Annotated in this window: 46 protein-coding genes (1 of these 46 only partly in view); 20 read left to right on the top strand and 26 right to left on the bottom strand. The window is 62.8% G+C overall.

Annotated elements, in window-relative coordinates; genetic code table 11:
- Positions 1-149: 149 nt before the first annotated feature.
- The gene (gene urtA, locus AC0L2D_RS17600; RefSeq protein ID WP_013531849.1) at positions 150-1460 is read right to left on the bottom strand and encodes an urea ABC transporter substrate-binding protein; all 1311 of its coding nucleotides are present in this window, start codon (positions 1458-1460) and stop codon (positions 150-152) included.
- A gap of 312 nt (positions 1461-1772) precedes the next feature.
- Between urtA and AC0L2D_RS17595 the strand changes: the two genes are divergently transcribed.
- Positions 1773-2186: a hypothetical protein gene (locus AC0L2D_RS17595; protein ID WP_473541665.1), complete on the top strand. Its 414-nt coding sequence runs from the start codon at positions 1773-1775 to the stop codon at positions 2184-2186.
- A gap of 65 nt (positions 2187-2251) precedes the next feature.
- On the opposite strand, the gene AC0L2D_RS17590 is transcribed toward AC0L2D_RS17595, so the two are convergent.
- The 3 genes from AC0L2D_RS17590 to AC0L2D_RS17580 form a co-directional block, all read right to left on the bottom strand.
- Entirely contained in the window at positions 2252-3823 is a 1572-nt protein-coding gene (locus tag AC0L2D_RS17590; RefSeq protein ID WP_013531851.1) for a GMC family oxidoreductase, read from the bottom strand.
- A 45-nt stretch (positions 3824-3868) separates the two neighbouring features.
- Complete coding sequence (locus AC0L2D_RS17585; protein ID WP_027161508.1) at positions 3869-4399, bottom strand: hypothetical protein; 531 nt, start codon at positions 4397-4399, stop codon at positions 3869-3871.
- 81 nt (positions 4400-4480) lie between these two features.
- A complete protein-coding gene (locus tag AC0L2D_RS17580; RefSeq protein ID WP_027161507.1) occupies positions 4481-4876 on the bottom strand; it encodes a VOC family protein in 396 nt (131 codons plus the stop codon).
- 208 nt (positions 4877-5084) lie between these two features.
- Between AC0L2D_RS17580 and AC0L2D_RS17575 the strand changes: the two genes are divergently transcribed.
- On the top strand, positions 5085-5390 hold the full coding sequence (locus AC0L2D_RS17575) for a ribbon-helix-helix domain-containing protein (protein WP_063167926.1): 306 nt from the start codon (positions 5085-5087) through the stop codon (positions 5388-5390).
- Positions 5391-5400: 10 nt separating this feature from the next.
- Here the strand turns inward: AC0L2D_RS17575 and AC0L2D_RS17570 are convergent, their stop codons facing one another.
- Positions 5401-5838 carry a VOC family protein gene (locus AC0L2D_RS17570; protein ID WP_063167925.1) on the bottom strand — a complete coding sequence of 146 codons (438 nt, stop codon included), beginning with the start codon at positions 5836-5838 and terminating at the stop codon, positions 5401-5403.
- 588 nt (positions 5839-6426) lie between these two features.
- Between AC0L2D_RS17570 and AC0L2D_RS17565 the strand changes: the two genes are divergently transcribed.
- Genes AC0L2D_RS17565 through AC0L2D_RS17555 form a run of 3 tightly spaced genes read left to right on the top strand, consistent with a single transcriptional unit; the run spans position 6427 to position 10036 of the window.
- Positions 6427-7053 carry a gluconate 2-dehydrogenase subunit 3 family protein gene (locus AC0L2D_RS17565; protein WP_224619294.1) on the top strand — a complete coding sequence of 209 codons (627 nt, stop codon included), beginning with the start codon at positions 6427-6429 and terminating at the stop codon, positions 7051-7053.
- 2 nt (positions 7054-7055) lie between these two features.
- Positions 7056-8822 carry a GMC family oxidoreductase gene (locus AC0L2D_RS17560; RefSeq protein ID WP_473541664.1) on the top strand — a complete coding sequence of 589 codons (1767 nt, stop codon included), beginning with the start codon at positions 7056-7058 and terminating at the stop codon, positions 8820-8822.
- Positions 8819-10036, top strand: coding sequence for a c-type cytochrome (locus tag AC0L2D_RS17555; RefSeq protein WP_063167924.1), 1218 nt, complete (start codon positions 8819-8821; stop codon positions 10034-10036). The genes AC0L2D_RS17560 and AC0L2D_RS17555 overlap by 4 nt, the downstream gene beginning before the upstream one ends.
- 9 nt (positions 10037-10045) lie before the next feature.
- Here AC0L2D_RS17555 and AC0L2D_RS17550 read toward each other — a convergent pair whose 3' ends face one another.
- Both AC0L2D_RS17550 and cckA read right to left on the bottom strand, forming a co-directional pair.
- Positions 10046-10753 (bottom strand): purine-nucleoside phosphorylase, encoded by a 708-nt coding sequence (locus AC0L2D_RS17550; protein ID WP_473541663.1) that lies wholly within the window; start codon positions 10751-10753, stop codon positions 10046-10048.
- A gap of 86 nt (positions 10754-10839) precedes the next feature.
- Entirely contained in the window at positions 10840-13413 is a 2574-nt protein-coding gene (gene cckA, locus AC0L2D_RS17545; protein WP_024503530.1) for a cell cycle histidine kinase CckA, read from the bottom strand.
- 225 nt (positions 13414-13638) lie between these two features.
- On the opposite strand from cckA, the gene AC0L2D_RS17540 reads away from it, so the two are divergent.
- A complete protein-coding gene (locus AC0L2D_RS17540) occupies positions 13639-14376 on the top strand; it encodes a flagellar biosynthetic protein FliO (protein WP_024503531.1) in 738 nt (245 codons plus the stop codon).
- Between the two features lie 185 nt (positions 14377-14561).
- Here AC0L2D_RS17540 and dksA read toward each other — a convergent pair whose 3' ends face one another.
- Positions 14562-14978, bottom strand: a complete 417-nt coding sequence (dksA, locus tag AC0L2D_RS17535; RefSeq protein ID WP_013531862.1) for an RNA polymerase-binding protein DksA — start codon at positions 14976-14978, stop codon at positions 14562-14564.
- 332 nt (positions 14979-15310) lie between these two features.
- Between dksA and AC0L2D_RS17530 the strand changes: the two genes are divergently transcribed.
- The 4 genes from AC0L2D_RS17530 to AC0L2D_RS17515 all read left to right on the top strand — a co-directional run bounded on the left by AC0L2D_RS17530 (position 15311) and on the right by AC0L2D_RS17515 (position 19134).
- Positions 15311-15814, top strand: coding sequence for a SixA phosphatase family protein (locus tag AC0L2D_RS17530; RefSeq protein ID WP_024503532.1), 504 nt, complete (start codon positions 15311-15313; stop codon positions 15812-15814).
- Positions 15815-15877: 63 nt separating this feature from the next.
- Positions 15878-17356, top strand: a complete 1479-nt coding sequence (locus AC0L2D_RS17525) for a YcjX family GTP-binding protein (protein WP_063167922.1) — start codon at positions 15878-15880, stop codon at positions 17354-17356.
- Entirely contained in the window at positions 17353-18444 is a 1092-nt protein-coding gene (locus tag AC0L2D_RS17520; RefSeq protein WP_064995825.1) for a YcjF family protein, read from the top strand. The genes AC0L2D_RS17525 and AC0L2D_RS17520 overlap by 4 nt, the downstream gene beginning before the upstream one ends.
- Before the next feature lie 135 nt (positions 18445-18579).
- Positions 18580-19134, top strand: coding sequence for a hypothetical protein (locus tag AC0L2D_RS17515; RefSeq protein ID WP_024503535.1), 555 nt, complete (start codon positions 18580-18582; stop codon positions 19132-19134).
- Between the two features lie 143 nt (positions 19135-19277).
- Here the strand turns inward: AC0L2D_RS17515 and AC0L2D_RS17510 are convergent, their stop codons facing one another.
- From AC0L2D_RS17510 to AC0L2D_RS17500, 3 genes are all read right to left on the bottom strand, one after another.
- A complete protein-coding gene (locus AC0L2D_RS17510; RefSeq protein WP_024503536.1) occupies positions 19278-19544 on the bottom strand; it encodes a hypothetical protein in 267 nt (88 codons plus the stop codon).
- 182 nt (positions 19545-19726) lie between these two features.
- Positions 19727-20935: an MFS transporter gene (locus tag AC0L2D_RS17505; protein WP_063172065.1), complete on the bottom strand. Its 1209-nt coding sequence runs from the start codon at positions 20933-20935 to the stop codon at positions 19727-19729.
- A gap of 60 nt (positions 20936-20995) precedes the next feature.
- The gene (locus AC0L2D_RS17500) at positions 20996-21985 is read right to left on the bottom strand and encodes an AraC family transcriptional regulator (protein ID WP_063170228.1); all 990 of its coding nucleotides are present in this window, start codon (positions 21983-21985) and stop codon (positions 20996-20998) included.
- Between the two features lie 160 nt (positions 21986-22145).
- On the opposite strand from AC0L2D_RS17500, the gene AC0L2D_RS17495 reads away from it, so the two are divergent.
- Positions 22146-23993 carry a monovalent cation:proton antiporter-2 (CPA2) family protein gene (locus AC0L2D_RS17495; RefSeq protein ID WP_473541662.1) on the top strand — a complete coding sequence of 616 codons (1848 nt, stop codon included), beginning with the start codon at positions 22146-22148 and terminating at the stop codon, positions 23991-23993.
- 2 nt (positions 23994-23995) lie between these two features.
- A complete protein-coding gene (locus AC0L2D_RS17490) occupies positions 23996-24541 on the top strand; it encodes a DUF924 family protein (RefSeq protein ID WP_473541661.1) in 546 nt (181 codons plus the stop codon).
- Between the two features lie 26 nt (positions 24542-24567).
- Here AC0L2D_RS17490 and folK read toward each other — a convergent pair whose 3' ends face one another.
- From folK to folP, 3 genes are read right to left on the bottom strand one after another with little or no spacing between them, the layout of a single operon-like run.
- A complete protein-coding gene (gene folK / locus AC0L2D_RS17485; RefSeq protein WP_013531872.1) occupies positions 24568-25080 on the bottom strand; it encodes a 2-amino-4-hydroxy-6-hydroxymethyldihydropteridine diphosphokinase in 513 nt (170 codons plus the stop codon).
- Positions 25064-25423 (bottom strand): dihydroneopterin aldolase, encoded by a 360-nt coding sequence (gene folB / locus AC0L2D_RS17480; protein ID WP_013531873.1) that lies wholly within the window; start codon positions 25421-25423, stop codon positions 25064-25066. The genes folK and folB overlap by 17 nt, the downstream gene beginning before the upstream one ends.
- Before the next feature lie 3 nt (positions 25424-25426).
- Positions 25427-26278: a dihydropteroate synthase gene (gene folP, locus AC0L2D_RS17475; RefSeq protein WP_473541660.1), complete on the bottom strand. Its 852-nt coding sequence runs from the start codon at positions 26276-26278 to the stop codon at positions 25427-25429.
- Between the two features lie 103 nt (positions 26279-26381).
- Here folP and AC0L2D_RS17470 point away from each other — a divergent pair, with 103 nt between their 5' ends.
- Both AC0L2D_RS17470 and AC0L2D_RS17465 read left to right on the top strand, forming a co-directional pair.
- Positions 26382-27041 (top strand): DUF922 domain-containing Zn-dependent protease, encoded by a 660-nt coding sequence (locus AC0L2D_RS17470; RefSeq protein WP_013531875.1) that lies wholly within the window; start codon positions 26382-26384, stop codon positions 27039-27041.
- 201 nt (positions 27042-27242) lie between these two features.
- Positions 27243-28724 (top strand): MDR family MFS transporter, encoded by a 1482-nt coding sequence (locus AC0L2D_RS17465; RefSeq protein WP_013531876.1) that lies wholly within the window; start codon positions 27243-27245, stop codon positions 28722-28724.
- 3 nt (positions 28725-28727) lie between these two features.
- Here the strand turns inward: AC0L2D_RS17465 and AC0L2D_RS17460 are convergent, their stop codons facing one another.
- From AC0L2D_RS17460 to AC0L2D_RS17450, 3 genes are all read right to left on the bottom strand, one after another.
- Positions 28728-29756, bottom strand: coding sequence for an NAD(P)/FAD-dependent oxidoreductase (locus AC0L2D_RS17460; protein WP_013531877.1), 1029 nt, complete (start codon positions 29754-29756; stop codon positions 28728-28730).
- 194 nt (positions 29757-29950) lie between these two features.
- Positions 29951-30271 (bottom strand): 2Fe-2S iron-sulfur cluster-binding protein, encoded by a 321-nt coding sequence (locus tag AC0L2D_RS17455; RefSeq protein WP_013531878.1) that lies wholly within the window; start codon positions 30269-30271, stop codon positions 29951-29953.
- Positions 30272-30382: 111 nt separating this feature from the next.
- Positions 30383-30751: an Hpt domain-containing protein gene (locus tag AC0L2D_RS17450; RefSeq protein WP_023813039.1), complete on the bottom strand. Its 369-nt coding sequence runs from the start codon at positions 30749-30751 to the stop codon at positions 30383-30385.
- A 272-nt stretch (positions 30752-31023) separates the two neighbouring features.
- On the opposite strand from AC0L2D_RS17450, the gene AC0L2D_RS17445 reads away from it, so the two are divergent.
- Both AC0L2D_RS17445 and AC0L2D_RS17440 read left to right on the top strand, forming a co-directional pair.
- Positions 31024-37311 (top strand): coiled-coil domain-containing protein, encoded by a 6288-nt coding sequence (locus AC0L2D_RS17445; protein WP_473541659.1) that lies wholly within the window; start codon positions 31024-31026, stop codon positions 37309-37311.
- Between the two features lie 186 nt (positions 37312-37497).
- Positions 37498-38112 carry a 3'-5' exonuclease gene (locus AC0L2D_RS17440; RefSeq protein WP_473541658.1) on the top strand — a complete coding sequence of 205 codons (615 nt, stop codon included), beginning with the start codon at positions 37498-37500 and terminating at the stop codon, positions 38110-38112.
- A gap of 52 nt (positions 38113-38164) precedes the next feature.
- Here the strand turns inward: AC0L2D_RS17440 and AC0L2D_RS17435 are convergent, their stop codons facing one another.
- From AC0L2D_RS17435 to AC0L2D_RS17420, 4 genes are all read right to left on the bottom strand, one after another.
- The gene (locus tag AC0L2D_RS17435) at positions 38165-38773 is read right to left on the bottom strand and encodes an ABC-type transport auxiliary lipoprotein family protein (protein WP_407067818.1); all 609 of its coding nucleotides are present in this window, start codon (positions 38771-38773) and stop codon (positions 38165-38167) included.
- A gap of 79 nt (positions 38774-38852) precedes the next feature.
- The gene (locus tag AC0L2D_RS17430; RefSeq protein WP_473541657.1) at positions 38853-40226 is read right to left on the bottom strand and encodes an MlaD family protein; all 1374 of its coding nucleotides are present in this window, start codon (positions 40224-40226) and stop codon (positions 38853-38855) included.
- Between the two features lie 14 nt (positions 40227-40240).
- Positions 40241-41062 carry an ABC transporter ATP-binding protein gene (locus AC0L2D_RS17425; protein ID WP_024503546.1) on the bottom strand — a complete coding sequence of 274 codons (822 nt, stop codon included), beginning with the start codon at positions 41060-41062 and terminating at the stop codon, positions 40241-40243.
- 1 nt (position 41063) lies between these two features.
- Positions 41064-42251, bottom strand: coding sequence for an MlaE family ABC transporter permease (locus AC0L2D_RS17420; protein WP_013531885.1), 1188 nt, complete (start codon positions 42249-42251; stop codon positions 41064-41066).
- 76 nt (positions 42252-42327) lie between these two features.
- Between AC0L2D_RS17420 and dgcA the strand changes: the two genes are divergently transcribed.
- On the top strand, positions 42328-43311 hold the full coding sequence (gene dgcA, locus AC0L2D_RS17415; protein ID WP_473541656.1) for an N-acetyl-D-Glu racemase DgcA: 984 nt from the start codon (positions 42328-42330) through the stop codon (positions 43309-43311).
- On the opposite strand, the gene AC0L2D_RS17410 is transcribed toward dgcA, so the two are convergent.
- Entirely contained in the window at positions 43282-44496 is a 1215-nt protein-coding gene (locus tag AC0L2D_RS17410) for an MFS transporter (RefSeq protein ID WP_473541655.1), read from the bottom strand. The two genes, dgcA and AC0L2D_RS17410, sit on opposite strands and share 30 nt — an antisense overlap.
- A 123-nt stretch (positions 44497-44619) precedes the next feature.
- On the bottom strand, positions 44620-45435 hold the full coding sequence (locus tag AC0L2D_RS17405) for a UDP-2,3-diacylglucosamine diphosphatase (protein ID WP_013531888.1): 816 nt from the start codon (positions 45433-45435) through the stop codon (positions 44620-44622).
- Between the two features lie 119 nt (positions 45436-45554).
- Here AC0L2D_RS17405 and AC0L2D_RS17400 point away from each other — a divergent pair, with 119 nt between their 5' ends.
- The 3 genes from AC0L2D_RS17400 to AC0L2D_RS17390 all read left to right on the top strand — a co-directional run bounded on the left by AC0L2D_RS17400 (position 45555) and on the right by AC0L2D_RS17390 (position 50140).
- Positions 45555-46334 (top strand): SDR family oxidoreductase, encoded by a 780-nt coding sequence (locus AC0L2D_RS17400; protein ID WP_064995814.1) that lies wholly within the window; start codon positions 45555-45557, stop codon positions 46332-46334.
- A 177-nt stretch (positions 46335-46511) separates the two neighbouring features.
- Positions 46512-48836 (top strand): NADP-dependent malic enzyme, encoded by a 2325-nt coding sequence (locus tag AC0L2D_RS17395; protein WP_473541654.1) that lies wholly within the window; start codon positions 46512-46514, stop codon positions 48834-48836.
- 89 nt (positions 48837-48925) lie between these two features.
- Positions 48926-50140: a DUF2865 domain-containing protein gene (locus AC0L2D_RS17390; RefSeq protein WP_473541653.1), complete on the top strand. Its 1215-nt coding sequence runs from the start codon at positions 48926-48928 to the stop codon at positions 50138-50140.
- On the opposite strand, the gene gltX is transcribed toward AC0L2D_RS17390, so the two are convergent.
- From gltX to AC0L2D_RS17375, 3 genes are all read right to left on the bottom strand, one after another.
- The gene (gltX, locus tag AC0L2D_RS17385; RefSeq protein WP_063167908.1) at positions 50058-51431 is read right to left on the bottom strand and encodes a glutamate--tRNA ligase; all 1374 of its coding nucleotides are present in this window, start codon (positions 51429-51431) and stop codon (positions 50058-50060) included. The genes AC0L2D_RS17390 and gltX overlap by 83 nt on opposite strands.
- Before the next feature lie 185 nt (positions 51432-51616).
- On the bottom strand, positions 51617-52792 hold the full coding sequence (locus AC0L2D_RS17380; RefSeq protein ID WP_473541652.1) for a hypothetical protein: 1176 nt from the start codon (positions 52790-52792) through the stop codon (positions 51617-51619).
- 260 nt (positions 52793-53052) lie between these two features.
- Positions 53053-53978: the 3' portion of an ABC transporter ATP-binding protein gene (locus AC0L2D_RS17375; protein ID WP_473541651.1), read on the bottom strand. Its footprint extends 880 nt past the window's final position; only the last 926 of its 1806 coding nucleotides appear in the window; its start codon lies off the right edge, out of view — the gene reads right to left on this strand; the stop codon is at positions 53053-53055.

Below are 53978 nucleotides of genomic sequence, written 5' to 3'. Positions count from 1 at the left end.
ACTGGGGCCCCCCCAGAAACACCCCAACCACCCCGGGGGGTTTAACGGTCTGGGTTTTGTGCAACCCCTTTCGGGTTCTGGGGGGGGCCGGGCGGGGGGTGCACCCGGCCGGCACGCGCGCGGTCTGACTGGGTCAGCCCTGGGAGGGATCAGTTCGTGCCCTTGCCGCCGCACTTGCCGGTGGCAACATTAAAGTTGCCGCAGGACAGAGGCGCGCGCCAATCCGAGATCAGGTCCTTGGAATCAGGCAGATAGTCGGACCATTCGTCGCCCATCACCAGGCCCGGCGTGCGCGACACGGTCTCGAACTGGCCGTCGGCCTGGATTTCGCCGATCAGCACCGGCTTGGTGATGTGGTGGTTCGGCATCATCGTCGAATAGCCGCCGGTCAGGTTCGGCACCGACACGCCGATCATGGCGTCGATGACCTTGTCCGGATCGGTGGTGCCGGCCTTCTCGACCGCCTTCACCCACATGTTGAAGCCGATATAATGGGCCTCCATCGGGTCGTTGGTGGTGCGCTTGTCGTTCTTGATGAACTTGTGCCAGTCGGCGATGAACTTCTTGTTCTCGGGCGTATCGATGCTCTCGAAATAGTTCCAGGCGGCGAGATGGCCGACCAGCGGCGCGGTGTCGAGACCTGCAAGCTCTTCCTCGCCGACCGAGAAGGCCATGACCGGAATGTCCTCGGCCTTGATGCCCTGGTTGCCGAGTTCCTTGTAGAACGGCACGTTGGCGTCGCCGTTGACGGTCGAGACGACGGCGGTCTTCTTGCCGGCCGAACCGAACTTCTTGATCGCCGAAACCTCGGTCTGCCAGTCGGAGAAGCCGAACGGCGTGTAATTGACCATGATGTCTTCAGCCGCCACGCCCTTGGCCTTCAGATAGGCCTCGAGGATCTTGTTGGTGGTGCGCGGATAGACGTAGTCGGTGCCTTCCAGCACCCAGCGCTTAACCGAACCGCCGTCCTCGCTCATCAGATAGTCGACCGCCGGGATCGCCTGCTGGTTCGGCGCCGCACCCGTGTAGAACACGTTGCGCTCGCTCTCCTCGCCCTCATACTGGACCGGATAGAACAGGATGTTGTCGAGTTCGGAGAACACCGGCAGCACCGATTTGCGCGACACCGAGGTCCAGCAGCCGAACACCGCCGCAACCTTGTCCTTGGAGATCAGTTCGCGCGCCTTTTCGGCAAACAGCGGCCAGTTGGAAGCCGGATCGACGACCACCGCCTCGAGCTTCTTGCCGAGCAGGCCGCCCTTGGCGTTCTGCTCGTCGATGAGCATCAGCATGGCGTCCTTCAGTGTCGTCTCCGAAATCGCCATGGTCCCCGAGAGCGAATGGAGAATGCCGACCTTGATCGTGTCGTCGGCGGCCTTGGCCGGAGCCGACATCAACAGGCCGGCGGCGACCGCACCAGCCGAAAACATTTTTGTTATTGTCGAGAAATTACCCCTCATATTACGGACTCCCAAGCTAGTTGATTGCACCGCAACACTACAATGCAACCCCCATGCCAACCGCTCCAGAGATCCCGAAAGGGTACAAATAGTTCATAGATATCAGCGCCTTGGAACATAGGGCTTCCAAAACAAAGAGAGCCGGCCAGAAATCGATTGAGGGAAATTTGCGCAGCTTACACAGTTTTTGCCTAATTTTCGCTCATTCTCCCAGACTGCCTAGATTTTGATCTGAATAGCGGCGCATTGGGCGACCGATGTTGCGGCGCGGTGCAAAAATAGGGCAAGCTCGCTCTTCAAACGAGCGACGTCATGATTTCAGGGATTTCACGCTTTTTCATCGGCATACTGCTTCTGGCCGCAGCAACCGGAGCCGCGCGAGCCGATTTCAGCGATGGCAAGATGCCTGACGGCACCTATCATTGCGAAGTGTACCTGCTTGGCATGTTCCTCAGCCTCGGCGACATCACCATCAAGGGGAACGTCTACAGCGGCCCTGTCTACACCAGCCTCGGCGGCTTCGGCCCCGCTCAGCAAGGGTACAACTACCAAATGGATGCGAACCGCGTGATTTCCTGGCTGGGACCACTGGGCGGCTACACCGCCGGCGGCAACTCGCTGTCGCTGACCCAGGCGACGCTTGACGGCGAAACCGTGCCCTCCTTCGACATCATCATGAAGCAACCCGACGGCGCCTTCACCGCATCGACCTGCACCAAGCAATAAGGGCGGCAAGAAAAAGGCGCGGAACCTTGCGGGTTCCGCGCCAGCAGTCCGTCGGGAGGATGTGACTAGATCGTCTTTGCCGACATCTGCGCGGCGATGTAGTCGGCCTGGCGGATCGCCAGCGACACGATCGTCAGGGTCGGGTTTTCGGCGGCCCCGGTGGTGAACTGGCTGCCGTCCGACACGAACAGGTTCTTGATGTCGTGCGCCTGGCCGTGCTTGTTGACGACGCCGTCTTCCGCTTTCTCGCTCATCCGGTTGGTGCCGAGATTGTGGGTCGAGGGATAGGGCGGCGTCGGGAAGGTGCGGGTGGCGCCGACCGCATCGTAAAGTGCCGTAGCCTGTTTGTAGGCGTGGTTACGCATCGCCGTGTCGTTCGGATGGTCGTCGAAATGCACGTCGGCGATCGGCATGCCGTGTGCGTCCTTCTCGTCTGCATGCAGCGTGATGCGGTTCTCCGCGCGCGGCATGTCCTCACCGACGATCCACAGGCCGGCCATGTGGTCGTAGTGATCGAGTGCGGTGGTGAACGAGCGCCCCCAGGCGCCCGGATCGAGGAATGCGGCCATGAACGGCAGGCCGAGCGACAGCGTCTCGAACTCGTAGCCGCCCACGAACCCACGCGACGGATCATGCCGCGCCTCGTCGCGGATGATGCCGGCCATGGTGGTGCCGCGATACATATGCACCGGCCTGTCGAAGATGGCATAGACCGAGCCGGTGGTGTGGCGCATGTAGTTCTTGCCGACCTGGCCCGACGAGTTGGCAAGCCCATCGGGGAATTTTCCCGACGCCGAATTGAGCAGCAGCCTTGGGCTCTCGATCGAGTTGCCGGCAACCGCGACGATGCGCGCCTTCTGCTCCTGCAGCTTGCCGTCCTTGTCGGCGTAGACGACGCCGGTCACCTTTCCGCTGGCGTCGTGGTTGATCTTGATCGCCATGGCATTCGGCCTGACTTCGAGATGGCCTGTCGCCTCGCCCTTGGGGATCTCGGTGTAGAGCGTCGACCATTTGGCGCCCCATTTACAGCCCTGGAAGCAGAAGCCGGTTTGCTGGCAGGAATTACGATCGTCGCGATCGACCGAGTTGATGGCCATGTTGCCGGTGTGGCATTCCTTGTAGCCGAGCTTGTCGGCGCCGGCCTTCAACACCTTGAAATTGTTGTTGCCCGGCAGCCGCGGCCAGTCATTGGTGCCGGTGACGCCCATCTTGGCCTCGGCCTTGGCGTAGTAGGGCTCCATCTCGGCCAGCGTGATCGGCCAATCGAGCAGGTTGGCGCCTTCCAGTTTGCCATAGGTCGAGAGCGTCTTGAACTCGTGCTCCTGGAAGCGCAGCGAGGCTCCCGCCCAATGCGTGGTCGAACCGCCGACCGACTTGACGATCCAGGCCGGCAGGTTCGGAAAATCCTTTGCCACGCGCCAGTCGCCGGACGTGGTGCGCTTGTCGGTCCAGGCGAGCTGGGCGAACGAACCCCACTCGTCATTGACGAAATCCTCGTATTCGTGGCGCGCGCCGGCTTCCAGGATGACGACGTCGACACCCTTCTGGGCAAGTTCGTTGCCGAGTGTGCCGCCGCCGGCGCCCGAACCGATGATGACGACCACGCCGTCGTTGTTCAGATCAAATGAAGCTGCCATGGTTTCCTCCCATGATTTCTGTTTGCGGGTTCAGGAACGACGGGTTCAGAGCCACTCGATGTCGTCGAAACCGCGCGCGATGTAGCCGCCCTTGGAATAGGACTCGCCCTCGTAGCCGAAGATCGGCCACACCTCTTTCTGGTTGTAGAGGCCGACCACAAGGCCGCCTCTGATGGCCTGGAAAAACGGCGTCGCCTCGATCTGCTTCAGCACGCCGACGCGCTGGTCTTCCCAGCCGAGGCCGCGATAGCCGCCGTCACCGGATTTCTTGTCGAGGTCGGCGATGCCATCCTCGAGCATCGCCTTGTAGGCGGCGTCCTTGCCGGCCTGCTCGTCATGACCTTTCACGGCAATGGCGTAGTATTTGTCCGGCACCTGATCGTGCGGATAGATGTCACGCGCCATCTGGATCAGCGTCGCCATGGTTTCGGGCTTGAGTGCCGATGTCTCGAGCCCCCAGGCATGTTCAGGACTGATGACGGCGCTACCGGAGATGACGAGCAGCGCGCCGATGCCGCCGCGTTTGAGAAGCTCGCGACGGGAAAGCCCGGGCTTCGCGTCATAGATCGTGACCATTTTATTCCTCCCTGCTTGCTATGTGCACTGTTGAGAGTGCGTTTGCTGGCGCCGCACCTGCCGGCGCGACTGCTATGTCTCCTATTGGAAGCGACCTCCGCGCTGCAGAACCTCGATCTTGTAGCCATCGGGGTCCTCGATGAAGAAAAAGCGGGCGATCAGCGATCCGTCGCGGTTGAACTCGACGATCTTCTTCGGATTCAGGCCAAGCGCACCGAGACGGTCATGTTCGCTGTCGAGGTCGGCGACGGAGACAGCGAAGTGACCGTAGCCGTCGCCGAGCCCGTAAGCTTCCTGCCGATCCTTGTTCACGGTCAGTTCGAGCTCGAACCCTGCCTCGGCATTGCTGAGGTAAAGGAGCGTGAACGTCTCGAAATCCAGCCTGTCGGCGACATTGAGCCCGAAGGCGTTTCTGTAGAAATCGACCGATCGGGTCTCGTCGAGAACCCGGATCATACTGTGGATCGCCTTGGCCAAATCAGTCTCCGCGCTGGTGTGGAGGCGATTATGCGCGGCGCGGACAAAAGGTGGTGGCAGCCGGTTACCACGCCCGCAGCCGCGAACGGGACGAAAGTCCGATTGCCGGACCGGCAATTTTGCCCGAGAATACGTGTGGGGACAGGTCAAGCAGTATCAAACTGGACGCCCGTCCACCCAAGACCAACAATCATGGGAGGTTTGTCGGATGTGCAGGGTGTTTGCGGGCCAGGACCCCGAAGGCTATCGCCAGATCAACCGCTCGATTCGCATCGACGGTCACTCGACCAGCATCCAGCTCGAAGCGACGTTCTGGGCGTTGCTTGACGAGATCGCCGAAAACCAGAACCTGACGACGCCGAAATTCATCTCCAAGCTCTATGACGAAGCCATAGAGATCAACGGCGCCATCCCGAACTTTGCGTCGATGCTGCGCACCACCTGCGCGCTCTATCTGCGCGGCCATCGGCCGGGGATGGATGAGCAGATGGTGCCGAAGCGGCAGGCCGCTTAGCGCATTGCGCTCAGCTTAGTTCTTGCGCGAGCCCTATGAGAAGCCCTCCGGGCCCTCGAATGTAGCAGAGCCGATACACGTCTCTATACTGGACAACTTCGCCTTCGAGCCGCGCACCGCGATTGCGGAGCCTTTCAAGCGTCCCCTCAATGTCGTCCACGGCGAACATGACGCGGAGGTAGCCGAGGGCGTTAACCGGGGCGTTGCGGTGATCCGAGACGGCAGGCGGCGTGAGGAAGCGGGACAGTTCGAGCCGGCTGTGGCCGTCCGGCGTCCGCATCATGGCAATCTCGACGCGTTGATCGCCCAGTCCAGTGACACGTCCGGCCCATTCTCCTTCGATCGTGGCCCGCCCTTCGAGCTCAAGGCCGAGCTCGCCAAAGAAACCAATCGTCTCTTCGAGGTCATCGACGACGATTCCTATGTTGTCCATCCGTTTGAGCGCCATGTGTTCAGTCTACAAGGCGTCGTCCAGGTCGTAAACTCATTAGGCTGCTTGCCAGCTGAGCAGGTATGATCAAGGGGTCCGGAACGCCTCGTGATACGTCGCGGTGGCGCCCTGGTGTCGACCACTACCTCGAACGCCAGCCGGTGTGTGGCTGTCCCTGATTCATGCCTGATGGCACGATGCTGTTTCTATCGGTCCAGTATCCGGCCGCGTATGCCAGGACGCTCTGCAAGAGGCGATGCTGCAGCCCAAGTTCCGGGCGAAAACCGGCTTCCAACAGCACAAGCAGACCTGGTCGACAGTAGACCAAACCCTCGCTAACGATTTTGTGATGTGGTTGACGAGGTCATTTTCATCTCGCAGTCTATCGGCATTCGATCTGCGGCTTAACCTAACTATCGTTGTCATGAATACTTGGGCATCACTTCCCAAGCGCGCTCTCTTATTTTTGAGATTCCTAATATGAACCGTCGCAACCCTGTCCGAATGAATCGGCGTCTTTTCCTGTCCTCGGTCGCAATGTTTACGGCAACCGCGACATCGGCCGGTTTTGCGCGATCGTTCTCGGGCACTTTGCCCTGGACGCCAATGGCATCCGATCCACCGACGCAGGTCGTGGCAGGCGGCTGGCACTTTTTCTCGGCCCAGGAAGCAGCTCTAGTCGAGGCGATCGTCGACCGCATCATTCCGGCCGACGAACTCAGCATGGGCGGCAAGGAAGCCGGTTGCGCCGTCTATATCGACAGGCAGTTGATGGGGGCGTTCGGTGCGTCGAGCCGGCTTTACACGCAAGGCCCGTTTCTGCCTGGACTGCCCACCCAGGGCTATCAGGGCGAGGCCAATCCGGCGCAGCGTTACCGCACCGGGCTTGCCGCCATCGACGCTTTCCTGAAACAGCGGGACGGCAAGACATTCGTCGAGCTCGCACCGGCCGAACAGGATGCCTTCCTGACGGCTATGGAGGCCGGGAAGGTCGACCTGCCCAATGGCGTCAAGGGGCCGGGTTTCTTCGGGCTTCTGCTGCAGAACACCATGGAGGGGTTCTTTGCCGACCCCGTCTATGGCGGCAACAAGGACATGGTCTCGTGGCGCATGCTTGGTTTTCCAGGCGCCCGCTACGACTACCGCGACCATGTCAGCAAACACAATCAGCCATATCCGCAGCCGCCTGTCTCGATCATCGGGCGCCCCGAATGGCTCGGCAAAGGCGCCTGATCATGACCAACATACTGCCTCGCAAAGACGTCGTGATCGTCGGCCTCGGCTGGACGGGATCCATTCTGGCCCACGAATTGACCGATCAGGGCCTGGACGTGGTGGCTATAGAACGCGGCCCCTGGCGCGATACGGCAACCGATTTCAACATCGGCTACGCGCAGGATGAGTTGCGCTACAGCATCCGGCGCGACCTCTTCCTGCAGCCCGCCGTGGAAACCATGACGGTGCGCAACGACCCATCGCAGAAGGCGCTGCCGATGCGCGATTTCGGCTCCTTCCTCCCCGGCAACGGCGTCGGCGGCGCCGGCGTCCACTGGAACGGCCACACCTGGCGGTTCTGGGATTCAGACTTTCAGATAAAGACCAATCTGACCAAGAAATATGGTGCATCGAGAATCGCCGATCTCCAGGTCGAGGACTGGGGCGTGACCGGCGCGGAGATGGAGCCCTATTACGACCAGTTCGAGTATCTGGCAGGCATCTCGGGCAAGGCCGGCAATATCAGGGGGCAGTTGCAGGAAGGCGGCAATCCGTTCGAGGATCCAAGGTCGCGGGATTATCCGAACCCGCCGATGCAGATGACCTACGCGCCAACCCTGTTCGCCGAGGTCGGCCGGTCGATCGGCCTGCATCCCTTCCCGACCCCATCCGCCAACATGTCGCGGGCCTATGTCAACCCGCTCGGCATCGCCATGGGTCAATGCACCTATTGCGGATTCTGCGAACGCTTCGGCTGTGCCAACTATTCGAAGTCGAGCGCCCAGACCACCGTCCTTCCGGTGCTGATGAAGAAGTCCAATTTCGAAGTCCGCACCGACAGCGAGGTACTGCATGTCGATCTGGCTCCCGGAGGCAAGTCGGCGCGCGGCGTGACCTACGTCGATACCTCAGGCGAGGAGTACTTCCAGCCGGCCGATCTGGTGCTGCTGTGCGCCTACGGCCTGCACAATGCCCGGCTGATGATGCTGTCCGGCATCGGCAAGATCTACGACCCCGGCAGCGGCGAAGGAACGGTTGGGCGCAATTACTGCTACCAGACAAACGCCGGCGTGCAGGTGTTCTTCGACGACAAGAACTTCAACCCGTTCATCGCCGCAGGCGCGCTCGGCCAGACGATCGACGATTACAATGGTGACGCATTCGACCACGGCGCGCTGGACTTCGTCGGCGGTGCGGGCATCAACTGCATTCCCACCAACGGGCGCCCGATCGGAACCAGGCCGACCCTGCCCGGCACGCCGAAATGGGGCAGCGCCTGGAAGAAGGCAACGGTCGAGGGCTACAAGAGCACGCTTGGCTACTCGTCCCAGGGAAGCAGCTACGCGACGCGCAACAACTACCTCGACCTCGACCCGACCTACAAGGACCGTTTCGGGCGGCCGCTGATGCGCATGACGTTCGATTTTCCCGACAACGACATCCGCATGTCGAACTATGTCTGCGACCGGATGGAGGAAATCGCCAAGGCGCTCGGCGGCAAGCAGTACGCCGTCAGCCGCCGCAAGAAAGGCTGGGACAGCGTCCCCTACCAGAGCACCCACAATACGGGCGGCGCCATCATGGGAACGGACCCGAAGAAGAGCGCGGTCAACACCTTCCTCCAGAGCTGGGACGTCCCCAATGTCTTTGTCATCGGTGCGTCGGCCTTCCCGCAGAATGCCGGCAAAAATCCGACAGGAACGGTCGGCGCGCTCGCTTTCCGCGCCGCCGATGCCATCCGCAATCAATATCTGCGCAATCCCGGTGCACCCCTGGTGCAGGCATGAACAAGCTCGTTCTCACGCTCGCCATCGGTGCTGCGGCCCTCACTGGCGGCCCGGCATGGAGTGCCGACCAGGCGGACCAGATCATACGTGGACAGTATCAGGCGGTGCTCGGCGACTGTGCAGGCTGTCATACGCGAGCCGAGGGCAAACCGCTGGCCGGCGGCCTGCCGCTCGAAACGCCGTTCGGCGCGCTTGTGCCGCCCAACATAACGCCTGACCGCGAGACGGGCATCGGCAGTTGGTCGGAAGCCGACTTCCGCAGCATGATGAAGTCAGGCATCGGCCACAATGGTGTGCGGCTCTACCCCGCAATGCCCTACCCCGCCTATACCAGGATGAACGATCGGGACATTTCCGACTTGTGGGCCTATCTGACGACGGTTCAACCGGTATCGAACAAGGTCGAAGCCAATCAGCTGCCGTTCCCGTTGAACATCCGGCTGGCGATGCTGGGCTGGAATGCCCTCAACTTCACCGAAGCAAGCTTTCAGCCGGATCCCTCCAAGTCGGCGGAGTGGAATCGCGGCGCTTATATCGTCCAGGGCGCGGGCCATTGCGGCACCTGCCACTCGCCCAAATCTTTCCTTGGCGCCGATAAGGACAGCGAGTTCCTGCAAGGTGCCTCCCTGCAGGGCTGGTTTGCCCCCGACATCACCAACAATGCGCAATCGGGCCTGGGCAAATGGTCGGAAGAGGATCTGGTGAAATACCTCAAGACCGGCGTCAATGCGCATTCGATTGCCTCCGGTCCGATGGCGGAGGCCATCGAGAACTCCACGTCGAAAATGACCGATCCCGATCTCAAGGCGGTTGCAGTCTACCTCAAGAGCCTGGGCTCGGATGTCGACAGCGCCCAACCGGCAAAGCCTGACGCAACACGGATGACCGCGGGCGAGGCAATCTATCGCGACAATTGCTCGGCCTGCCATGGTGGAGATGGTGCCGGGTCAGGCGCGCTTTTCCCTTCCCTTGCCGGCAATTCGATCGTCGCGCAGGGCAGTGCCGAAACACTGGCCCGGCTCGTCCTTGCCGGCAGCCAGGCCGTGCACACGGCCGATGCACCGACGACGCCCGCCATGCCTTCCCTGGCCTGGCGCCTGAAAGACCAGGAGGTCGCCGACGTCTTGACCTATGTGCGCGCCAGTTGGGGCAACGCGGCTCCTGCAGTCTCGTCCGGCGATGTCGCCGCCGTACGCAAGGGATTGACCCAGTAGACCCGTACTCTAGCTCTCTGCTGCGACGGCCAGCGCCAGACGGCTTATGTCGGTGAAAAGCGCCTGGCGCTCGGAATAGTCGGTCTGTTCGCCGGTCTCGATGTTGTCCACCACGACACACATCGACAACGCACGTGCTCCGAAATGCTCCGATATGCCATAGAGCGCGCTGGTTTCCATATCCACGGCCAGGGCTCCTTGCGCCCGTGCATCGGCAAAACGGGCACGCCCATCCGGGTGATAGAAGATGTCGCTGCAGACCGTCAGGCCGACATGATGGTCGATGCCAAATTCTACCGCCTTGGCCCGTGACGATGCGAGGAGCGCCGGGTCCGGGCCAGCCGGTCCATAAAGGCCGAAAACCTGGCCGCTCTGGGCGCTTTCCGCCTGTGCCGATTGCGAGATGACAAGGCTGCGCAGCTTTGCCTTTGCGGTCAGGCTGCCGCAGGTGCCGGTACGGATCAGGGTCCGGGCGCCATAATGGTCCAGCAGTTCATGTGCATAGATCAGAAACGATGAAACGCCGATGCCCGTCGCTTGAATGCTGATGGACTTGCCACGAAACAAGCCGGTGAAGCCAAGCGTGCCGCGTCGGCGATTGATGCAGCGCGGCGCTTCCAGGAACGTTTGCGCCATCCATTCGGCGCGTTGCGGGTCGCCCGGCAACAACACCGTGTCGGCATAGTCGTCCTTGTCCGCTTCGTTGTGCGGCGTCACCGGTTGCTCCCCTAAGCCTTCCTGCCGTTCACCCCTCAATCATGGCGTTGTCACGGCGTTGCGCAAGGAGGAACATGGGGAAGGCTCTAGGACTCCAGCACGTCCTTGACGATCGTGGCCAGTTGCTTGAGCGAAAACGGCTTGGGCAGGAAGCCGAAATGCGCATCTGCCGGCAGGTTTCTGGCGAATGCGTCCTCGGCATAGCCGGACACGAAGACGAACTTGATGTCGGGCTGGCGCTTGCGCAATTCGCCGAGCAGCGTCGGCCCGTCCATTTCCGGCATCACCACGTCGGAAACGACGATATCGACCTTGCCGCCCAGCGCCTCGAACACTTCCAGCGCCTCGACGCCCGACGACGCCTCGTGCACGGTGTAGCCGCGCGAGGTCAGCGCCCGCATGCCGCCCATGCGCACGGCATCCTCGTCCTCGACGAGCAGCACCGTGGCCGAGCCCGACAGATCCTTGGCCGGATCGGCGACCTTTGCCGGCGCCGCCGGCGCATCGCCGGGCTCGCCTGCCTTTTTCGCTTCGGCGATGTGACGCGGCAGGAAAATGCGGAAAGTCGAGCCTTTGCCGACTTCGGAATCGCAGAAGATGAAGCCGCCGGTCTGCTTGATGATGCCGTAGACCATCGACAGGCCAAGGCCGGTGCCTTTGCCGACTTCCTTGGTGGTGAAGAAGGGTTCGAAAATCTTCTTCAGCACGTCGGGCGCGATGCCGCTGCCGGTGTCCTCGACTTCGACCACGACATAGTCCGCCGGGGCGAGTTCGCGGTAGGAAAAGGCCTTGCACTCCTCGGCGGTCACATTGCGGGTGCGCACGGTCAGATCGCCGCCCGCCGGCATAGCATCGCGCGCGTTGACCGCAAGGTTCACCACCACCTGTTCGAACTGCCCGATATCGACCTTGACCGGCCACAGGTCGCGGCCATGGTCGACCTTCAGCTTGATGTCGTTGCCGACAAGGCGGGCCAGCAGCATCCTGAGATCGGCGAGCACGTCGGTCAGGTTGAGCACTTCCGGCCGCAATGTCTGCTTGCGCGAGAAGGCCAGAAGCTGCCGCACCAGCGAAGCCGCCCGGTTGGCATTCTGCTTGATGTTCATGATGTCTGGGAAGGACGGGTCCGACGGGCGGTGATTGGTCAACAAAAGGTCGGACGCCATGATGATGGCGGTCAGCACATTGTTGAAATCATGCGCGATGCCGCCGGCAAGCTGGCCGACTGCCTGCATCTTCTGGCTTTGCGCCATCTGCCCTTCCAGCGCCTTCTGCTCCGTTGTCTCGACGGCGTAGACGATGGCCGACTCCTCGGCGCCCTCGCCGCCGGTGCCGTCAGCGACGGCGTTGACGTAGAAGCGGATGTGCCGTTCGTCGTTGCCGGGCAGAAGCGTGTCGATCGGCTCGATGTCGGCCTGCCGCTGCTGCGCTTTCTCGAAGGCAGCCGCGAAGGCCGGCCGGTCGCGTTCGTGGATTACCGTGTCGAGCCGCACGCGACGGTCGACGGCGTCGCGATCGACGACAGACGAAAACAACGACAAAAACGGCGCATTGGTGCGCAGGATGCGTCCGTTGTGGTCGACGCCGGCGATTGCCATCGGTGTCGAGTTGAAGAAGCGGGTGAAGCGCACTTCCGAAGCCCGCAAGTCGGCAGAGGCATCCTCGCCTTGCGTGCGGTTGAGCACGATCGTGCGTGTCGGCCCATTCAATCCTTCGCGGCTGGCCGAAACGCGGTGCATGAAGCGCACCGGCAGCGCTTCGCCCGTCATGGTCGTCAAATCGAGATCGATCACCGCGTTGCGTGTGGTGCCGGGGTCGGCCTTGACCGAGCGGACCAGCGCCATGCCGTCGCCGGCCACGATCTCCGACAGAGACACGGCGCCGGGCGTGAAGCTGGTGAGGTCGATGCCCAGCCATTCGGCGAGCGTGGCGTTGATGTAGGTGACGCGGCCCTCCTGGTCGGCCGAAAAGAAGCCGGCCGGCGCGTGGTCGAGGTGATCGATCGCCTTCTGCAGATCGAGGAAGAAGCGCTCCTGCTCGGCCCGCTCCTGCGAGATGTCGGCAAGCTGCCAGGCCAGCATCGGCAGCCGCTGGCCCGGAACGCTGAAGGCGCGAGCGCGCGCGCGGTACCAGCGGGCGCCCGGCTCGGCACCGGGCCGAATGGACTGTGCGAGCCTAAACTCGCCGTCGCCCGGCTGGCCGTCGCGAAGGCCGGACGCCAGGCGATAGATCGTCACCGAGGCTTCGGGGACATCCGAGAGCAATCCCTCGACGGTCTTCAGGTCGGCAGCGGACGATGCTCCGGTCATATCCGCATAGGCGCGGTTGGCATAGACGACGCGGCCCTTAGTGTCGGTGACGAGAAGCCCCTGCGACATCGAATCGACGAAGGATTTCGACAGTTCGTCGCCTGTCGAGCGTGGCGTGACCTGCACGAAGCCGATCGCCGTCGCGAACAGGAAGCCGACGCCGATCATCGCCAGCACGCCGAGCATGCCGAGCAGGAAAGGATCGCCGAGGCGCTCGCGGAAAAGACCGAAGACGATCGCCGCCCCCGTCAGAACGACGATGAAAATGATAAGCCGGGTAACCGCGCCCGGTCGCGTATTCTGGTCGACGATCGGTACCGGATAGAAATCGCCGCGCGCTTCCTTGGCCATGTGCCCCCTGCTCGTGAATTCCGGTGTTCCGACACCCGCCCCGTACCGGGTTGAATCACATTCTCCTAGTCCGGAAAAGGCCTGGGCGGCAAATGTCGGATAAAAATGATGTCTTCCGGCCTTCGGAGTTTTTCAAGCTGTTCAACAGCGTGAAACGCAACTTGCGGTGGCCCGCTGCAACGGTCTAGTGTCTTATCACTTCCAAGGGGCGATCAGGGGAAACCAATGCAATGGCTCGATAGCGTGGCAGGTCCCGGTTATGCCGCAGCATTGTTGTGGACGTTTGCAGCGCTCGTCCTGCTGGTCATCGTTCTCGTCATCGTCAAGCTGGTGCGCAACCTGACATTCGGAACCTTCGTCGCCGGCGGCCGGAACCGCAAGACGCGACTGGCCGTCATGGATGCCACCGCCGTCGACAGCCATCGCAGATTGGTGCTGATACGCCGCGACGACATCGAACATCTGCTTCTGATCGGCGGTCCGACCGACGTCGTCGTCGAGCGCGATATCCGGCTTTCGGCGCCGCGCCGGCCGGCATTGACTGGAGATGGCGGCTTGCAGCCGGTTCCGGCCGCCGCTCCGACAAGGCCGCGTCCGCCGCAACCCGCTCCGCCGCCGCTGAGACAGGCACCCGCTCCACAGCCGGTGAATACGACGCCGCCCGCCCGCCCCCGTCCGACAGCGCCGCCGGCACCTGCACCGAAGCCGGCAACGCAAAGCTACCAGCCGACCAATGTCACGCCGTTGCCCGCCTACGGCTCCGCCAACGCCAACACCGCCCGGCACGCCCCGCCACCACCGCAGCCGGTGCAGGACAGCATCGACGACACGCTGATGAGAGAACTTGAAGTATCACTGGACCAGCCCCGTTCGGGCGGCCAGGTGGGCAAGCCGGCGGCGCCGCAGTCGCTCGACGACGAGATGACCAAGCTTCTCGGTGAACTCTCCAGCCAGAAGAAATGAGCGACCGCCGGGTCGCTATCCCCGCGAAACACCGTCGCCGGTCCGGCTGCCGAACCACCTCGTCCGAAGCCCCGAGGGTTTTCGATCTTCGCGCGCCCTGAGCGGTGGATGCCGCACCAATGAAAATGGCCGGAAAACCGGCCATTTTCAGAATCGAATTCGTTCGAGACAGCCGGCCGTGAGCTTCAGTCGTCGCGATAGACTTTTTCGCGGCGCTCATGCCGCTCCTGCGCTTCGATCGACAATGTCGCGATCGGACGTGCATCGAGCCGCTTCAGCGCGATCGGCTCGCCGGTTTCTTCGCAATAGCCGTAGGTGCCTTCGTCGATGCGTTGCAGGGCGGAATCGATCTTTGCAATGAGCTTGCGCTGACGGTCGCGGGCCCTGAGTTCGATGGCACGGTCGGTTTCCGAAGAGGCGCGATCGGCCAGATCGGGGTGGTTGGCGTTTTCTTGCTGCAGGATTTCCAGTGTTTCGCGCGCTTCGCGCAATATGTCATTCTTCCAGGTGACGAGCTTTGAGCGGAAGTAGGATTTCTGCCGCTCGTTCATGAACGGCTCGTCTTCGGAGGGTACGTAATCGGCGGTAACGATGTCGTTCATTCGACTCACCCAAACTGCCCCAAATTTGGCGCCTATATATTCGTCGTCCGACGCCTGCACAAGCGCAATCGGCCGCTGTTTCACGCAATTGTTAAAGTACCCGGGCACGCGTCTTTGCAGCCGCGTACGGTCGCTTTGGTACAAACTCCGCCGCGACACTTTGGATCCGGTGACGCATATTTTCCCTGATCGCGGTGATCCCGGGGCCGATATGCAAGCGCCTTTTGCAGCAGCCAGCGTTGGCTGATTCGCCGTGTTTGAAGAGCACGGGCCATTGTGCGCGACGCCGTTCTCGTGGCTAATCCCGGAAGGCTTCGGCATTCGGAGGTTGGGTGAGCAGGCTTTATCTGTTGCGACATGCCAAGGCAGGCTGGGCATTGCCCGGCATGCGCGATTTCGACCGTCCGCTCGATGCGTCCGGCCGCGCCGATGCCGAAATGATGGGCGCCGCCATGCGCTCCCGCCTCTATGTTCCGGACCGGACGCTGTGCTCCAACGCCAAACGCGCCAAAGAGACGCTGGAAGGCCTGGCCGGCCAGACCGACACCGGCCGGGTCCTGTTCTTCGACGGGCTCTACAGCGCGGACGCGGCCGGTTATCTCAACCTTATCAAGAACAATGGCGGATCGGGCTCGTTGCTGGTCATCGGCCACAACCCGATGATGGAAGACCTTGCCTTGGCAGTTTCGGGCGGCGGCGACGAGGCTGCGCGGGCCACACTGAACCATGGGTTCCCGACCGCGGGCCTGGCGGTCGTCCGCTTCGACGGCGATCTTGCCAGCGCCGCCCAAGGCACCGGCTATCTCGAAGTGTTCCTGACGCCGGCCGATCTCTGAAGCCATTTCAAAGCCTTGTTGCAGCGCCTATATCGGACGGACCGAAGTTCGAGAGAGCATATTTTGGCATCATCGCTGACCACCTTCACCGACGAGGCGAGGATTGCCCTCGACACGCTATCGGGCCGCGCCACCGGGCTTTTTTCCCCATCGCTGCGCCTCGGCGTGACCGGATTGTCCCGCGCCGGCAAAACGGTGTTCATATCGGCCCTTGTCCACAATTTGATCCATGGCGGGCGCCTGCCGCTGTTCGAGGCGCAGAAATCGGGGCGCATCGCGCGCGCCTTCCTCGAGCAGCAGCCCGACGACGCGGTGCCGCGTTTCCAGTACGAGGACCACATCGCAGCCTTGGTCAACGACCGCGTCTGGCCCGATTCGACGCGCGCCATTTCGGAGCTGCGGCTGACCATCGAATATGAATCGGCTTCCGGCTGGAGCCGCATGTTTTCCTCGGGCAGATTGTCCGTCGATATCGTCGACTATCCCGGCGAATGGCTGCTCGATCTGCCGCTGCTCGGCAAATCCTTCGCCGATTTTTCCCACGAAGCCTTTGAGATGGCCGTTCTGCCGGTGCGCGAGGACCTGTCGCAAGCCTGGCGGGCACTATCGGCCGGGATCGACCCGAACGCCGATGCCGACGAGATGACGGCGCGGCGCCTGGCCGAGAGTTTCGCCGCCTATCTGAAGGCCTGCAAGCTCGACGAGCGGGCGCTTTCGACCTTGCCGCCCGGCCGCTTCCTGATGCCGGGCGATCTCGAAGGCTCGCCGGCCCTGACCTTCGCGCCACTGGCCGCGATCGGCGACAACCGTCCGCGCGCAGGCTCGCTGCACGCCATGATGGACAGGCGCTATGAGGCCTACAAGACGCATGTCGTCAAACCCTTTTTCCGGGAACACATCACCCGCCTCGACCGCCAGATCGTGCTGATCGACGCTATGCAGGCGCTGAACGCCGGCCCAGGCGCCATGGCCGACCTGGAACGCGCGGTGACCGAGATCCTCAGCTGTTTTCGCCCCGGCCGGGGCAGCTTCCTCACCGATCTGTTCTCGCGGCGCATCGACCGCATTCTGGTTGCCGCGACCAAGGCCGACCATCTGCATCACGAAAGCCATGACCGGCTGCAGGCGATCGTGCGGCGGCTTGCCGACCGCGCCGTGGCACGGGCGAATTTCACCGGCGCCGATGTCGATGTGGTCGCCATGGCGGCGGTGCGCGCGACGCGCGAAGGCACCGTCAGGCAAGGCCGGGAGACGCTTCCCGTCATCATCGGCACGCCGATAGCCGGTGAGAAGATCAACGGCGAAACCTTCGATGGAAAAACTGAAACAGCCATATTTCCCGGTGACTTACCGGAGAATATTGACGCGGTGTTCGATGTTTCGGGAGCCGATCACAGGCAGGACTCCGCGGACCCGGCAATCCGCTTCGTCCGTTTCCGTCCCCCAAAGCTCGAACGCACGGCCGAAGGCGTCACGCTGTCGCTGCCGCATATCAGGCTCGACCGTGCCTTGCAGTTCCTGATCGGAGATCATCTGGCATGACCGCGCCCCGCAAGCCGGCGGCATTCCGCATCGAACCGGAAGCCCCACCGAGACAAGCGGCCCCTGAGCCGCGCAACATCCAGACCGACACCCAGCGCAAACCCCGCGCGATGAAAACCGATGTCGCGATGGTCATGCCGGCGGAAGTCGATGTCTTCGACGAGCCCGACATCATTGCCGCGGAGCCGCCACCAGCCGTCGCCCCCAGGAAACGCTCGCTGCTCGGCAGCATCTTCTTCGGCGCCTTCGGCGTGCTGGTTTCGCTGGCGGTCGGCCTGTGGACCGACCAGCTCATACGCGACCTCTTTGCGCGCGCTGAGTGGCTGGGCTGGCTGGCCGCCGGCATGGCCGCCATCGCCGTGCTGGCGCTTGTGGTGATCCTGATTCGCGAATTCCTGGCGATCGCCCGCCTCGCCGAGGTCGAAAAGCTGCAGAAGCGGGCGCTCGATGCGATCGCCCGCGACGATCCCAAGGCGGCACGATCGGTCGTCGACGAACTGTCGGCCTTTGTCTCGGCCAAACCCGAGACCGCGGCCGGCCGGCGCGCGCTGGCCGAATTGCGCGGCGAAATCATCGACGGCGGCAATCTCGTGCGCCTGGCGGAGGCTGAAATCCTCGGACCACTCGATGCCAGGGCGAAAGTGATGATTCTCGAAGCTGCCAAACGCGTCTCGCTGGTGACGGCGGTCAGTCCACGCGCACTGGTCGATGTTGCCTATGTCGTGTTCGAGGCCGGGCGGCTCATTCGACGCCTGTCGGAACTCTATGGCGGACGGCCGGGAACGCTGGGTTTCTTCCGCCTGGCGCGCAGCGTTCTGGCGCATCTGGCGGTCACCGGTTCGATCGCGGTCGGCGACAGTTTCGTCCAGCAGATCGTTGGCCACGGCCTGGCCGCGCGCCTTTCGGCCAAGCTTGGCGAGGGCGTCGTCAACGGCATGATGACGGCGCGCATCGGCATCGCCGCGATGGAGACGGCTCGACCCCTGCCCTTCAGCGCCGCCAAACGTCCCGGATTGGGCGACTTCCTCTCGGCGCTGACATCGTTCGCAACCAGGAAAGACGGTGCAACGACCCCCTCCGGCAAGTGAGCCGGGCTGGAGTGTCCGGGCATTCGGAATCGTTACCGGACTGCTCTGCGGCGGCCCCGCGGTGACGAAGCATTAACCAATCTTGTTCATGGTCAGACCGGTTCCAAACAGCATCTTTGTTGCCGGGTGTCGTCGATGAAAAGCGTAATTCTATCCAGCGTCCTGTCCCTGGCAACGGTGATTACGACAGTCGTCGGCATTGCCGGAGTGGCCTCTGCGGCGGAGCCGGACAAGCAGTTTTTCCAGTCTGCCGAAGGCAAGTGGATCGGTCCCGGCGAAATCGTCGCCGGCAAGTACAAGGGCACCAAGTTCAACTGCAGCTTCACCGGCTCGACGCCCGACGGCAAGGTCGGCATGTCGCTCGACGGCGGCTGCCGGGTCGGTATGTTCACCCAGCCAATGTCGGCCAAGATCGAGCGCAAGGGCCGCGAGGGCTACAAGGGCAGCTTCATGGGTGGCGCGACCGGTTCCGGCCTCGACATCATCGGCGGCAACGTCGTCGATCCCCGCAAGGTGGTCTTCACCATCAACCGCAACCAGCTGCGCGGCGTCATGCAGGCTCGCATCCCTGACGACAATTCGATGACGGTGACTATCGCCGTGCGCGTCAACGACCAATTGGTGCCGGTGATCGGCATGAGCCTGAAGCGGGTCGACGCGGTCGAAGTCGGTTCCATCGCGCCGAACTGAAATCGCGCCGAACTGAAATCGCGCCGAACTGAAATCGCGCCGAACTGAAAAATCCGAAGAAAAAGGCGGCGACCCAACGGTCACCGCCCTCTCACTTGAGCCCATCGAATCAGGCGCTTAGGCCTTGATCTCAAATCAGGGTGTCAGCCCTTGATCGCGGCCGTCACTTCGTCATAGGCCTTGCAGGCGTCGGCCAACGTCGTGGTGCCCTGATACTTGGTTGTCACCGCCTGGACCTTGGCGGTCAGATCAGCCGCCTTGGCCGGGTCCTTGGTGATCGCCTCCTGAAGTGCTGCAGCCATGTCCTGCGCCTTCTTGGTTGCGATCTCCGCCGTGCACTCAGGCGCCTTCGAGCAAGCCGAACCGGCAAGCACCGCTAGGCCGACGGCAACAAACAAAAACTTCTTCATGTCAGTCATCTCCTCAAAAAGGGCGCGACTTGATCGTCGATCACCCTCCAATGGCCGAAGCCGAGCGTCCTTAGCCTTCGATTGCGGCAAGATGCAACGTGTTCCCGGCCTCAACTTGTGTATCGCGCCTGCAACATCGCTGGCGGCAGGATTTGAGGCTACTGTGTCGGCGGCTGCAAAGTTCAGCTGCGAGGCTGCAGCAGCGCCAAGACGGCGGTCGATGCGGCAAGGATAGCAGTCAGAGTCAAAGGCCCAGTCGCGCCATAGGTGTCCACGACATAGCCGCCGACAACCGCGCCGATGGTGATGGCAATCTGGAAAGAGGTGACCATCAGGCTGCCCGCTGCCTCCAGCGCATCAGGCGCCGCGCGCGACATATTGGTCGGCAGCACCACCGGCGCCATGCCAAAGGCGAAACCCCACAGCGTAACGAAGCCGAAGGCAACGCCGATATGCGAGCCCCAAAGCACCAAAGTAAGTGCCGCAACCGCCATCAACGCCGCGGTGACTGCGAGGGCCATGTGGATGTTGGTGTCGGCCATGCGGCCGCCGGCAACATTACCGATCACGGCAGCGACGCCAAACCCGAGCAGAGCCAAGGCAATCGGTCCGGTTGTAAGGAGTGTCACCTGTTCGAGGAAGGGACGCACATAGACCGAGCCGGCAAAATGCCCCGTCATCAGCAAAAGGATAGCCAGCATGCCGAGTTGGATGCCGCGCCGCCGGGTCAGCCGAAATACATCTGCAAGGCTGTTGCTTGCCGTTGCGGGCAAGGTCGGCAGGCTGAGAAACTGCAGCAGCATGGCAAGCGCGGCCAGCCCCGCCGTCATGGCCATGGCACTGCGCCACCCTATCCAGTCACTGATCAACGCGCCCATCGACGGTGCGGCAATGGTTGCGAGCGAGACGCCTAGGGTGACGATCGCCATGCCCCGACCTGTCGCGCTGGCGCCAACCAGCCTCGCCACAACGGCGACCGAAAGTGCCCAGAAAGCACTGAGAGCGATTCCCAGCCCGGCCCGGCCCAACAGCAACAGCCAGAAATCGGTCGCCAGCGCCGCCAGGACATTGGAACCGACCGCAAGAGCACTGAGACCAACCAGCACCGCCTTGCGGTTCAAGCGGCCGATGAGAACATTGCTCAACATGGCCGTCACGGCGCCGACGGAAGCGGTGGCGGTGACGACCTGTCCGGCCGTCCCCTCGCTGATGCCGAGATCGCGTGCCATTGGCGTCAGCAGACCTGCGGGCAGGAATTCGGCCGACACCAAGGCAAAGCTGGTGGCCGCCAATGAAATGACCGCGAACCAGGTGGCTGCGCTCCACGCGGCTGGTGCATCGGCATCAAGGCCAGTCGCGGCGTCTTCAAGCTGTAATGTTGTGTCAGTCACGGAAAGATCTCCAAAGTTTGGAGGTCTTAAATAGGCGAGTCCGCTCGGATGATATGTATCTTAGAATCCGAAATTCATATCCATTCGTCCGGGAATTGTGCGACGCACAACGCCCGGCGAGACATTGGTGATGCGCTTGAACGCGCGCGCGAAGGATGCCTCCGAATCATAGCCCAAACGGGTAGCGACTTCGGCAACCGACAAGCCGTTTTGGCCCAGCAATTCGCGGGCAAGCTGCATGCGCAGGCGGGCGAGATAGTGTGCGGCACCCTCCCCTAATACCGCACTGAAACGCTCGGCGAAAATCGAGCGCGATTGGCCTGCCACGCCGGCCAGGCTTCCCAGCGTCCAGTTGTGGCCGGGGTCGCGGTGCATGGCCGCCAAAGCGCGGCCTATATGGGGGTCGCGGATGGCTGCGAGCCAACCGGTGGTCGAGGCTCCGTTGCAATTGACCCAGCAGCGTATGAGCCGGGCCGTCAGCAAGTCGGCCATACGCGACAGAATCGTGGCGCTGCCCATCTGCGGCTGCGAGGCCTCCACCGTCATGGCCGCCAGCAAAGGACCGACGACCGGGTCATTGCCGGCCACGTCGCAACCCTTGATGACAGGCGGCATCAACGTGATCAATGGGTTGAGCGCATAGGAGTCCAAGGCCATGGAGCCGCAGAAAAGGGTGCTCGTCGCGCCCGTTCCTTGCCGTACCACTTCGCAGACGTTGCCCCCCAACTTGATTACCTGGCAACCTTCGAGCGAGCCCCCTGCAACGTCCGGCGCGCTCGCCAGCCGATGGGCGATGCCTTGCGGCAGCAGCACCAGATCGCCATCGCGCAGCTCCTGCCAACCTTGCGATTCAGTATGAATCCAGCATGGGCCCTGGCCGACAAAGTGAAACCGAAGCAGCTGTTGTTGCGGAAAGTCTATGCTCCATGGGTGCCGGAGTTCGCAACGGCCATAGTTGACACCACTCAAGCGAAAGTCTTGCAGAACTTCGCTGAGCGCATCCATCGGGATATGTGGCGGCGAGGACGGCCGGGACGAATGGTCAAACATATACGCAATATAGATGCCGAACGTCCGGCAAGCAAGCGGGGACCGTTGTTCCACCAAGTCAATCACTGCAACGGCACCCTACCCTTCCCGGCAGATTTCTCGCCTTGCCTCCCGCTCCAACTGCATGCAAGGAGTGCTGCAAGACACAGGGACAAGAGGCATGGCGGCGGAAGCATCGGGCAGTGATCTGGTTCAGGTGGTGGCGCTGCTTGCTGCCGGTGTCGTCGCCGTTCCCATCTTCAAGCGCATGGGCCTCGGCTCGATCCTCGGCTATCTGGCTGCCGGCGTGGTGATCGGCCCGTTCGGCCTCGGCGTCTTTTCCGAATCGGAAGCCATTCTTCATGTCGCCGAACTCGGCGTGGTGATGTTCCTGTTCATCATCGGGCTGGAAATGCAGCCATCGCGGCTCTGGGGCCTGCGCCGCGAGATCTTTGGCCTCGGTGCGTTGCAGGTCGGCGTCTGCGCGCTCCTGCTGACCGGGGTCGGCATGGCTGGAGGGTTTCCAATCGCGCAATCCTTCGTCGCCGGCGCCGGCTTCGTGCTGACCTCGACAGCGATCGTCATGCAGCTTCTCGAGGAACGCGGCGAAATCGCCGCGCCGAAAGGCCAGCGCATCGTATCGGTCCTGCTGCTCGAGGATCTTGCCATCGTGCCGCTGCTGGCCCTGATCGCGTTTCTGGCGCCCGGCGGTGCCGACACCAGCCTATCGGAGCGGCTGACCGAGGTCGGCATCGGCCTCGCCGCGATCGTCGGCCTGGTTGTGGCCGGCCGTTATCTGCTCAATCCGTTCTTCCGCATCCTGGCGGATGCCCGTGCCCGCGAGGTGATGACGGCGGCGGCACTTCTGGTCGTTCTCGGATCCGCGCTCGCCATGCAGCTCAGCGGCCTGTCGATGGCGATGGGCGCCTTCCTGGCCGGTGTGCTTTTGTCCGAATCGACCTTCCGCCATCAGCTCGAAGCCGATATCGAACCGTTTCGCGGCATCCTGCTCGGTCTGTTCTTTCTCGCGGTGGGCATGTCGCTCGACCTGCATGTGGTCGCGGCGAACTGGCGGCTGATTGCCATCTATGTCGTCGCCTACATGGTGATGAAGGCATTCGGCATCTACATCGTCGCCCGTATCCTGAAAACCAGCCACCGCGAGGCGCTTGAGCGCGCGGTCTTCATGGCGCAAGGCGGTGAGTTCGCCTTTGTCCTTTATTCGGCGGCCGCGGCGGTCGGCATCATCGACGGCAACGCCAATGCGACGCTGACGGCGATCGTCATCATCTCCATGGTGCTGACGCCGCTGGCCATCATCGCCTTGCGCTATCTGACGCCGCGCGACGAGCAGTCGCTCGACGGCGTCGACGTCGCCGATGGCCTGACCGGCAGCGTGCTGATCATCGGCTTCGGCCGCTTCGGCCAGATCGCCAGCCAGCCGCTGTTGCTGCGCGGCATCGACGTCTCGATCATCGACAATGACGTCGAAATGATCCAGGCGGCGGCCGATTTCGGCTTCAAGGTCTACTATGGCGACGGCACGCGGCTGGACATCCTGCATGCCGCCGGTGCCGGCCGGGCGCGCGCCGTGCTGATCTGCGTCGACAAGGCCGATGTGGCTGTTCGCATCGCCCAGCTGATCAAGGCCGAATTCCCACTGCTCACCGTGCTGGCCCGCGCATTCGACCGTGGAACGGCGCTGCAGCTCATACGTGCCGGCGTCGACTACCAACTGCGCGAAACCTTCGAATCCGCACTTGTTTTCGGCGGCTCGGCCCTGGAATCTCTGGGCGTCGATCCCGAAGACGTGGCTGAAACGATCGAAGATGTCAGGCGCCGCGACACCGACCGCTTCGAAACCCAGCTCGCCGAAGGCATTCGCGCCGGACAGCGCTTCCTGAGAGGCAATATCGGCACGCCGATTCCGACACCGCTCTCGACGCCGCGCCGGCCTGGTCAGGCACTCAACGAAGAGACCGCGGGTGTGCTGCACAAGTCCGAACCCGCCGACGGAGCAAGGAATTAGGTATGAAATTGGACAGCAGAGCCCTGTCGGTCACCAAATTCTGGCGCGATGCCGGCGAGGATGCCTGGTTCGAGAAGAACGAAGCATTCGATGCCGAGTTCCGCGACCGCTTTCTCGACCTGCACTACGCCGCCGCGCGGCGTGAATGCGACGACTGGCTGGAACATACCGAAGGCGCGCTGGCGCTGATGATCCTGCTCGACCAGTTTCCGCGGAACTGCTTTCGCGGCACCGGCCATATGTACGCGACCGATCCGCTCGCCAGATATTTCGCAGAGAAGGTGATCGCGGCTGGTCATGACCTGGCACTCGAGGAAGAACTCCGCGTTTTCCTCTACCTGCCCTATGAGCATTCGGAGCTACTGGCCGACCAGGATATTTCGGTCGAGCTGACGCAGGCCAGGGCCGAGCCCTATCTGAAGTATGCTGTCGAACATCGTGATATCATTGAGCAATTCGCCCGTTTTCCGCATCGAAACAGGATGCTTGGGCGCGAAACCACCTCGCAGGAGCAGACGTTCCTGGATGGTGGCGGCTTCTCGGGCTAAAGTTCGGCCGTCGCTTTGCCCAGAAATCAGGCCAGCCACCAATCCCGGCCGGACGACAATCGCTCGATGCCTGAGGTATCGACGGCGACCAGGCGGTCGGTGATGCTGCGACCGCTGACAACCAGGCCGGGCGCGATCTCGGCCAGCGGCGCCAGCACGAAGGCGCGCTCCAGCATGCGCGGATGCGGCACCTCCAGCCCGGTCTCGTGGATGACGCGGTCGCCGAACACCAGAATGTCGATGTCGATCAGCCGCGGCCCCCACCGCTCCTCGCGCACCCGCTTCAGCTTGCGCTCCGCATCGAGGCAGAGGTCGAGCAAGGCACGCGGTGCAAGCACGGTGGAAATTTCGGCGGCCGCATTGAGAAAATCCGGCTGATCGAGCTTGCCCCAGGGCGGTGTGCGATAAAGCGAGGAGACGCCGGTGACACGCGTATCCGCGTCGGCATCCAGCATGCGCAGCGCCGCGCTCATGGATTTCGCCGGATCGCCAAGATTGCCGCCAAGGCTGAGATAAACGGTACTATTCGGGCCAGACAACGGTCACCTCGACATAATCGAGCACGCCGGGCACTGGTGCGTTCGGCTTGCGCACCGTGATCTCGGCTTTCTTTATCTGCGGAAAACGCGCCGTCAGCGCACGGGCCACTTCGAGCGCCAGCGACTCGATCAGAAAACGGCGCTGCCCGGTGATGATCTTTTCAATGACGCTGAATGCAACGCCGTAGTGGACTGTATCCTCGATCGAATCTTCGGCAAGCGCCCGGCCTGGATCAACGGTCAGAACGGCATCGACATAGAAGCGCTGGCCGAGCCGTTCCTCCTCGTCCAGCACGCCGTGCCGGGCAAAGAAAGCGCAGTTCTTCATGCGGATGACATACATCGATCAGTTTCTCGCCCGGTCGGTTTGACGCGCCAGCATAGCATCGGCGAGCGCCAATGCGTCCACGTTGAATGCGACATCGTGGACGCGAAACAGATCGGCGCCCTGGAGCCTCAAAATGACGCTGGTCGCCGCTGTTCCGACCCCTCTGTCGGCGGCATCACGGCCGGTGACCGTGCCGATGAAGCGTTTTCGCGACGTGCCGGCCATCAGCGGCAGGCCGAGTGCATGCAATTCCGAAAAGCGTGCCATCAGGTCGAGATTTTCCTCCGCCGTCTCCTTGGCGAATCCGAAACCGGGATCGAGCACGATGTGATCATCGGCGATGCCGTTCTGGCGGGCGATTTCCAGCGACCTTCGCAGGAATGCCAACTGATCGGCAATCGCGTCCAGCAGCTTCTGGCGATCCCGCCCGGTATGCATGATGACAAGCCCGGCACCGGTATCGGCGGCGACACGAGCAATATCGGGCTCGCGCTGCAAACCCCAGACATCGTTGACGATATGCGCGCCGGCGGCGACCGCCAGCCGCGCCGTGTCGGCGCGATAGGTATCGACCGAAATCAGCACCTCGTTCACGCCCGCCAGCGCTTCGATCACCGGCAGGATGCGGGCCTGTTCCTGGCTGGCCGATACCGCGGCAGCACCTGGGCGCGTCGATTCTCCCCCGACATCGACAACCAGTGCCCCTTCCCCGATCATGCGGCGCGCCTGGGCCAGCGCCTTTTCAGGGGCGTCGAACTGGCCGCCGTCGGAAAAGCTGTCGGGCGTGACATTGAGGATGCCGACGACCACGGCCTTGCCGCCAAGGTCGAGATGGCGTCCATGCGCCAATTGCCATCGCCTGGCCGTCATTGCTCATCGACCATGGAGTTCATCAATCATGTGTGATCCCTGGCGGATCAATTTCATTGCGCCGGCAACGGCCGTAAAGCAAGGTGGTCGAAGAGGCAACATGATGAAACGATCCATGCTTGGCATGAAAAAACAGTCCTTGGGCGTGAAACAATCCTTGGCTTGCGCGCTGCTGCTCGCCATAACGCCGCACCCGGCGGCGGCGGCCAATCTCGTCAAGACGTACAGCTATTTCGCCATTGGCGGCAGCACCCTCGACGACATCGAGGCACAACTCTCCAAACGCGGGCCGGAGGTGAAAAGCACCGGCACGCGGCACCCGGGCGCCACGCAAATGGCGTTCACCACCCGCATCAGCTATGCGCAGACACCGAGTTCCTGCCGGATTGCCGACGCGGTGGTGACCGTCAAGGTGAAGGTGATCCTTCCCGAGTGGCGCCGGCCGCGCAAGGCCGATGCCGATGTCAGGCTGTTCTGGGATACGCTGTCGGCCGACATCAAGCGCCATGAGGAGCGCCATGTCGAAATCGCCAAGAACCATGGCGGCGAACTCGAAGAGGCCTTGAAAGCCACCTACCCGCAAAAGAACTGCGACGCCGCCAAGGCCAAGGCGGCCGCGATCACCGCGGCTGTTCTGGCCAGGCACGACCGCGCCCAGCTTCAGTTCGACCGCGTCGAAAGCGTCAATTTCGAAAGCCGCATCTTGCGGCTGCTGCGCTACCGCATGGAGCGCATCGGCAACGGACGACTGCCGCCGGCCTGAACGCACCCGAACTGAAAGCCAAATTCACCGAAGCGTAGTGCCAGATTCGAAAAACTTTCGAGCCGCCGTCGAAACCGGCCTATATGGGACGACATATCAGGCTCGCCAGACGAGCTTAAAACACCAATGCGATCCAAACGGTCATGAAGCCGGAGCGGCTGAACAGCGCCGGTCAAATCGCAAGCTTATGGATGAACGATCATGGACCAGGCTGTCGATGAGAAAACGATGGCGGAAACCGGCACGCCGATAACAGAGCGCGAAAAGAACGCCATCATCGGCGGCGTGCTGTTGTCGATGCTGTTGGCGGCACTCGATCAGACCATTGTCGCGCCGGCCATGCCGACCATCGGGCATGCGCTCGGAAACGCACACTATCTGCCATGGATCGTCACCGGTTATCTCCTGACCGCTACCGCGGTGGCTCCGCTCTACGGCAAGATTTCCGACGTCTACGGCCGCCGGCCGACCGTCTATGCCGCGATCCTGATCTTTTTGGCGGGATCGGTGGTCAGTGCGATGGCTCCCAACATGTTTGTGCTGGTTGTCGGGCGGGCGATCCAGGGCGCCGGTGGCGGCGGCTTGTTCGCTTTGACGCAGACCGTCGTCGGGGATCTCGTGCCGCCGCGCGAGCGGGCACGCTATGCCGCCTGGTTCTCCGGCACATGGGCTGTCGCCAGCATTGCCGGTCCGTTGCTCGGCGGCACTTTCGCAGAGCACCTGCACTGGTCACTGATCTTCTGGATCAACATTCCGCTTGGTTTTCTTGCGATGGCGATCATCAACAAGCCGCTCAAGAAACTGCCCATTGCCGCAAAGCGCCATCGCATCGACGGCCTGGGCGCGCTGCTTCTGATAATTGCCACGGCGCTGCTGCTGCTCGCCTTGAACTGGGGCGGCAGCGCCTATCCCTGGACTTCGCTTGAAGTCATCGGCGTTCTCTGCGGTTCGGCGATTTTCTGGAGCGCTTTTGCCTTGCGGCTCATGCGCGCCGCCGAGCCGCTCATCTCACTCGAAGTGCTTGGCAATCCAATCGTTCTGGCGGGCACGCTTTCGATGTTCCTGCTTCAGGCCGCAAGCGTCGGCATGGCTGTGTACCTGCCCGTCTATCTTCAGGCGGTGCTCGGCTTGTCGGCAGCGGAGTCGGGCATCGCGATGCTTGGGCTTCTGCTGGGGACCGTCGGCGGCGCGGCATTCAGCGGGCGTATGATCCCGCATTTCACCCACTACAAGCGCATTGCGATGGTGGGCGTCGTCTTCAGCATGCTGTGCCTCTGCCTGCTGGCCGTCGTCGCAGGATATGCAACGCTGCTGGAGGTCGAGGTCTTGACGATTTGCATCGGGTTTGGAACCGGAACGACGTTTCCGGTCACCACCGTGTCGGTCCAGAACGCCGTCGATCGCGTGCATCTCGGCGTCGCGACGGGCGTGCTGACATTCCTGCGTTCGCTTGGCAGTGCGCTTGGGGTCGCCATGCTCGGCGCGGTCGCTCTGGGCTACGGCTTGCCGCTTGCCGGTGAAGGCGTGCGGATCGCTGGCCATAGCGCGACGGTCGAGCCGTTCGTGATGATCTTTGCCGTCGCCGCCGCTACATTGCTGCTGGGGCTGATCACGCTGACGCTGATGCCCGAAAAGGAGCTTCGCGGCTACGCCGACAATGCGGCGCCGATGCTGGCCGAGTAAAGTTCAGCCGGAGACGCCGAGCTTCTTCTGCAGGCTGGTCGATGAGGTCGTGTACTGGAAAACGATGCGCTCGCCGGGGCTGATGATGCGCTTGGCGGCCTGCGCCATCAGCGCCACTTCGTGGAAACCCGACAGGATCAGCTTCAGCTTGCCCGGATACCAGTTGATGTCGCCGACCGCGAAGATGCCGGGCACCGATGTCTGGAATTTTTCGGTATCGACCGGAATGAGGTTCTCGTGAAGGTTGAGACCCCACTCCGCGATCGGTCCGAGCTTCATGGTCAGGCCGAAGAACGGCAGCATGCGCGTGCAAGGCACCTCGACGTCGCCATCCGGTCCCTTGATGGTGGCCGATGACAACTGGCCGTCGGCACCGGTCAATCCGGTCACCTGGCCGACCTGGAATTCGAGCTGCTTCATCTCCTGCATGGCATACATCTTGTTGACGCTGTCGGGAGCGGCGCGGAACTCAGGCCGCCGGTGCACCAGCGTCACGCTCTTTGCCACCGGCTGCAAGTTCAGCGTCCAGTCGAGCGCCGAGTCGCCGCCGCCGACAATGACGAGGTCGTGGCCGCGAAAATCCTCCATCCGGCGCACCGAATAGAAGACGCTCTTGCCTTCATAGGGCTCGATGCCGGGGATCGGCGGACGCTTGGGCTGGAAGGAGCCGCCGCCGGCGGCAATCACCACCACCTTGGCCTCGAACACCTCGTTTTCGTCGGTGGTGACGCGAAAACTGCCGTCCTCCAGTTTTTCCAGGCTGGAAACCATTCGGTTGTAGCTGAAATCGGGCTTGAACGGCGCGATCTGCTCGAGCAATTTGTCGACCAGCCCCTGCGCCGAGATCGAAGGCCAGCCTGGAATGTCGTAGATCGGCTTTTCCGGATAGAGTTCGGCGCATTGGCCGCCCGGCCGATCGAGAATGTCGATCAGGTGGCACTTCATGTCGAACAGGCCGAGCTCGAACACGGCAAACAGGCCGACCGGCCCTGCCCCGACAATAAGCACGTCTGTCCTGGTGATGTCGGTCATGCCTGTGCCTCGCTGCGCATGACCCCGAAAATCGGATCGATTTTCGGAAAGGATCACGCGCAAATAAAAGTGCTACAGCGTCCTTTGCGCGTCCAAGAGGACGCGCGGCGCTGTGGTGAAACAGCAGGACACTGCATGACCATCGCCCCGCTGCCAAGCCACAGCGGGAAAAATCAGTTGGCAAAAGGTTGCGCTTATCCCTGGCGGGCAGGCACCCGCACGACCAAGCCGTCAAGCGCATCGCGGACCTTGATCTGGCATGACAGGCGCGAGTTGGGCTGGACGTCGTAGGCGAAGTCCAGCATGTCCTCTTCCATCGCTTCCGGCTCGCCGACTTCAGCCGTCCAGGCTTCGTCGACATAGACGTGACAGGTGGCACAGGCGCAGGCACCGCCGCATTCGGCTTCGATCCCGGGCACGGCGTTGCGGATCGCGTTCTCCATGACCGTAGAGCCGTTCTCGGCGTCCATGTCGAAATGCGTGCCGTCATGGGCAATGAAAGTCAGCTTGGTCATTTGTCACCTGAAGGGAGTTGCAGCCGAGATAATCACTCCGGCTGACAAGTCAACTGCCGCATGAAAGCGCCGCCCGATGACGTTTTTCCGCAAATCGGATTCGGCGCGGATTCAGCGGTTGATGGCGGCGATGAAATCGCGCACTTCGTCGATCAGCGTACCAAGCCGCTTGAGCGTCTGGCCGTCTTCCGGCCGGTGCTCGATCTCGGTGGCGCAATCGGCGATGGCAAAGGCGCCCACGCCCCGTGCCGAACCCTTTAATCCATGGGCGAGCAGAAGCCGGTCCTTGATATCGGCGTCGACTATTCTGTCGCGCACGGACAGCGCCTGCTGTACAAATAGCGCCAGAACCTCTTGCTCAAGGCTGCGGTCACCCATTGTCTGGCGGGCAAGGTGTGCCAAATCGACCGGCCGTGACCGTCTTGGTCCGGATACATCTCCCCCGGGCATTGAGAAGGCGATGCCGCTTTCGCCACGCATGAACTCGAACTCCGTTTCTTCGACTCACCCAAAAACCTAGGCGAATCCAGTGGACAACGGGTTAATGAATGGCCCGGAAAAATGTTGCCAAAGCGGCGTCCAAATCACAGTTCCGTTAACCTTATATTTAAAGTTTTACGTATCCCGCGGAATGCATGTTTTCTTTACCCCCCTGTGTCATTACGATACGAGGGGTCCATTTTCAGCCTCCTGCGCGGGGCAAGACAAACAGAATTATAAGCCCGCGGCAGCTAGTACAGGGTAGCGAAGGCATGGCAAAGAAACCGACGACGAGAACTCTCGACAGCGAAGTGGCCAGGGAACTGGAAAAGGCGCTCGATCTCGACCTCAGCAATGAGATCGGCAGCGGCGACCTCGATATCGCGGCTTCGATGGAGGATCTTGAAGCGCAGATATCCCAGGCGGCCGACGAGCTGGCGCGCGAGGGACGCAATCATAAGCCGGAACAGAACCCGGAGCCGGTGGTCAACCAAAACCAGGCCGCGAAACCCGCGCCCAAGGCCAAACCTGCCGAATTGCGCCCCGTGGAACCGCGCAATGGCGCCCAGCCCGCAGGTTTCGCGCCGGCCAATGACGATCGCCAGAAGGATTACAAGACGCTCCTGCACAGCCTCAACAGGCGTGCCTCGAACACCATTTACTGGGTCGTCGCCTTCGTTTCGCTCGCCTGGTTCGCCGGTGCCGGTGGTTTGGCCAATCTGCTTTTCGGACCGAGCATCTGGAGAATCCGCACGCTCGACCAGTTCCTCGCCCGTCCGGAACTGATCGGCCTCGCCGTCGCGGCCATCGTGCCCGTCATCCTGTTCTGGGCCTTCGCCGCCATGATTCGCCGCGCCCAGGAAATGCGCATCGCCGCACAGTCGATGACCGAAGTGGCCTTCCGCCTGACCGAGCCGGAAAACCTTGCCCAGGATCGCGTCATGATGATCGGCCAGGCCGTTCGTCGCGAGGTCGCGGCGATGGGCGAAGGCATCGAACGCACGCTTGCCCGCGCCGTCGAACTGGAAACGCTTGTCCACAGCGAAGTCAACCAGATCGAACGCTCCTATTCCGAGAATGAATCCCGCATCCGTTCGCTGGTTGACGGCCTCGGCAGCGAGCGCGAAGCCGTCGTCACCCATGCCGAGCGCGTCCGCGCCTCGATTACCGGCGCGCATGAGACGCTGAAGGACGAGATCGGCGCGGCTTCCGACATCATTCGCGACTCGATCCTCAATGCATCGACCAAATTGTCGATGACAATCACCAATTCCGGCGACACGCTGATCGACCGCATCAACGAAAGCTCGATGTCGATCTTCGATTCCGTCGAAGGCCGGCTCGATTCGATCACCGACCGCCTGTCGACCTCGGGCGAGGCCTTCGCCAGCCTTCTCGACACCCGCATTGCCAAGCTGACGGACACCACGGACGGACTGACGCGGTCGTTGACCGATCTGCTCGACGATCGCACCACCGGCATGGTGTCGCTGCTTGGCGGCGCCGCGCGCACCCTCAATTCCGAATTCGAGGCCAGCCTCAACGGCATCGAGCGCACGCTCGCCGAACGCGGCCAGGCGCTGATCAGCGAGTTCCAGACCCGCGCCGAGGCGCTCGACACCGGAACGCAGAAGCTCAATGCGGCACTCGAGGCCCGCGCCCGCCAGATCAATGAAACGCTGGTCGAGCGCGCCCGCGAAATCGCGCACACCTTCGCCGAGAGCAAGGACACGCTGTCGGCGATGATCGATCAGGGCAAGACCCAGATCGGCGCCGACATGGCCGACATCGTCACTTCGACCTCCTCTATGCTCGAAGCCCGCGCCAGCGACTTCGCCGGACGCATGGAAGCCGCCCGTCACGTCGTGTCGCGTTCGTTCGACAGTGACATCCAGCGGCTCGCCGACGCCCGCGTCGGCATCGAGGAAGCTGTCGAGAACCACAGCAGGAAACTGTCCGAAAGCCGCGAGCGCATGGCCGCGGCCATGGAGGCCGACCTGGCGAAGTTCGCCGAGGGCCGCGCCGGCATCGATGCGGCAGTAACCAACCAGGTGCAGAAGCTGGCCGAAGGCCGCAGCCTGATCTCGCGCGCTCTCGAAGAGGATCTGCGCAAGGTCAATGAATCGCGGGCGGCCATCGATGCATCGCTCGGCAGCCATCTCGAAAGGCTGGAAGAAGGTCGCAACAGGCTCTCTATTGCCTTGAATGAAGACTCCGGGAAGCTGGTGCAAGCTCGTACGATCATTGATGAAATGGTCGCCGGACATGTCGGAAAACTCGCCGAGGGCCGCAACATTCTGTCGCGCGCTTTGGAAGCCGATCTCGGAAAACTGTCCGACAGCCGCGCCGACATCGACGGTCTGGTCGCCGGTCAGGTGGAAAAAATCGCCGAAGGCCGCGCCGTGCTCGCCAAGGCGTTGGAAAACGACATCGTCGGCATCAAGAGCCTCATCGAAACCCATTCCGCCAAACTGGCGGAAGACCGCACGCAGCTTTCCCATTCGCTCGACAATGATCTGTCCGGCATACGCGGCCTGATCGAAAGCCATTCGGGACGGTTGGCCGAGGACCGCAGCCTGCTGTCGCAGACCCTTGAAGCCGACCTTGCCAAGCTGGCCGAAAGCCGTTCGAGCATCGACGGTCTGGTCGCCGGTCAGGTCGAGAAGCTGGCGGAAGGCCGCGACATTCTCAAGCGCGCGCTGGAATCCGACCTGAACACGATCAAGGGCGTTATCTCAAGCCAGTCGGAAAAGCTGGCCGAGGATCGCGGTCAGCTTTCCCGGGTCCTGGAAGCCGACCTGCAGAATGTGAACAGCGTCATCGCCGATCACATGAACAAGCTTGTCCAAGACCGCTCCGCCCTGTCCAGGGCCCTTGAGGACGACCTCGCCAAGCTGGCCGACAGCCGTTCCAGCATCGACGGGTTGGTTGCGGGTCAGGTCGAGAAGTTGTCCGAGGGCCGAGATATCCTGCGGCGCGCTCTGGAATCCGACCTCAACGCGATCAAGGGGACCATTGCCGACCAGTCGCAGAAACTGGTCGATGACCGGGCACAGTTCGCCCGGGCACTCGAGGCTGACCTCGAAAGCGTCAATGGCTTGGTCAACAGCCATTCCGAAAGACTCGTCCAGGATCGTTCGACGCTGTCGAAAGCGCTTGAAGCCGACCTCGAAAACGTCGGTGGCCTCGTCAACAGCCACGCGGAAAGGCTTGTCCAGGAGCGCTCGACCCTGTCCAAGGCGCTCGAGGACGATCTTGCCAAACTGGCCGAGAGCCGCTCAAGCATCGACGGTCTGGTCGCCGGCCAGGTCGAAAAACTCGCCGAAGGTCGCGATGTTCTCAAGCGCGCGCTGGAAGCCGATCTCGCCAAGTTGGCCGAAAGCCGCTCCAGCATCGACGGTCTGGTTGCCGGCCAGGTCGAGAAGCTGGCCGAGGGCCGCGACATTCTCAAACGCGCCCTCGAAGCCGACCTGCAGAAGCTGACCGAAAGCCGCAGCGACATCGACGACGTCATCGCCGGACATGTCGGCAAGCTGTCCGAAGGCCGCAATATGTTGACCCGCGCGCTGGAAGACGATCTCGGCAAGCTCGCCGAGACCCGCAAGGACGTTGACCGCTCGCTGTCGGGCCATATCGACCAGATCGCTGCCAGAAGCACCGGCATTTCCGACGCGATCGCTGCCGATGTCGAGAAGATCGAGCAGGCGTTCAGTCGCCAGACCGGCATCATCGAGGAGCGCGCCGGCACCATGGAACGTGCGCTCTCGACAGGCGTCGACAACGTCCGCGCCGTGCTCGAGAAGAGCGCCGTGTTTGTCGCCGGCGCCCTGCGCGAAAAGGTGCTGGAAGTCACCAGCACCCTGCACGAGCAGGCCGGTGCCGCGTTCAGCGACGCCGACCGCAAGATCGCCGAGCGCGCCGAGCAGACCTCCGCGGCCCTGCTGGCGCGGGCCGAAGACATCGCCCGCACCTTCGAGGAGGCCGACCGTCGCCTGCACGCCCGTGCAGAAGATACGTCGAACGCCTTGCTTGCCCGCGCGGACGACACGTCCAGCTCGCTGCTGGCCCGTGCCCATGAAACCGCCGATCAGCTGGCCGCTCGCGCAAATCAGATCGCCGGCACCTTCGAAGCGGCAGACCAGAAGCTCGCCGCCCGCGCCCAGGAAACCGCAGATCAGCTGACCGCCCGGGCTCAGGACACCGCCGACCATCTGGCAGCTCGTGCAAGCGAAATTGCAGGCACGTTCGATGCCGCCGACCAGAAGCTGGTCGCCCGCGCCATCGAAACGGCCCAGTCGCTGGCCGCGCGCGCCGGCGACATCCTGCGCAACTTCGAAGGCGCCGACCAGCGGCTCGGCATGCGGATCGGCGAATCGGCCGAAGCGCTTGCCGCACGCGCATCGGACCTTGGCCGCATCTTCGATGCCGCCGACCAGCAGCTCGTCTCGCGCATCGCCGAGGGTTCGGAAGCGCTGTCGAGCCGCGCCTCGGAAATCGGCCGTATCTTCGACGACGCGGATCAGCGTCTGGTGTCGCGCATCGCCAGCAGCACCACCACGATCGGCGAGCATGCCGAGACGATCGTCGGCGCCTTTGCCGATACCGAGCAACGGGTTGCCGAACGCGCAAGGCGGACCGGCCAGGAAATGGCCCTGCATGCCCGCGAAATCGAGCAGGCGCTTGCCGGCGCCGACGAGCGTCTCGCCTCGAGCGCGGCGGCCGCGGCAGCCCGTGTCGAAGAGCAGGTCTCGGGCGTCGAGAACCGCCTCGCCTTTACGGCCGAGACGATGGGCCAGAAGCTCAACGAGCAGGTGTCGAACGCCGAGGCGCAACTCGTCTCGCGCGCCAATGTGATCGCCGAGACCTTCACCGCGGTTGGCCAGCATATCGGCCAGAGCACCAACGATGCCGCCAAGACGATCGGCGCCAACACCCGCGAACTCAACACCATGCTCGCGGCGCGTTCGGCCGAAATGTCGAAGATCCTCGACGAAACCGCACGGCCTTTGGTCGAGCGCTTCGCCCAGGGCGGCTCGGAACTGCAAAAGAGCATGGAAGAGGTCACAGAACGCGCCACCGAGAAGCTGCGCAGCGAGAATGCCGCACTTGTCGACGCGCTCGCCAACCGCACCGCCGAAACCTTGTCGGCGGTCGAGGGTGCCCGCTCGTCGCTGTCCGACAGCGTCGCCGACCTCATCGGCCGGATGACCAAGTCCAGTTCGCAGCTCGGTCAGCTGATCGAGCAGGCCGCGGTCAATCTCGGCCAGGTCGATGAACGCCTGAGCGGCAGCACGCAAAGCTTCGCCGCCACCACCGAGAAGGCCGCGCAGACCTTTGCCAGCTCGGCACGTCTGGTTGATTCGAACACGACTAGGCTGACGGAACTGTCGTCGTCCACCTTGCGCGAGGTCGCGTCGATTGCCACCAAGTTCGACGAGCACAGCCGCCTGCTCTCCAGTGCTTCGGACCTGTTGAGCTCGGCCCAGAGCAACCTCGAGCACACGCTCGAACGGCAGTCGTCGCTCGAAGACCTCGCCGTCGGCCTGGTCAAGAAGTCGGAAGATCTCGAAAGGGTCATGCGCTCGTTCGAAAATCTCGTTGGCCAGACGCTGCAGAACGCCGAAGGCAAGACGATGGAGTCGGCCGACAAGATCCGCAACGCCATCACCGACGTCGTCGACTCGGCAACCAAGCGCTTTGCCGATGCGACCGAGGAGATGCGGCGCACAGCGGGTTCGATCAAGAGCGAACTCGACCTGACCCGCGCCGAGCTCAAGAAGGGCGTCATCGAAATGCCGGAAGAGGCCAAGGAATCGACTTCGGCCATCCGCCGCGCCGTTTCCGAGCAGATCAACGCCCTGAAGGAGCTTTCGGACATCGTGGCCAAGTCCGGCCGCGGCGGTGACGGGTCCGAACCACGCAACCTGCGTCCGGCGCCGCAAGCGCCGGCCGCACGCGCTGCCGAGCCGCCGCGCCGCGCACCGGGCACGCCTCAGGCGCCCTTGGGCGGCCCTGCATTGCGCGGCACGCTCGACCTTGACCGTCCGACCGAGGCGGCACCGCGTCCGCGCGGCGATGCCAACGCCCGCACGCCGCAGGGTGGCTGGGTGCGCGATCTGCTGACCGCGGCATCGAACGAGGAGGACCTCAGGTCGGCAGCTCCCCCAGCGGCTGCGGAAGCGCCCCGCGCTACGCCTGCCCAGCGCTCGCCCCTGCATGTCGTCGAATCGCTGAACTCGCTCTCCGTCGATATCGCGCGGGCCATCGACCACGATGCTTCGATCGAGCTGTGGAACCGTTACCGGCGCGGCGAGCGTGACGTGTTCACAAGGCGGCTCTACACGCTGAAGGGTCAGCAGACGTTCGACGAGATCCGTCGCAAGTATCAGGCCGAGGCCGAGTTCCGCGCCGCCGTCGACCGCTACTGCGACGATTTCGAGAAGCTGCTCAAGGATGTCTCGCGCAACGACCGCGACAACATCATGGCGCAGACCTACCTGACGTCGGACACCGGCAAGGTCTACACCATGCTGGCGCATGCGAGCGGCCGCCTGCACTAAGACAGGAATTGAACAGGCGGGCCATGGTCCCGCCTGTGCCTGCTCTAACGTCCGGCACGCGTTGAACCTGTCCGCAACAGGTCTTGCAAGACTATCGATGCCTTCGGAATCCGCCCCAAGTCGATCTCCCGACGGCGCCATAATTCATCCACAGTACCGCTGCCCTAACGCTCGCAGGGTGTGATCGTGAAGACGGCAATCATTTTCGACTGCGAGTTTCTTTGCCTGGAGGGCTCGCAACGCAGATTCTGGTGCGCAGCCCACGATCCCGACCCGGTGATCGCACAGATCGGCGCCGTCAGGCTTGGACTTGAAGGCGACTTCCCCCTGCTCGGAACACACAAGGCCTATATCAGACCGGTCGACCGGTTTGGTCAGAGATACGCCCTGGACCCATTCTTCACCAAACTGACCGGCATCACCGAGGAAGATTTGGAGACAAAAGGGGTGGCACTAGGGGATGCCCTCGCCGACATCGATCGTTTTTCCGAAGGGGCGCGATTCTGGTCCTGGGGCAAGGACGAATTGAACATGATCGCCATCAGCTGCTATATCGCGGGCATTCAGCCTTCGATCCCGGCCACCCGGTTTGACAACGCCGTCAAGCTGCTGATCGCAGCCGGAATGCCGATCGAGGATCTGGCGAGAACGCCGAGCAACAAGCTTGCGGATTACTACGGCGTCAAGCACCCGCCATTGCAGGGGCACGATGCGCTCGATGACGCGCTGTCCGTGACCTACACCCTGCAGCACCTGATGAAGACCGGAAAGCTCCGGCCGGAGATCTTCGACCACTTGTAGGTAGAGAAGCCTGGTGGGATGAAGCCTGGTGGGATTCCGGCGCGCGTCGCGCTCAGATCACCGAATCCGTCCAGCGCACGATCTGCCCGGCGGCGTCGCCGAACGCCTTGTCGAGTGCGCTGACATAAGCAGGATTGCCGCTGCCCGAGACGGGTGCGGCTGCGGTGAAGCTCTTGGAAGCACGGACCTCGCCGTTGCGATCGTTCAGGATCCGCACGAACAGATCGACCTCGGCATGTTCGCCGCCGTCGACCCGAACCTCGAATGAGCGGATCTCGACGATCACCTGATAGTCGATCGCCAGGCCCTCGCCCGGCTTGCCGACGCCGGCAAAGCTGCCCGAGCGCTGGAAGGTCTCGGCCAGCCGCGCCTGCACGATCAGCGGCAGCCGGTCGGCCCATTGCGCGCCCTTGAGATACTGGATCGAACGATCCGACGGTTTGATGACGATGTTCTGGCTGTCCAGCGCCTTGAGCGCCGACGGCTGCGCGATCAGGATCTGGCGGCGGCTGTGGCCATGCGCGTCGACCGACGGCGCCGACAGCTCGAACGTATCGAGCGGCGCGGGCTTGCCGCCCAACGCCGCACAGCCGGCCAGCGTCAAAGCAAGCAGTGCCGCAGCCGATGTCAACCCGCCCGTTTTCACCCACACAGACTTCACGCGCGATCCCCGTTGTCCCCGGATCGTAAGATCGACCCGCTTTCGCGGCTCATGTTTCTGGGGCGCGCCGACGCCGAAGTCAACGCCGCGCCCTGCCATCGAATTGCCGAACCTCGCCGTCGCCACCCGACAGGATGCGCTGCGGATTGCGGCTGAGATCGGTTACCGCCTCCTCGATGCGGCTGATCGAACGGCGGCTGTCCTGCACCAGCGCTTCGACGTTCGAAAGCCCCTGGCCCGAGAATCGCGCCAGATTGTCGGTGATGACGCCAAGGCGCGAATTCAGCGTGTCGGCAACCTGCTTGAACGACTTCAGCGTCGCCCTGGCATCCGCCATCACGCCGTCGGCCTGCCCCGACCCGAGCAAGGTATCGACCTTGGCAAGAATGCCATCGACCCGCATCGAGGCATCGTTGAGCCGTTGCGCGAGCTGCTTTGCGTCCTTGATCGTCTGGTCGATGTCGTCGGCCCGGTTGGCGAACTTGTGGGTCACCTCCGCGATGTCGGCGGCGGCCTTGTCGGCGCTCTCGCTGGCCTTTTGGATGTTGGCGAGCGCCGAGCGCACTTGTGCGGGATCGATACCGTCGAGCACGTTGTCGACTTTGGCCAGCGTGCCTTGCGTCCGTTTGGCGAAGTCGTTGACCGACCCCACGGCTGTATCGACGTTCTTGATCACGCCGTCGAGCTGCTTCGACGTCTCCTTGAGGTTACCGGTTACTGCGTCGACATTGGCGACGATGCTCTTGATCTTGTCCTTGTCGACCGCGTTGAGAAGGCCTTCGGCCGCCTTCAGCGTGCCGTCGAGTTTGCCGGAAACGCCTTTCAGCTCATCGGCCAGCGTGCTGGCCGCGGACAGGAACTTGTCGATGCCGTCCGAATTCTTGGCCAGCGCATCGGAGAAGGTCTGGACGTTCTGGACGGTCTGCGTCAGCGGCCCGCGAACGTCCTTGGTGAAGCCTTCGAGCTCGGTCAGCACCTTGTCGGCGCGGGTAAAAATATTCTGCGCCGTCTGCAAGAGGTTGGTCACCGCCGACGGGTTGGCGACGATCTCGGCGACCTTGCCTTCCTTTTCCGCTTGGTCGAGGAGCTTTACCTCCTTGGGATCGGCGCCCTTGAGCTCGATGTTGGCCTGCCCGGTCAGGCCGGCAAGCCCGATATCGGCTTGCGTCGATTTGGTGATCGGCGTCATGCGGTCGATCTCGGTATCGGCGATGGCAACCGTCGGATTGTCGACATCGATATAGACGCGCTTGACGTCGCCGACCTTGACGCCGTTGAACAGCACGAAACTTCCGCGGCCGAGCCCGGAGGCCGAGCCCGGAATACGCACGCGCAGCAACGTCGTCTCGCCCTTGTCGCCGATCGCCGCCGTCCAGTAGACGAAGGCAAACGCCGCCAGGATCGCGGCCAGCGTGAAGATGCCGACAATGACGTAGTTGGCTCTGGTTTCCATTGTCCCACTTATGGCTATGCGCGCGCCGCAAGATCAAGTTGCCGGGCGCGTTTTCCGCGGAAATAGGACTTTACCCACGGTTCCTCGCTCTTCAGCATGTCGTCGATGGTGCCTTCGACCAGCACTTTCTTCTTGCCGAGCACGGCCACCCGGTCGCAAGCGGTGAACAGCGTGTCGAGGTCATGCGTCACCATGTAGACGGTCAGATCCATCGTATCGCGCAGCTTGACCACCAGCTCGTCGAACTCCGCCGCGCTGATCGGATCGAGACCCGATGTCGGCTCGTCGAGGAAGACGATGTCGGGATCGAGCGCCAGCGCCCGCGCCAGCGCGGCGCGCTTGATCATGCCGCCGGACAGTTCGGATGGGAATTTTTGCGCCGCGTCGGGCGGCAGCCCGACCAGCTCGATCTTGAGCATCGCCAGTTCGTCCATCAGCTTTCGCGGCAGGTCGAGATATTCGCGCATCGGCACCTGGACGTTTTCCAGCACCGTCAGCGCCGAGAACAGGGCGCCGTGCTGGAACAACACGCCAAGCCGCATGTCGATGCGCAGACGCTCGGCATCATCAGCCTTCTCGATATCGACGCCGAACAGCCTGATCGTGCCCGACTGCTTGCGTGTCAGGCCGAGAATGGTGCGCAGCAGAACGGATTTGCCAGCACCCGAGGCGCCGACAAATCCAAGGATTTCGCCGCGCCTTATGTCGAGCGACAGTCTGTCGAGGATAAGCTTGTCGGCAAAGGAAACGCTGATGTCGTGCGCGGAAAGCACGATATCGCCCTCGCCCGCGTCATCCGCCAATGCACCCGCCCTTTTTCTGTTTCGCAGCTTCATCTCAGAACTCGATCGCTGCGTAGAACATGGCAAAAAGCCCGTCGAGGATGATGACGACGAAGATCGACTTCACCACAGAGGCGGTGACGTGCTGGCCGAGCGATTCGGCGCTGCCGCCGACCTTCATGCCTTCGACCGAGGCAATCGTGCCGATGATCATGGCCATGAACGGCGCCTTGATCAGGCCCGCAAAGATGGTGCTGAGATCGATGGCGACGCGCAGCCGGTCGATGAAGGCAGCGGGCGGGATGTCGGAATAGAGCCAGGCAGCCAGGATGCCGCCGCCGAGTGCGGCGAAATTGGCGATGATGGTCAGGCACGGCAAGGCGATGACCAGCGCCACAAGGCGCGGAAAGACCAGGACGCCGATCGGGTTAAGTCCGATGACCTTCAGCGCGTCGACCTCCTCGCGCATCTTCATCGAGCCGATCTCGGCGGTGATCGCGCTGCCGGAGCGGCCGGCGATCATGATCGCCGTCATCAGCACGCCCAGTTCGCGCAGGATCAGCACGCCGACGAGGTCGACGACGAAGATATCGGCGCCGAAATAGCTGAGCTGATAGGCGCCCTGCTGGGCAACGATGGCGCCGACGATCGCCGACATCAGCACCACCACCGGAATGGCGCCGACGCCCATACGGTCGATCTGGTTGAAAATCGCCGCCGGGTTGACCGCATGGCCACGGCCGAGCTTCATCTGCGCGCCACGGATGGTGGCGCCGAGGATGTTCATCGAGGCCAGAAAATCGTCGCGCATCTCGTAGACCCGGCGGCCAACCGCCTCCAGCGCGCGAATGACGATGTTGGGCGGTCGCACCGGGCCGGATTCGGGTTCGCGCCGCACGGCCTCGCCGACAGCTTCGAGCAGGATCGAAGCGATCTCGCTCTGGCCTTGCATCTGGATCTCGACACCCTTCTTCTCGAAGGCGCTGACCAGCCGGTCGATCAGCCAGGCGCCGGCAGTGTCCATCTTCTCGATCTTGGAAACATCGAGCGCCAAGGTTTTGAAGCCGCTTCGCTTTTCGATCTTGCGCATGTCGGCGTCGACGAGTGCAACGGTCCGTGTCGTCCAGATTCCGGAGAAAGCGCAGCCAAGAACGCCGTCCTCCTCGCCGATCGCCACGCGCGGTTCGTGGTCAGCCTCCCCTGCGGTCGTGCCGCTTGCGTCGCGCTTGCCGATGGTCAACATGGCGTCCTGTTTAGCCTGACGGGTCTGACCTGTCGATTTGCCGACAACGCTTGTCGCACAGCAGGAGCAGAAAAATATGGCGCGTGTCATTTCGGTCGAGGCCGAGCGTTTTCCCATCGCCGGAACCTTCACCATTTCGCGCGGTTCCAAGACCGAAGCCGAAGTGATCTCCTGCACGATCAGCGACGGCGGCCACTTCGGCCGCGGCGAATGCGTCCCCTACAAGCGCTATGGCGAGACCATTGAGGGCGTGCGCGAGGCGATCGACGCGATGCGCGGCCGGATCGCCGATGGCATCAGCCGCAGCGCCTTGCTCGATGCCATGCCGGCCGGAGCCGCCCGCAACGCCATAGACTGCGCCCTATGGGATCTGGAGGCGAAGCTCAGCGGAACATCGGTGGCGGTTGCGATAGGCGCTGTTCCCTTGCAGGCGCTCGAAACCGCCTACACGCTGTCGCTGGGCGAGCCGGAGGCGATGGCGGCGCAGGCCCGCGCCAATGCGGCGCGGCCGCTGCTCAAGGTCAAGATCGGCGGCGACAACGACATTGCCCGCATCCGGGCGGTCAGGCAGGCAGCGCCAGACAGCCGCATCATCCTCGACGCCAATGAGGGCTGGAGCGACGACAACATCGTTGCGAACCTCGCCTTTGCCGCCGAACAAGGCATCGCGCTGATCGAACAGCCGCTGCCGGCCGGTCATGACGAGATCCTGCGCCATATCGCGCATCCGGTGCCGATCTGCGCCGATGAAAGCGTGCACGAGGCCGAGAATCTCGAAGCGCTTGTCGGTCTTTACGATGCCGTCAACATCAAGCTCGACAAGTCGGGCGGGCTGACGGCGGCACTGGTGCTGCGCGATCGCGCCCGCGAACTCGGTTTCGGCGTGATGGTCGGCTGCATGGTCGGCACCTCATTGGCGATGGCGCCAGCGGTGCTGCTTGCCCAGCATGCCGATTTCGTCGACCTCGACGGTCCGCTGCTGCTTGCCCGCGATCGGGTACCGGGCCTTGTCTACCAGGGATCGCTGGTGTCACCGCCCGATACGGCGCTCTGGGGCTGAGCGCGCAGCAAGGCCGATCAGCGCCAGTCCGATCAACGCAATCGGGATCATGGCAAAGAAGCCGTCGACACCGAGACGGTCGTAGAGCGGGCCGGACGCTAGCGTCACCACCGCCATGAAGAAGCCGTTGGAGAAATAGGCAATGCCTTGCGCGGCACCTGTCCGCTCCTCGGAGATCGTTTCGCCGATCATCTTCTGCAGCCCGATCAGCCCCAGCGCCACCGAGACCGAGTGCAGCGACTGGACAGCGAAGAAGCCGGGAATGCCGAGGCCGAGCGGCCAGACCAGCGGAAAGGCGATCCAGCGCACGATGGAGCCGATTCCGGCCATCACCATGACCGACACGACGGAGAACCGGTCGAAAAAGCGGGTGAACATCATGAACATGCAGACTTCCGACACCACGCCCCAAGCCCATAAGAGACCGACTACCGAATCGCCGAGGCCGATCGACTTCCAGTAGATGGAGACGAAACCGTAGAGGAATGCGTGGCTGGCGGTGATGACGCCGACGCCCGTGGAAAAATACAGGAAATACGGGTTGAGAAGCTTCGGCGCTGAATGCTGGATGTCGGTGGCCGACAGCGGCGAGGCGCGCCGCGGACGGCCAAGGCGCGGCGCCAGCAGGCCGGCGGCAAGGGCGGCGGCAAACGCCACCAGAATGATAACCGGAACGGCTTGTGAACCGGTTACCGACAGAATGAAGCCGCCGGCGATATTGGCGAACAAATAGGAGATCGAGCCCCATTTGCGCATGCTTGTGTAGTTCGAACCGAAGCGGCGGACACCCGAAAGAGCCAGCGAATCGGCGATCGGCGAATGCGGCGTCCAGACGATGGTCAGCGCCAGCGAGACCGCCAGCACCATCGCATAGGTGGGTGTCAGGAAATAACCTGCCGACAAAAGCAGCGACGCAGCCATCAGCGCGACATAGACGTCGGCGCGGTCCCTGGCACGGTCGGCCAGCGCGGTCAGCAGCGGCGTCGTCACCACGCGCAGGAACATCGGCGCCGCCAGAATGATCGCGATCTGCTCGGCATGAAAACCCTTGGCCTGCAGCCACAACGGAAAATACGGCAAGTGCGTTCCGAGCGGCACGAAAAGCGTCGCGAAGATCAGGCTCATGCGCAGTTCGAAATGGCGCGGCTTGACGAGTTGTTCGGGCGAGAGCTGCGGCAGGGACATGAATCGATCCAATCGCGCTGTATTCGACCGGAGGGCAACGCGTATCGATCCCTTAACATGGACGAAAACCGGACGAAACCGGTTGGACTAATTGATTGATTCCGAAGCCGAAAAGACTTCGGACTAGGCCGCCTGCCCTACCCGGTCCTCGATGAGCAGCGGGATAAAGGGCTCGTCCGGCGCCTCGGGCAGCACCTGCGCCCAGGTCAGGATTTCCATGCGGCCGTCAAAATGCTCGACCACAGCCGTACAACTTTCCACCCAGTCGCCGGTGTTGATGTACTGGACATCGCCAAAATTTTCGATGACGGCATGATGGATGTGGCCACAGATGACGCCATCGACATGCGAACGGCGCGCCTCGTCGGCAAGCATGGTCTGGAACGAGCCGATGAAGTTCACCGCCTTCTTGACGTTGTGCTTGGCCCAGGACGAAAACGACCAATAAGGCAGGCCGAGCAGTTGGCGCAGCCGCGTCACCACGCGGTTGACCAGCATGGCCGCGTCATAGGCGTGGTCACCGAGATAGGCGAGCCAGCGCGCATTGTGGACCACGGTGTCGAACTGGTCGCCATGGATGACGAGCAGCCGCTTGCCGTCGGCGGTCTCGTGGATGGCGCGATCGGCAACGACGATGCCACCGAAATGCACGCCCTGGAACTGGCGGGCGAACTCGTCATGGTTGCCGGCGATGTAGGTGATGTTGGCGCCCTTGCGCGCCTTGCGCAGCAGTTTCTGCACGACGTCGTTGTGGCTTTGCGGCCAATGCCAGCTCCGCCGCAGCCGCCAGCCATCAACGATGTCACCCACCAGATAGATGATATCGGCATCGTGATATCGAAGGAAATCGATCAGGAACTCGGCCTTGGCCGCCTTCGAGCCCAGATGGACGTCGGAAATGAACATGCTGCGGAAAGTGCGGGGCTCTTGGCCGGACATCGCGATTTCACCCTTGCTTTCGCGCAGGCTATGCCCCGATTCATGCAACAACCGTATGACGGTTGCGATTGGTCCAGCCGAAGGACTAGCTTGCCGGCCAAATCACAGGAGAAATCGTCATGGATCTTGGTATCCGCGGAAAGAAGGCCATCGTCTGCGCTTCGAGCAAGGGACTTGGGCGCGGTTGCGCCATGGCGCTGGCGGAAGCCGGCTGCGACGTCGTCGTCAACGGACGCAATGCGGAGCTGGTGGCGAAAACCGCCGCTGAGTTGCGCGAGCGCTATGGCGTCACGGTGACGGAAGTCGTCGGCGACGTCTCGAAGCCGGAGGTGCAGAAGGCGCTGCTCGTGGCTTGCCCCGAGCCGGACATCCTGGTCAACAACAATGGCGGACCGCCGCTTCGCGACTTCCGCACGCTTGATCGCGAAAAGATCCTCGAAGGCGTTACCCAGAACATGGTGACTCCGATCGAGCTCGTGCAGGCCGTGCTGGACGGCATGGCGGCGCGCGGCTTCGGCCGCATCGTCAACATCACCTCGCTGTCGGTCTATGTGCCCATTCCCGGCCTCGACCTGTCGTCCGGCGCGCGTGCCGGCCTGACCTCGTTCCTTGCCGGCGTGGCCAGAACGGTTGTCGACCGCAACGTCACCATCAACAGCCTTCTGCCGGGCAAGCTCGACACCGACCGGCTGCGCGGCCCGCATGAGGCCGGCACAGTCGAAAGCCCTGAGGCCGCAGCCGCGCGCAAGACCCGCATCAGCGCCGATGTTCCGGCCAAGCGGCTCGGCACGCCGGAGGAATTCGGCCAGATCTGCGCCTTCCTGTGCTCGGTCCATGCCGGCTATCTGACCGGGCAGAACATACCGGTCGATGGTGGTCTTTACGTCAGCGCCTTTTGATCAACTTATCCGTGAAACGGTCGGAGCCGTCCGTCAGAAAATCGTCATAAGTATTTGATTGTTCAAGGTTTTCTACGCGCCGCCGGGTATTGCCGCCGGCGCGTCAATTAGCGTCGCGAAAAGCCACGGCTGCATGCTAAAAGGGAATCTCCAGCCAGATTTCGAGGGAGCGGCCGCATGGAAGGCGAGAGCAAAAAGACGGCACGTTCGGACCTCGACGAAGCCGCCCTCTACTTCCACAAGCACCCAAGGCCGGGAAAGCTCGAGATACAGGCGACCAAGCCGCTCGGCAATCAGCGCGACCTCGCGCTCGCCTATTCCCCCGGCGTCGCCGCCCCCTGCCTGGAAATCCGCGACGATCCGGCGACCGCCGCCGACTACACCGCACGCGCCAATTTGGTCGGTGTCGTCACAAACGGATCGGCCGTGCTCGGCCTCGGCAATATCGGCCCGCTGGCCTCCAAACCGGTCATGGAAGGCAAGGCCGTCCTGTTCAAGAAGTTCGCCGGCATCGATGTCTTCGACATAGAGATCGACGCGCCCGCTATCGAGCGCATGGTCGAGACGATCTCGGCCCTCGAGCCGACCTTCGGCGGCATCAACCTTGAGGACATCAAGGCGCCGGAATGCTTCGAGGTCGAGGAACAGCTGAAGGCCCGCATGGGCATACCGGTGTTCCACGACGACCAGCATGGCACCGCCATCATCGTCGCCGCCGCCGTGCTCAACGGGCTGGAATTCGCCGGCAAGACCATATCGGAAATCAAGATCGTCACCTCCGGCGCCGGGGCTGCCGCCCTTGCCTGTCTCAACCTGCTGGTCTCGCTTGGCGCCAAGGTCGAAAACATCTGGGTCACCGACCGTTTCGGCGTCGCCTACAAGGGCCGCACCGATGAGATGGACCGCTGGAAAGACCCTTATGTGAAAGACACCGAGGCGCGCACGCTGGCCGACGTCATATCGGGCGCCGACGTCTTCCTCGGCCTGTCGGCGGCAGGCGTACTGAAGCCGGAACTGCTCCAGCACATGGCGCCGAAGCCGCTGATCCTGGCGCTGGCCAACCCCAATCCGGAGATCATGCCGGAAATAGCGCGTGCAGCGCGTCCGGATGCGATGATCTGCACCGGCCGGTCCGATTTTCCCAATCAGGTCAACAACGTACTGTGTTTTCCTTACATTTTTCGCGGTGCGCTCGACTGCGGCGCCAGAGCCATCAATGAGGAGATGAAGATGGCGGCGGTGCGGGCAATCGCAGCGCTCGCACGCGAGGAACCTTCGGACGTCGCTGCCCGCGCCTATTCCGGCGAGACGCCGATCTTCGGCCCTGAATTCCTGATCCCTTCGCCCTTCGATCCGCGCCTGATCCTGCGCATAGCGCCCGCGGTCGCCAAGGCAGCCTGCGACACCGGCGTCGCGACGCGGCCGATCACCGACTTTGCCGCCTATATCGACAAGCTGAACCGCTTCGTCTTCCGCTCCGGCCTGGTAATGAAGCCGGTGTTCTCATCCGCCAAGGCATCGAGCGCCAAGCGCGTCATCTATGCCGACGGCGAGGATGAGCGCGTGCTGCGCGCTGCCCAGGTGGTGCTCGAGGAAGGCATCGCCGAGCCGATCCTGATCGGCCGCCCGCACGTCATCGAAGTGCGCCTGAAGCGCTACGGCCTGCGCATCAAGCCCGGCGTCGATTTCGGCCTCATCAACCCGGAAGACGATCCGCGCTACCGCCACTATGTCGACCTTTTGATCGAACTCGCCGGCCGGCGTGGCGTGACGACGGAGGCCGCGCGCACCATGGTGCGCACCGACAACACGGTGATCGCAGCACTTGCGCTGAAACGCGGCGATGCCGACGCCATGGTCTGCGGCCTCGAAGGTCGGTTCGAGCGGCATCTGCGCAACGTCACCTTGATCATCGGCCCCCGCGCCGGCATCAAGGACCACGACCTGTCGACGCTTTCCATGCTGATCTCGCAGCGCGGCATCATCTTTCTGACCGACACCCACGTCTCCGTCGACCCGACGGCGGAAGAAATCGCCGAGATGACGGTGCTGGCGGCGGAAGAAATCCAGCGCTTCGGCATCGAGCCGAAGGCAGCACTCTTGTCGCATTCCGATTTCGGCTCGCGCGATTCGCCCAGCGCCCTGAAGATGCGGCAAGCAGCGGCGATCCTGGCGCGCATCGCGCCTGACCTTGAATGCGATGGCGAGATGCATGCGGACACTGCTCTGTCGGAGCACCTGCGCCAGCGCGTCTATCCCCATTCGAGACTGAAGGGCGAAGCCAATTTGCTGGTGTTCCCCAACCTCGATTCGGCCAACATCACGCTGACGGCGCTCAGAACCATGACGGATGCGCTGCATGTCGGGCCGATCCTGCTCGGCACCGACATGCCGGCGCATATATTGACGCCGTCTGTCACCTCGCGCGGCGTCGTCAACATGACGGCGCTTGCCGTGGTCGAAGCCGCCCACAAGGCACAAGCGGTCGTCAATCTGGGCTGAACACGGATTTCGCCGTAAACTGCAGTTAACCGCGAACACGGTAGCCTTGCGGGGCTAACAGTCGGATTTGGAAGGCGGAGTTTGGGCGGATGGCAAGCGGAGGGTGGAAGCAGGCGCATGCTGCCGTGCTGCTTGGCCTGCTGTTGTCCGCAACCTGGGGAGTAGCCAAGCCACAGGCTGCTTCGCGGGTCTGCCGCCAGTTGGAAGCCGATCTTGCCGCGTCCTCGCGCGGCGGCGGTGGCGGTCCGGCGCTAGTCCGGAAATACGATTCCGCGATTGCCAGGCAGCATGAGCAGATTTCGAAGGCTCGCAGCCAGGCGAGCCAGGCCGGGTGCGGTTTTTCGCTGTTTGGCCGCAACCTCAATCAATGCGCCGGGCTCAACGCCACCATCGACCGCATGAATGCCAATCTCGACGCCTTGCAAAACAAGCGCGAGCGGCTGGCTGGCGGTGGCTCTCGCCGCGATCGCGGACGCATCCTGGCGGCGCTCGACGCCAATGGCTGCCGCGACGACACCGTTGCGCCTCGGCGTGCGCCTTTGCAGGAAGCGAACCGCGACGGCGGCAGCGCAAACCTGTTCGATCAGCTCTTCGGCGGCAACAGCAAGCAGCTTGATATGCTTGATGAACCCAACCAGCCCGACGATCCCAGCGAGGAGCGCAATGTCCGCCGTGTGCTCAACCAGCCCGGCGTACCGGATTTTCCGAGCGTCGGTGGCGAATTCCACACGTCCTGTGTGCGCACCTGCGACGGCTACTTTTTCCCTATGTCGAACTCGGCCTCGGCAGGCGATTTCGAACGCGACCAGAAGAATTGCGAATCGAGCTGCCCCGGAACCGAGATGCAGGTTTTCTATTCGCGCGGCATGGACGACGATTCGGCTTCGATGACGTCATCTGTCACCGGCCGGCCTTACAGCGAATTGCCGACCGCCTATCTCTACAAACGGCCCGGCATGTCGCGGCCGCCGGCTTGCGGCTGCAACGCCGCTGCGCAGGGTTTCCAGATCATTGCCGGCAATCCGCCGAATCCGGTGCAATCGCAGCCAGAGACAGACGCGTCATCATTCATTCCAGTCCCGGTTGCAAAACCTGATCCGGGCGCCGATCCCGAAACGCTGGCCAATCTGGAAGGTGGGCTCGACCGCGAGGCGATCAAGCGGCTTTCCGCCAGGCCGGTGACGTCGCCCGTGTCCGCGCTGCCGCCGGAACAGCGCAAGGTCAGGGTCGTCGGGCCAACGTTCCTTCCCGACCCATCAGCGGCAATAGATCTGCAAGCTCCGGCCCCGAAGGCAGTCCGGTAAGGGCTGTCCTGAGTGGCATGAACAACGCCTTGCCCTTGCGGCCGGTCGCTTCCCTGATCTTGCCCGTCCAGTCCTTCCAGATCGTCGCGGTCCAGGGTTCCTCCGGCAGCAGGTCGAACGCCTGTCGAAGAAAGTCGCGGTCGTCATCGGAAAATTGCGGCTTCTCCTGCGGTCCTTCGCGCAGGATGCGCCACCAGTTGACCGCATCGGCCAGCCTGTCGAGATTGCCGCGCACCGCCAGCCAGAACGGTTCGGCCTGCTCGCCGGAGACGCCGAGCACGATGAGACGGTCTTGTGCCTCGGCGAACGGCATGTGGTGCAGCAGCGACCGGTTGAGCACGAACAGCTCGTCCGGATCGAACTTGGCCGCGGATTTCGATGTCGCCGCCGGATCGAAGCGTTCGGCGAGTTCGCCCATCGTCGGCATCGCCGCGACATTCTCCGAAGTGCCTACCAGGACCGCCAATGATGCGACGGCCATCGGCTCGATCCCGTCCTCGCGCAGGCTTTCGATGGAGAGCGCGCCGGTGCGCTTCGACAAGCCCTCGCCCGATGCGGTGGTCAGGAGATTGTGGTGGCCGAACACTGGCGGCGTGGCAGCCAGTGCCTGGAACAGGGCGATCTGCACGCCGGTGTTGGTGACATGGTCGTCGCCGCGGATGACATGGCTGACGCCCATCTCGATGTCGTCGACCACGGAAGGCAGCGTATAGAGATAGGTGCCGTCCTCGCGCACCAGGACCGGGTCGGAAAGCGAGGCCAGATCGACGGTTTCCTCACCGCGCACCAAGTCGTTCCAGTGGATTTCAGTGCGTTCCGGCTGTTGTGGATCGCCTGAGAAATTGGGCAGGAGAAAACGCCAGTGCGGCCGGCGGCCATCGGTCTGGTATTCGGCGATCTGCTCGTGCGTCAGGGTCAACGCCTCGCGGCCATAGACCGGCGGCAGACCGCGCGTGCGGCGCACCTTGCGCCTGAGATCCAGCTCCTCCGGCGTTTCGTAGCAGGCATAGAGAACGCCTGCCGCCTTCAGCCTCTCGACCGCCGCGTCATAGACTTCGAAGCGCCGCGACTGGTACTCGGTGGCGTCGGGAAAAATGCCCAACCAATGCAGGTCGTAGAGGATGGCGTCGGAAAACTCCTGCTTCGAGCGCGCAATGTCGGTGTCGTCGAAGCGCTGGATGAAGCGACCCTTGTTGTTCACGGCGAACAGCCAGTTGAACAGAGCCGTGCGCGCATTGCCGATATGGATGCGGCCGGTCGGCGAAGGGGCGAAACGAACGGTAACTGTCATGAGCGGGGCGTACCGGATGCTTTTACGATTGACAAGACGCGCCCCCGCGCTGCCCGGCAGACATAGAACATGGCGGCTGGAATGAAAAGACCGGGCGTTGGACGCCTCAGGAGGCACCCAGTCCGCAGGCGGCCTTTGTAACCGAGCGCTGCCAGCCGCTGGGGCCGACCACCGGTTGAAGGCGATCAGCGGCCGAAATCATCGGAACTGAGGCGGGTCCAGCGGTCGCCCACCAATCCACCGATAAAGATGTCGCCGGAGCGGACCGCTTCCGTGACCTCGGCGATCCGCGAGCGGACCATCGTTCCCCCGGCATAGCGGAAGAAGACATTCTTGTAGCCAAAGAGTTGGGATATGAATCTGGTCTGCGTCTGCCCGGTGATGCCCACGCAGCCCATCTCCCATGCGGCGGCGACAAGCGCATCCAGCGTCGCGCCCCAATGCGATCCGAATGCCTGGATTTGCAACAGGTTCGCCATGTCGCCGGCTTGACCATAGAAGGCATAACAACCGAGCATTTTGCCCGTTTCGTCGTAGATCCCACCGAAATGAAGGGGGCCGTCGGCCCGCTTCTCGGCCGCCAGTGCAAGCAGCCGTGGCAGCTCCCCATCCTTCCAACTCGGCCGAAGAGCGTAACCAGACAGGAGGGTCGGCAGTTCCTCGGCAAATTGCACGGCATTGATCGGCTCACGGTGGGTGCGATGCGACGATGAATGCTGGACGGGGGGCTCGAACCTTCTTTTCGCAAGAGCATCGAATGCTCGCGCAAAGGGGTCGAGTACAAGGTGAGGCAGGCCGGGCCATTTACGGTGCAGTGCGGCGGCGGCCATTCCCGCCGGCCGGAAAACATATGTCCATCCCAGACAATGCACCGGCAGGAGTTGATACTTCATCGGGCGCGCGAAGGCCAAGGATGTCCGGTTGGCCGAATCGGTCAGCTGCAGATCGAATTCGCCTTGATGCAATGCCCGCAGCAATTGCGGTCCGGCCGAGCCGTCATCGGTGCCGGGGTCGGCCATGAGCGGCCCGATGATCGCCGCATTCAATGGCGCACCATCGAGCTCGTAGCGGGCTTTCAAAACGCCGAGGAACCCACCCAGGCGACCCTGCCGGTTGATCTGGACAAGAGCGTTGCTTTCACCGGACTGGCCGGCAGGGTCGAGATAAATCTCTCTCATATACGCGGCCGTTTCGGCGATAGCGCGATCGAGGAGGTGACGGCGCCGCCGGCGAAACTTCGTCAGGAAGAGTGCGGCGACGCGCTCGAGATCTTCGGCAGCAAGCGGCCGAACCGAGCCATGCTGAGATTCCAGCACTGACGGCGCAGCCAACTTTTCCTCGGCATTCGCAGAAAGATGCATCGTGAAGAACGTTCGTGGGTTGCCTCCATCGGATATATATCAACCAATGGTAGAAACAACGTATCTCGGTCAATATGATGAACAGAGGTCCCAAGACTTACTATCCGGACAGGACTTCACAGGCAAATCAAGTCGGCCAGCATCACGGCGCTGATCGACGGGTCGACTGCCTCCCTGCGATCGCATCTCCTGCTCCAGCCCGCTGGGCTGACCGTGCCTGACAGAGGCGGCCTCCGGCCGAAGCTGGAGGCCGCCTCTAATCAGCTGACAAGTCCCTTGGTCAGTTCGAGCGCCTGGCGTTCGAACAGACGGCGGTAGATGCCGCCTTTCAGCCGGATCAGTTCGTCATGCGAGCCTTCCTCGACGATGTTGCCGCGATCGAAGACCAGCAGCCTGTCGAGCGCCCGCACTGTCGAAAGCCGGTGCGCGATGACCAGCGTGGTGCGGCCGACCATCAGCCGCTCCATCGCCTGCTGGATCAGCACCTCCGATTCCGAATCGAGGCTCGATGTCGCCTCGTCGAGGATCAGGATGCGCGCATCGGCAAGGAAGGCGCGCGCGATCGCCACGCGCTGACGCTCGCCACCCGACAGTTTCACGCCGCGTTCGCCGACCAGTGTACCGTAGCCCTTTGGCAGGTTGGTGATGAAGTCATGCGCACTCGCCAGCTTCGCGGCATGCTCGATCTCCTCCTGCGACGCACTCGGCCTGGCATAGGCGATGTTTTCGGCCAGCGACCGGTGGAACAGGATCGGTTCCTGCTGAACGATGGCGATCTGCCCGCGCAGCGAGGCTTGCGCCACCTGCGAGATGTCCTGACCGTCGACCAGGATTTTCCCCGCGTTCACGTCATAGAGCCGCTGGATAAGCTTGACGAAGGTCGTCTTGCCCGACCCCGAATGGCCGACCAGCCCGACGCGCTCACCCGGCGCGATATCGACCGAAAAGTCGCGGTAAAGCGCGGATCGGTGATGGCCATAGTGAAAGGTGACGTTGTCGAAGCTGATCCGTCCTTCGGTGATCCGGATCGGCTTGGCACCTGGCCGGTCCTCGATGCCGAGCGGTTCGGACTGGAAATCGACCAGCTCTTCCATATCGTTGATGGAGCGCTGCAGGTTGCGGATATGCGTGCCGATGTCCCTGAGATAGCCCTGCAGCACAAAGAGCGAGGTCAGCACGAACGCAA

The sequence above is a fragment of the Mesorhizobium sp. WSM4833 genome, assembly GCF_055811095.1.
The sequence above is the reverse complement of the archived record's forward strand: the minus strand, read 5'-3'. Positions and strand labels throughout refer to the sequence as shown.

What these genes read in the sequence shown, in the direction of transcription:
- urtA (WP_013531849.1), bottom strand. Translation starts at nt 1,460, where the DNA reads ATGAGGGGTAATTTCTCGACAATAACAAAAATGTTTTCGGCTGGTGCG.
- AC0L2D_RS17595 (WP_473541665.1), top strand. Translation starts at nt 1,773, where the DNA reads ATGATTTCAGGGATTTCACGCTTTTTCATCGGCATACTGCTTCTGGCC.
- AC0L2D_RS17590 (WP_013531851.1), bottom strand. Translation starts at nt 3,823, where the DNA reads ATGGCAGCTTCATTTGATCTGAACAACGACGGCGTGGTCGTCATCATC.
- AC0L2D_RS17585 (WP_027161508.1), bottom strand. Translation starts at nt 4,399, where the DNA reads ATGGTCACGATCTATGACGCGAAGCCCGGGCTTTCCCGTCGCGAGCTT.
- AC0L2D_RS17575 (WP_063167926.1), top strand. Translation starts at nt 5,085, where the DNA reads ATGTGCAGGGTGTTTGCGGGCCAGGACCCCGAAGGCTATCGCCAGATC.
- AC0L2D_RS17570 (WP_063167925.1), bottom strand. Translation starts at nt 5,838, where the DNA reads ATGGCGCTCAAACGGATGGACAACATAGGAATCGTCGTCGATGACCTC.
- AC0L2D_RS17565 (WP_224619294.1), top strand. Translation starts at nt 6,427, where the DNA reads ATGGCATCCGATCCACCGACGCAGGTCGTGGCAGGCGGCTGGCACTTT.
- AC0L2D_RS17560 (WP_473541664.1), top strand. Translation starts at nt 7,056, where the DNA reads ATGACCAACATACTGCCTCGCAAAGACGTCGTGATCGTCGGCCTCGGC.
- AC0L2D_RS17555 (WP_063167924.1), top strand. Translation starts at nt 8,819, where the DNA reads ATGAACAAGCTCGTTCTCACGCTCGCCATCGGTGCTGCGGCCCTCACT.
- cckA (WP_024503530.1), bottom strand. Translation starts at nt 13,413, where the DNA reads ATGGCCAAGGAAGCGCGCGGCGATTTCTATCCGGTACCGATCGTCGAC.
- AC0L2D_RS17540 (WP_024503531.1), top strand. Translation starts at nt 13,639, where the DNA reads ATGCAATGGCTCGATAGCGTGGCAGGTCCCGGTTATGCCGCAGCATTG.
- dksA (WP_013531862.1), bottom strand. Translation starts at nt 14,978, where the DNA reads ATGAACGACATCGTTACCGCCGATTACGTACCCTCCGAAGACGAGCCG.
- AC0L2D_RS17520 (WP_064995825.1), top strand. Translation starts at nt 17,353, where the DNA reads ATGACCGCGCCCCGCAAGCCGGCGGCATTCCGCATCGAACCGGAAGCC.
- AC0L2D_RS17515 (WP_024503535.1), top strand. Translation starts at nt 18,580, where the DNA reads ATGAAAAGCGTAATTCTATCCAGCGTCCTGTCCCTGGCAACGGTGATT.
- AC0L2D_RS17510 (WP_024503536.1), bottom strand. Translation starts at nt 19,544, where the DNA reads ATGAAGAAGTTTTTGTTTGTTGCCGTCGGCCTAGCGGTGCTTGCCGGT.
- AC0L2D_RS17500 (WP_063170228.1), bottom strand. Translation starts at nt 21,985, where the DNA reads ATGTTTGACCATTCGTCCCGGCCGTCCTCGCCGCCACATATCCCGATG.
- AC0L2D_RS17495 (WP_473541662.1), top strand. Translation starts at nt 22,146, where the DNA reads ATGGCGGCGGAAGCATCGGGCAGTGATCTGGTTCAGGTGGTGGCGCTG.
- AC0L2D_RS17490 (WP_473541661.1), top strand. Translation starts at nt 23,996, where the DNA reads ATGAAATTGGACAGCAGAGCCCTGTCGGTCACCAAATTCTGGCGCGAT.
- folB (WP_013531873.1), bottom strand. Translation starts at nt 25,423, where the DNA reads ATGTATGTCATCCGCATGAAGAACTGCGCTTTCTTTGCCCGGCACGGC.
- folP (WP_473541660.1), bottom strand. Translation starts at nt 26,278, where the DNA reads ATGACGGCCAGGCGATGGCAATTGGCGCATGGACGCCATCTCGACCTT.
- AC0L2D_RS17470 (WP_013531875.1), top strand. Translation starts at nt 26,382, where the DNA reads ATGAAACGATCCATGCTTGGCATGAAAAAACAGTCCTTGGGCGTGAAA.
- AC0L2D_RS17465 (WP_013531876.1), top strand. Translation starts at nt 27,243, where the DNA reads ATGGACCAGGCTGTCGATGAGAAAACGATGGCGGAAACCGGCACGCCG.
- AC0L2D_RS17460 (WP_013531877.1), bottom strand. Translation starts at nt 29,756, where the DNA reads ATGACCGACATCACCAGGACAGACGTGCTTATTGTCGGGGCAGGGCCG.
- AC0L2D_RS17455 (WP_013531878.1), bottom strand. Translation starts at nt 30,271, where the DNA reads ATGACCAAGCTGACTTTCATTGCCCATGACGGCACGCATTTCGACATG.
- AC0L2D_RS17450 (WP_023813039.1), bottom strand. Translation starts at nt 30,751, where the DNA reads ATGCGTGGCGAAAGCGGCATCGCCTTCTCAATGCCCGGGGGAGATGTA.
- AC0L2D_RS17445 (WP_473541659.1), top strand. Translation starts at nt 31,024, where the DNA reads ATGGCAAAGAAACCGACGACGAGAACTCTCGACAGCGAAGTGGCCAGG.
- AC0L2D_RS17430 (WP_473541657.1), bottom strand. Translation starts at nt 40,226, where the DNA reads ATGGAAACCAGAGCCAACTACGTCATTGTCGGCATCTTCACGCTGGCC.
- AC0L2D_RS17425 (WP_024503546.1), bottom strand. Translation starts at nt 41,062, where the DNA reads ATGAAGCTGCGAAACAGAAAAAGGGCGGGTGCATTGGCGGATGACGCG.
- AC0L2D_RS17420 (WP_013531885.1), bottom strand. Translation starts at nt 42,251, where the DNA reads ATGTTGACCATCGGCAAGCGCGACGCAAGCGGCACGACCGCAGGGGAG.
- dgcA (WP_473541656.1), top strand. Translation starts at nt 42,328, where the DNA reads ATGGCGCGTGTCATTTCGGTCGAGGCCGAGCGTTTTCCCATCGCCGGA.
- AC0L2D_RS17410 (WP_473541655.1), bottom strand. Translation starts at nt 44,496, where the DNA reads ATGTCCCTGCCGCAGCTCTCGCCCGAACAACTCGTCAAGCCGCGCCAT.
- AC0L2D_RS17405 (WP_013531888.1), bottom strand. Translation starts at nt 45,435, where the DNA reads ATGTCCGGCCAAGAGCCCCGCACTTTCCGCAGCATGTTCATTTCCGAC.
- AC0L2D_RS17400 (WP_064995814.1), top strand. Translation starts at nt 45,555, where the DNA reads ATGGATCTTGGTATCCGCGGAAAGAAGGCCATCGTCTGCGCTTCGAGC.
- AC0L2D_RS17395 (WP_473541654.1), top strand. Translation starts at nt 46,512, where the DNA reads ATGGAAGGCGAGAGCAAAAAGACGGCACGTTCGGACCTCGACGAAGCC.
- AC0L2D_RS17390 (WP_473541653.1), top strand. Translation starts at nt 48,926, where the DNA reads ATGGCAAGCGGAGGGTGGAAGCAGGCGCATGCTGCCGTGCTGCTTGGC.
- gltX (WP_063167908.1), bottom strand. Translation starts at nt 51,431, where the DNA reads ATGACAGTTACCGTTCGTTTCGCCCCTTCGCCGACCGGCCGCATCCAT.
- AC0L2D_RS17380 (WP_473541652.1), bottom strand. Translation starts at nt 52,792, where the DNA reads ATGCATCTTTCTGCGAATGCCGAGGAAAAGTTGGCTGCGCCGTCAGTG.